At 63.7% G+C, this 54,902-nt stretch carries 44 protein-coding genes and 4 pseudogenes; 27 read left to right on the top strand and 21 right to left on the bottom strand.

Annotated elements, in window-relative coordinates; all coding sequences use genetic code 11:
• Positions 1 to 174: GntR family transcriptional regulator (locus tag FUT88_RS01155; protein ID WP_147213468.1), on the bottom strand; the 174-nt coding region annotated here is incomplete at its 3' end.
• Positions 175 to 326: 152 nt separating this feature from the next.
• Between FUT88_RS01155 and gabT the strand changes: the two genes are divergently transcribed.
• The 5 genes from gabT (at position 327) to FUT88_RS01130 (ending at position 6,088) form a co-directional block, all read left to right on the top strand.
• Positions 327 to 1,607 carry a 4-aminobutyrate--2-oxoglutarate transaminase gene (gabT, locus tag FUT88_RS01150; RefSeq protein WP_147213464.1) on the top strand — a complete coding sequence of 427 codons (1,281 nt, stop codon included), beginning with the start codon at positions 327 to 329 and terminating at the stop codon, positions 1,605 to 1,607.
• Positions 1,608 to 1,611: 4 nt separating this feature from the next.
• Positions 1,612 to 3,114, top strand: coding sequence for an NAD-dependent succinate-semialdehyde dehydrogenase (locus FUT88_RS01145; protein WP_147213463.1), 1,503 nt, complete (start codon positions 1,612 to 1,614; stop codon positions 3,112 to 3,114).
• A 279-nt stretch (positions 3,115 to 3,393) separates the two neighbouring features.
• Positions 3,394 to 4,608 carry a homoserine O-acetyltransferase gene (locus FUT88_RS01140; protein ID WP_147213462.1) on the top strand — a complete coding sequence of 405 codons (1,215 nt, stop codon included), beginning with the start codon at positions 3,394 to 3,396 and terminating at the stop codon, positions 4,606 to 4,608.
• Positions 4,605 to 5,240 (top strand): methionine biosynthesis protein MetW, encoded by a 636-nt coding sequence (metW, locus tag FUT88_RS01135; RefSeq protein WP_147213461.1) that lies wholly within the window; start codon positions 4,605 to 4,607, stop codon positions 5,238 to 5,240. The genes FUT88_RS01140 and metW overlap by 4 nt, the downstream gene beginning before the upstream one ends.
• A 167-nt stretch (positions 5,241 to 5,407) precedes the next feature.
• Positions 5,408 to 6,088 carry a tetratricopeptide repeat protein gene (locus FUT88_RS01130; protein WP_410003861.1) on the top strand — a complete coding sequence of 227 codons (681 nt, stop codon included), beginning with the start codon at positions 5,408 to 5,410 and terminating at the stop codon, positions 6,086 to 6,088.
• Between the two features lie 74 nt (positions 6,089 to 6,162).
• Here the strand turns inward: FUT88_RS01130 and FUT88_RS01125 are convergent, their stop codons facing one another.
• Positions 6,163 to 6,357, bottom strand: a complete 195-nt coding sequence (locus tag FUT88_RS01125; RefSeq protein WP_027678649.1) for a YbdD/YjiX family protein — start codon at positions 6,355 to 6,357, stop codon at positions 6,163 to 6,165.
• Between the two features lie 8 nt (positions 6,358 to 6,365).
• Entirely contained in the window at positions 6,366 to 8,420 is a 2,055-nt protein-coding gene (locus tag FUT88_RS01120; RefSeq protein WP_147213459.1) for a carbon starvation CstA family protein, read from the bottom strand.
• 226 nt (positions 8,421 to 8,646) lie between these two features.
• Here FUT88_RS01120 and FUT88_RS01115 point away from each other — a divergent pair, with 226 nt between their 5' ends.
• Together FUT88_RS01115 and FUT88_RS01110 are read left to right on the top strand one after the other, a co-directional pair.
• On the top strand, positions 8,647 to 10,086 hold the full coding sequence (locus FUT88_RS01115; protein ID WP_147213458.1) for a cache domain-containing protein: 1,440 nt from the start codon (positions 8,647 to 8,649) through the stop codon (positions 10,084 to 10,086).
• Positions 10,083 to 10,727 carry a response regulator gene (locus FUT88_RS01110; RefSeq protein WP_147213457.1) on the top strand — a complete coding sequence of 215 codons (645 nt, stop codon included), beginning with the start codon at positions 10,083 to 10,085 and terminating at the stop codon, positions 10,725 to 10,727. Before FUT88_RS01115 ends, FUT88_RS01110 begins: the two co-directional genes overlap by 4 nt.
• Here the strand turns inward: FUT88_RS01110 and denD are convergent.
• Positions 10,724 to 11,707: a D-erythronate dehydrogenase gene (gene denD, locus FUT88_RS01105; RefSeq protein ID WP_147213456.1), complete on the bottom strand. Its 984-nt coding sequence runs from the start codon at positions 11,705 to 11,707 to the stop codon at positions 10,724 to 10,726. The two genes, FUT88_RS01110 and denD, sit on opposite strands and share 4 nt — an antisense overlap.
• Before the next feature lie 136 nt (positions 11,708 to 11,843).
• Between denD and FUT88_RS01100 the strand changes: the two genes are divergently transcribed.
• The 6 genes from FUT88_RS01100 (at position 11,844) to otnI (ending at position 17,636) form a co-directional block, all read left to right on the top strand.
• The gene (locus tag FUT88_RS01100) at positions 11,844 to 12,560 is read left to right on the top strand and encodes a FadR/GntR family transcriptional regulator (protein ID WP_147213455.1); all 717 of its coding nucleotides are present in this window, start codon (positions 11,844 to 11,846) and stop codon (positions 12,558 to 12,560) included.
• Between the two features lie 15 nt (positions 12,561 to 12,575).
• Positions 12,576 to 13,487: an L-threonate dehydrogenase gene (gene ltnD, locus FUT88_RS01095; RefSeq protein ID WP_147213454.1), complete on the top strand. Its 912-nt coding sequence runs from the start codon at positions 12,576 to 12,578 to the stop codon at positions 13,485 to 13,487.
• Positions 13,484 to 14,797, top strand: coding sequence for a 3-oxo-tetronate kinase (otnK, locus tag FUT88_RS01090; protein WP_147213453.1), 1,314 nt, complete (start codon positions 13,484 to 13,486; stop codon positions 14,795 to 14,797). The genes ltnD and otnK overlap by 4 nt, the downstream gene beginning before the upstream one ends.
• On the top strand, positions 14,794 to 15,438 hold the full coding sequence (locus FUT88_RS01085; protein WP_147213452.1) for an aldolase: 645 nt from the start codon (positions 14,794 to 14,796) through the stop codon (positions 15,436 to 15,438). Before otnK ends, FUT88_RS01085 begins: the two co-directional genes overlap by 4 nt.
• A gap of 90 nt (positions 15,439 to 15,528) precedes the next feature.
• On the top strand, positions 15,529 to 16,824 hold the full coding sequence (locus FUT88_RS01080; protein WP_147213451.1) for an MFS transporter: 1,296 nt from the start codon (positions 15,529 to 15,531) through the stop codon (positions 16,822 to 16,824).
• A 23-nt stretch (positions 16,825 to 16,847) separates the two neighbouring features.
• Complete coding sequence (otnI, locus tag FUT88_RS01075) at positions 16,848 to 17,636, top strand: 2-oxo-tetronate isomerase (RefSeq protein ID WP_147213450.1); 789 nt, start codon at positions 16,848 to 16,850, stop codon at positions 17,634 to 17,636.
• A 68-nt stretch (positions 17,637 to 17,704) separates the two neighbouring features.
• On the opposite strand, the gene FUT88_RS01070 is transcribed toward otnI, so the two are convergent.
• The 3 genes from FUT88_RS01070 to FUT88_RS01055 all read right to left on the bottom strand — a co-directional run bounded on the left by FUT88_RS01070 (position 17,705) and on the right by FUT88_RS01055 (position 21,851).
• Positions 17,705 to 18,166, bottom strand: a complete 462-nt coding sequence (locus FUT88_RS01070) for a DUF3617 domain-containing protein (protein ID WP_147213449.1) — start codon at positions 18,164 to 18,166, stop codon at positions 17,705 to 17,707.
• 110 nt (positions 18,167 to 18,276) lie between these two features.
• On the bottom strand, positions 18,277 to 19,119 hold the full coding sequence (locus FUT88_RS01065) for a winged helix-turn-helix domain-containing protein (RefSeq protein ID WP_147213448.1): 843 nt from the start codon (positions 19,117 to 19,119) through the stop codon (positions 18,277 to 18,279).
• An 863-nt stretch (positions 19,120 to 19,982) separates the two neighbouring features.
• Positions 19,983 to 21,851, bottom strand: coding sequence for a phosphoenolpyruvate carboxykinase (GTP) (locus FUT88_RS01055; protein WP_147213447.1), 1,869 nt, complete (start codon positions 21,849 to 21,851; stop codon positions 19,983 to 19,985).
• 426 nt (positions 21,852 to 22,277) lie between these two features.
• On the opposite strand from FUT88_RS01055, the gene FUT88_RS01045 reads away from it, so the two are divergent.
• On the top strand, positions 22,278 to 23,306 hold the full coding sequence (locus tag FUT88_RS01045; protein WP_147213467.1) for a D-2-hydroxyacid dehydrogenase family protein: 1,029 nt from the start codon (positions 22,278 to 22,280) through the stop codon (positions 23,304 to 23,306).
• Between the two features lie 31 nt (positions 23,307 to 23,337).
• On the opposite strand, the gene FUT88_RS01040 is transcribed toward FUT88_RS01045, so the two are convergent.
• The 4 genes from FUT88_RS01040 to FUT88_RS01025 all read right to left on the bottom strand — a co-directional run bounded on the left by FUT88_RS01040 (position 23,338) and on the right by FUT88_RS01025 (position 27,421).
• On the bottom strand, positions 23,338 to 24,228 hold the full coding sequence (locus FUT88_RS01040; RefSeq protein ID WP_147213446.1) for a DODA-type extradiol aromatic ring-opening family dioxygenase: 891 nt from the start codon (positions 24,226 to 24,228) through the stop codon (positions 23,338 to 23,340).
• 101 nt (positions 24,229 to 24,329) lie between these two features.
• The gene (locus tag FUT88_RS01035; protein ID WP_147213445.1) at positions 24,330 to 25,754 is read right to left on the bottom strand and encodes a dihydrolipoyl dehydrogenase family protein; all 1,425 of its coding nucleotides are present in this window, start codon (positions 25,752 to 25,754) and stop codon (positions 24,330 to 24,332) included.
• Positions 25,755 to 25,859: 105 nt separating this feature from the next.
• On the bottom strand, positions 25,860 to 26,753 hold the full coding sequence (locus FUT88_RS01030) for a patatin-like phospholipase family protein (protein WP_027678632.1): 894 nt from the start codon (positions 26,751 to 26,753) through the stop codon (positions 25,860 to 25,862).
• Positions 26,750 to 27,421, bottom strand: coding sequence for a TetR family transcriptional regulator (locus FUT88_RS01025; protein ID WP_147213444.1), 672 nt, complete (start codon positions 27,419 to 27,421; stop codon positions 26,750 to 26,752). Before FUT88_RS01025 ends, FUT88_RS01030 begins: the two co-directional genes overlap by 4 nt.
• A gap of 568 nt (positions 27,422 to 27,989) precedes the next feature.
• Between FUT88_RS01025 and FUT88_RS01020 the strand changes: the two genes are divergently transcribed.
• From FUT88_RS01020 to FUT88_RS01010, 3 genes and pseudogenes are all read left to right on the top strand, one after another.
• Positions 27,990 to 29,261, top strand: a complete 1,272-nt coding sequence (locus tag FUT88_RS01020; RefSeq protein WP_147213443.1) for an efflux RND transporter periplasmic adaptor subunit — start codon at positions 27,990 to 27,992, stop codon at positions 29,259 to 29,261.
• Between the two features lie 15 nt (positions 29,262 to 29,276).
• The gene (locus FUT88_RS01015; protein WP_147213442.1) at positions 29,277 to 32,429 is read left to right on the top strand and encodes an efflux RND transporter permease subunit; all 3,153 of its coding nucleotides are present in this window, start codon (positions 29,277 to 29,279) and stop codon (positions 32,427 to 32,429) included.
• Between the two features lie 2 nt (positions 32,430 to 32,431).
• Positions 32,432 to 33,975 (top strand): annotated as a pseudogene (locus tag FUT88_RS01010) (efflux transporter outer membrane subunit).
• A gap of 33 nt (positions 33,976 to 34,008) precedes the next feature.
• On the opposite strand, the gene FUT88_RS01005 reads toward FUT88_RS01010, so the two are convergent.
• Positions 34,009 to 35,100, bottom strand: a complete 1,092-nt coding sequence (locus FUT88_RS01005; protein WP_147213441.1) for a DNA topoisomerase IB — start codon at positions 35,098 to 35,100, stop codon at positions 34,009 to 34,011.
• Positions 35,101 to 35,346: 246 nt separating this feature from the next.
• Between FUT88_RS01005 and rpsU the strand changes: the two genes are divergently transcribed.
• Positions 35,347 to 35,559, top strand: a complete 213-nt coding sequence (gene rpsU, locus FUT88_RS01000; RefSeq protein ID WP_003262970.1) for a 30S ribosomal protein S21 — start codon at positions 35,347 to 35,349, stop codon at positions 35,557 to 35,559.
• Between the two features lie 339 nt (positions 35,560 to 35,898).
• The gene (locus tag FUT88_RS00995; protein WP_147213440.1) at positions 35,899 to 36,150 is read left to right on the top strand and encodes a hypothetical protein; all 252 of its coding nucleotides are present in this window, start codon (positions 35,899 to 35,901) and stop codon (positions 36,148 to 36,150) included.
• Positions 36,151 to 36,165: 15 nt separating this feature from the next.
• Here the strand turns inward: FUT88_RS00995 and FUT88_RS00990 are convergent, their stop codons facing one another.
• The 3 genes from FUT88_RS00990 to mnmE are packed head-to-tail and all read right to left on the bottom strand — an operon-like array spanning position 36,166 to position 38,334.
• Positions 36,166 to 36,489: a low molecular weight protein tyrosine phosphatase family protein gene (locus tag FUT88_RS00990; RefSeq protein WP_147213439.1), complete on the bottom strand. Its 324-nt coding sequence runs from the start codon at positions 36,487 to 36,489 to the stop codon at positions 36,166 to 36,168.
• Positions 36,490 to 36,548: 59 nt separating this feature from the next.
• Positions 36,549 to 36,881, bottom strand: a complete 333-nt coding sequence (locus FUT88_RS00985) for an NUDIX domain-containing protein (protein ID WP_261796835.1) — start codon at positions 36,879 to 36,881, stop codon at positions 36,549 to 36,551.
• A 7-nt stretch (positions 36,882 to 36,888) separates the two neighbouring features.
• On the bottom strand, positions 36,889 to 38,334 hold the full coding sequence (gene mnmE, locus FUT88_RS00980) for a tRNA uridine-5-carboxymethylaminomethyl(34) synthesis GTPase MnmE (protein WP_147213438.1): 1,446 nt from the start codon (positions 38,332 to 38,334) through the stop codon (positions 36,889 to 36,891).
• A 59-nt stretch (positions 38,335 to 38,393) separates the two neighbouring features.
• Between mnmE and FUT88_RS00975 the strand changes: the two genes are divergently transcribed.
• Positions 38,394 to 38,792: a VOC family protein gene (locus FUT88_RS00975; RefSeq protein ID WP_147213437.1), complete on the top strand. Its 399-nt coding sequence runs from the start codon at positions 38,394 to 38,396 to the stop codon at positions 38,790 to 38,792.
• 72 nt (positions 38,793 to 38,864) lie between these two features.
• Here FUT88_RS00975 and yidC read toward each other — a convergent pair whose 3' ends face one another.
• The 4 genes and pseudogenes from yidC to rpmH all read right to left on the bottom strand — a co-directional run bounded on the left by yidC (position 38,865) and on the right by rpmH (position 41,589).
• Positions 38,865 to 40,529 (bottom strand): membrane protein insertase YidC, encoded by a 1,665-nt coding sequence (gene yidC / locus FUT88_RS00970; protein ID WP_147213436.1) that lies wholly within the window; start codon positions 40,527 to 40,529, stop codon positions 38,865 to 38,867.
• Positions 40,530 to 40,676: 147 nt separating this feature from the next.
• Positions 40,677 to 40,973, bottom strand: a pseudogene (gene yidD, locus FUT88_RS00965) (membrane protein insertion efficiency factor YidD); the annotation flags it as partial.
• The gene (gene rnpA / locus FUT88_RS00960) at positions 40,970 to 41,392 is read right to left on the bottom strand and encodes a ribonuclease P protein component (RefSeq protein WP_147213434.1); all 423 of its coding nucleotides are present in this window, start codon (positions 41,390 to 41,392) and stop codon (positions 40,970 to 40,972) included. The pseudogene yidD and the gene rnpA, both read right to left, overlap by 4 nt.
• Before the next feature lie 62 nt (positions 41,393 to 41,454).
• Positions 41,455 to 41,589, bottom strand: coding sequence for a 50S ribosomal protein L34 (gene rpmH / locus FUT88_RS00955; protein WP_003262958.1), 135 nt, complete (start codon positions 41,587 to 41,589; stop codon positions 41,455 to 41,457).
• 629 nt (positions 41,590 to 42,218) lie between these two features.
• Between rpmH and dnaA the strand changes: the two genes are divergently transcribed.
• The 7 genes and pseudogenes from dnaA (at position 42,219) to FUT88_RS00920 (ending at position 52,505) form a co-directional block, all read left to right on the top strand.
• On the top strand, positions 42,219 to 43,808 hold the full coding sequence (dnaA, locus tag FUT88_RS00950; RefSeq protein ID WP_147213433.1) for a chromosomal replication initiator protein DnaA: 1,590 nt from the start codon (positions 42,219 to 42,221) through the stop codon (positions 43,806 to 43,808).
• 276 nt (positions 43,809 to 44,084) lie between these two features.
• Positions 44,085 to 45,200: a DNA polymerase III subunit beta gene (gene dnaN, locus FUT88_RS00945; RefSeq protein WP_012760842.1), complete on the top strand. Its 1,116-nt coding sequence runs from the start codon at positions 44,085 to 44,087 to the stop codon at positions 45,198 to 45,200.
• 115 nt (positions 45,201 to 45,315) lie between these two features.
• Positions 45,316 to 47,843 (top strand): annotated as a pseudogene (gyrB, locus tag FUT88_RS00940) (DNA topoisomerase (ATP-hydrolyzing) subunit B).
• A gap of 18 nt (positions 47,844 to 47,861) precedes the next feature.
• A complete protein-coding gene (locus FUT88_RS00935; RefSeq protein WP_261796828.1) occupies positions 47,862 to 48,755 on the top strand; it encodes a DUF3800 domain-containing protein in 894 nt (297 codons plus the stop codon).
• Positions 48,756 to 48,916: 161 nt separating this feature from the next.
• Positions 48,917 to 49,138: pseudogene (locus FUT88_RS00930) on the top strand (hypothetical protein); the annotation flags it as partial.
• 233 nt (positions 49,139 to 49,371) lie between these two features.
• Positions 49,372 to 50,175: a DNA adenine methylase gene (locus FUT88_RS00925; RefSeq protein ID WP_147213432.1), complete on the top strand. Its 804-nt coding sequence runs from the start codon at positions 49,372 to 49,374 to the stop codon at positions 50,173 to 50,175.
• Positions 50,172 to 52,505: a DGQHR domain-containing protein gene (locus FUT88_RS00920; RefSeq protein ID WP_261796827.1), complete on the top strand. Its 2,334-nt coding sequence runs from the start codon at positions 50,172 to 50,174 to the stop codon at positions 52,503 to 52,505. The genes FUT88_RS00925 and FUT88_RS00920 overlap by 4 nt, the downstream gene beginning before the upstream one ends.
• 284 nt (positions 52,506 to 52,789) lie before the next feature.
• On the opposite strand, the gene FUT88_RS00915 is transcribed toward FUT88_RS00920, so the two are convergent.
• Together FUT88_RS00915 and FUT88_RS00910 are read right to left on the bottom strand one after the other, a co-directional pair.
• Complete coding sequence (locus FUT88_RS00915) at positions 52,790 to 53,173, bottom strand: hypothetical protein (RefSeq protein WP_261796826.1); 384 nt, start codon at positions 53,171 to 53,173, stop codon at positions 52,790 to 52,792.
• 464 nt (positions 53,174 to 53,637) lie between these two features.
• Positions 53,638 to 54,564: an HNH endonuclease signature motif containing protein gene (locus FUT88_RS00910; RefSeq protein WP_147213431.1), complete on the bottom strand. Its 927-nt coding sequence runs from the start codon at positions 54,562 to 54,564 to the stop codon at positions 53,638 to 53,640.
• Positions 54,565 to 54,902 lie beyond the last annotated feature (338 nt).

The following is a 54,902-nucleotide window of genomic DNA, read 5'->3' as shown; positions in this document are numbered from 1 at the left end:
GTTGCGCGCGATGCCCAGCTCGGTCGCCAGCTGCCGCGACGACGGCAGGCGGGTGCCCGGCTGCAGTTCGTCGCGCAGGATGCCCTCTTGCAGCACGCGATACAGACGGCGGTGGTCGGGCTCGCCGCCCGGCCCGGCACGGTCGAAGCGGCGCTGCAGGTAGTCGACCAGCATGCTGGCGCGGTGCGTAGGTGAGTGGTCGGCCATGGCGGGTGATGGAGCCAAAGTGGTTCCAAAAGAAAAACCTGATTGGGTCTTATTGTACAGAGCCAATGGCGCCACACTGGCTCGCATCCGACTTTCTTGACCCAACGCACACGACCGCCATGAACGCCCGAGACCCGCAACAGAACGCCCAATGGAATGCCCGCCGCCTCGCCGCTACGCCGCGCGGTGTCGGTGTGATGACCGACCGCTACGCCGAGCGTGCCGAGAACGCGCTGTTCTGGGACGTCGAAGGCCGCCGCTACATCGACTTCGCGGCCGGCATTGCCGTGGTCAACACGGGCCACCGCCACCCGCGGCTGGTGCAGGCCGTGCGCGAGCAGCTGGATCACTTCACGCATACCGCTTTCCAGATCGTGCCGTACGGCTCGTACGTCGAATTGGCCGAGCGCCTGAACACGATCACGCCCGGCACGCACGCCAAGAAAACCGCGTTCTTCACCACCGGCGCCGAGGCTGTCGAAAACGCCATCAAGATCGCACGGGCGCACACGGGCCGCCCGGGTGTGATAGCGCTCACGGGCGCGTTCCACGGCCGTACGTTCATGGGCATGTCGCTGACGGGCAAAGTCGTGCCGTACAAGACAGGCTTCGGACCGTTCCCCGGCAGCATCTACCACGTGCCCGCGCCGGTCGCGCTGCATGGTGTGAGCACGCAGGATGCGCTGGATGCCATCCAGCGTCTGTTCAAGGCCGATATCGATCCGCGCCAGGTGGCGGCCATCATTTTCGAGCCGGTGCAGGGCGAAGGCGGCTTCTACCAGATGCCTGCCGACTTTGTGCGCGCCATCCGCGCACTGTGCGACGAGCACGGCATCGTGATGATCGCCGACGAAGTGCAAACCGGCTTTGCCCGCACCGGCAAGCTGTTTGCCATGGAGCACACCGGCGTGCTGCCGGACATCACGACAATGGCCAAGGGCCTGGCCGGCGGCCTGCCGCTGTCCGCTGTCACGGGCCGCGCAGAGATCATGGACGCACCGGCTCCGGGCGGGCTCGGCGGCACCTACGCCGGCAACCCGCTGGCCGTGGCCTCTGCACATGCCGTGCTCGACATCATTGCCGACGAGAACCTCTGCGAGCGCTCCGCCGCGCTGGGCGCACGTCTGGTCGATGCACTGAACGCTGCCAAGGCCAAGCAGCCACGCATTGCAGAAGTGCGTGGCGTGGGCGCGATGGTTGCTGTCGAATTCAACACGCCGGGCGGCAAGCCCGACGCCGATTTCACCAAGCTCGTGCAGCAACGGGCGCTCGAAGCCGGCCTGCTCCTGCTGTCGTGCGGCGTGTACGGCAACGTGATCCGCTTCCTGTTCCCGCTCACGATTGAAGACGCGGTATTCGAAGAGGGCCTTGCCATCCTGCAACGCGCACTGGAGGGCTGACACCATGACCCGCACCGATTTGCCGAGCGCGCCGGTTACGCCGCCGATCGCACTGAAAGACCCCGGCCTGTGGCGCACGCAGGCGTTCCTCGCCGGCACCTGGGCCGATGCCGACGACGGCGCCACGCGCGACGTGACCGATCCGGCCACCGGCCGCAAGATCGGCACCGTGCCCGGCATGGGCGCTGCCGAAACGCGCCGCGCCATCGATGCCGCCCAGGTCGCGCAACGCGCCTGGCGCAAGGTGAGCGCACGCGATCGCGCCAGGATCCTGCGCAAGCTGGCCGATCTGATGATGGAGCACCAGCAGGATCTCGCAGCCATCCTCACCGCCGAACAAGGCAAGCCGCTGCCCGAAGCCGCCGGTGAAATCGCTTACGCCGCGTCGTTCATCGAATGGTTTGCGGAAGAGGCACGCCGCATTTACGGCGACACCATTCCGTCGCCGCAGGGCGATCGCCGCATCGTCGTGCAGAAGGAGCCGATCGGCGTGAGCGCGGCCATCACGCCGTGGAATTTCCCCATCGCGATGATGACGCGCAAGGTCGGCCCCGCGCTGGCGGCGGGCTGCTCGATGGTGGTCAAGCCGGCGCTGGAAACGCCCTACTCTGCGCTCGCGTTTGCCGAGTTGGCGGCGCGCGCCGGCGTGCCGGCAGGCTTGCTGTCGATCGTCACCGGCGATTCGCAGGCGATTGGCGGCGAGCTGACGTCCAACCCTGTCGTGCGCAAGCTCAGCTTCACGGGCTCGACGGCCGTGGGTCGTTTGCTGATGCGCCAGTGCGCGGACGACATTAAGAAGCTCTCGCTCGAGTTGGGCGGTAACGCGCCGTTCATCGTGTTTGACGATGCCGACGTCGATGCGGCCGTGGAAGGCGCGATGATCGCCAAGTACCGCAACGCGGGCCAGACCTGCGTGTGCGCGAACCGCTTCTACGTGCAGCGCGGCATCTACGACACGTTCGCTGCCAAGCTGGCTGACGCGGTGCGCGCGCTGCGCGTGGGCAACGGCACGGAGCCCGGCGTGCAGCAGGGCCCGCTGATCCACATGCGCGCGATGGAGAAGGTGCAACAGCATCTGGACGACGCCGTACGCCAAGGCGCCCGCGTGCTGGTCGGTGGCAAGCCGCACGCGTTGTCCGCACAGGGCGGCGCGTTTTTTGAGCCGACCGTCGTCGTGGACGCCAAGGCCGACATGCTGGTCGCGCATGAAGAAACGTTCGGCCCGCTGGCTGCGCTCATTCCTTTCGACACGGAAGACGAAGCCGTGGCGGCCGCAAACGACACCGAGTTCGGTCTTGCTGCGTATTTCTACACGCGCGATCTGGGCCGTGCCTGGCGTGTTTCGGATGCGTTGGAATCGGGCATGGTCGGCGTCAATACGGGGCTGATCTCGACGGCGGAGGCGCCGTTTGGCGGCGTCAAGCAATCGGGGCTGGGCCGCGAAGGCTCGAAATACGGCATCGACGAGTACCTGGAGATCAAGTACATCAACATGGCCGGCCTTTGAGCCTGCGGATGGTCGGGATCGGACGCATCACGCTGCGGTGATGCGTCCGCCGCCGCTTGCTCTATAATCACCCTTCTCTGGCGCGCCGATTTGACGACTGGCTTGCGGGCGCGCGGGAGTCCAGACATACACGCATGTGGCTCTGGGCTCTCATTACAAATGCGGCTAAAGAGGTTCGGTCAGAGCGGGGGTGGTGAAAGCAAGCGCCCCACGTGCGCCACATGAGAACCCGATTGGTTGCGTGAACAGCGTTGCCGGTCGGGTTTTTTCTTTGGTGCCATGACAGACATCCAGGCTGACCCCGCGGTCACCGCAGCCGATGCGGCGCAGGCCGATCCCTCCACTCCGAAGGCACATCAGGGCAAACCGGCCAACGCCATCGGCCTGGTCGTGCCCGAGCGCGTGCACTTTGCCGAGCCGCTGCAACTGCGCAACGGCTCGCAGATCAGCGGCTACGACCTGATGGTCGAAACCTACGGCACGCTCAATGCCGACCGTTCCAACGCCGTGCTGGTCTGCCACGCGCTCAACGCCTCGCACCACGTGGCCGGCGTGCACGCCGAGGGCGAAGTCGGCTGGTGGGACAACATGGTCGGCCCGGGCAAGCCGGTCGACACCAACCGCTTCTTCGTCATCGGGGTGAACAACCTGGGGTCGTGTTTCGGCTCGACCGGCCCCATGAGCCCGCATCCGGAAACCGGCCTGCCTTATGGCGCGCGCTTCCCCGTGGTGACGGTGGAAGACTGGGTAAACGCCCAAGCGCGCGTGGCGGATCGTTTCGGCATCCAGCAGTTTGCGGCGGTGATGGGCGGCAGCCTCGGCGGCATGCAGGCGCTGGCCTGGAGCCTGATGTATCCCGATCGGCTGCGGCACTGCGTGGTGGTGGCCTCTACGCCCAAGCTGTCGGCGCAGAACATCGCCTTCAACGAAGTGGCGCGCAGCGCGATCTTGTCTGACCCCGATTTCCACGGCGGCGATTATTACGCGCACAACGTCAAGCCCAAGCGCGGCCTGCGCGTGGCCCGGATGATCGGCCACATCACGTATCTGTCGGACGAAGACATGGCCGCGAAATTCGGTCGCGAGCTGAAGGCGGAAGACATCCGTTTCTCGTTCGACGTCGAGTTCCAGGTCGAGAGCTACCTGCGCTACCAGGGCGACAAGTTTGCCGAGTATTTCGATGCGAACACGTATCTGCTCATCACGCGCGCGCTCGATTACTTCGACCCCGCACTGGCCTACGGCGGCAGCCTGACCAAGGCCGTCGCGCATACCAAGGCGAGCTACCTCGTCGTCAGCTTCATGACCGACTGGCGATTCGCCCCGGCGCGCAGCCGCGAGCTGGTCAAGGCGCTGCTCGACAACAAGCATCCCGTCACCTACGGCGAGATCGACGCGCCCCACGGCCACGACGCTTTCCTGCTGGAAGACGCGCGCTACCACGCGCTGGTGCGCGCCTATTACGAACGCATCGCCCAGGAGATCGGCGCATGACAACGCAAACGCTGAACCCCGCTGCGCCGTCCGCGGTACCGAACATCCTGGCCGATCGCGCGGACTTCCGTGCCATCGCCCGCTGGATCGAGCCGCGCTCCACCGTGCTCGACCTCGGCTGCGGCGACGGCAGCCTGCTGCGCGTGTTGCAGGACGAGCTCGACGTGCTGGCCTACGGCATCGAGATCGACGATGCGGGCGTGCTGGCCTCCACTAAAAAGGGCGTGCACGTGATCCAGCAGAACATGGAGGGCGGGCTGGCGCTGTTCGAGGACAAGAGTTTCGATACGGTCATCCTTTCGCAGACGCTGCAGACCATCCACAACACGGCGCAGGTGCTGCGCGAGATGCTGCGCGTGGGCCGCGAGTGCATCGTGTCGTTCCCGAACTTCGGTTACTGGCCGCATCGGCTGTCGATCTTCCGGGGGCGGATGCCGGTGTCCAAGTCGCTGCCCTACGAGTGGTACAACACGCCCAACGTGCGCGTGCTGACCATCCGCGACTTTGAAGCGCTGGCACCCAAGGTGGGGCTGGTCATTCTCGATCGCGTTGTACTGCACGAAGGCAGCGTGGTGCGCTGGGGCGCCAACTGGCGCGGCAGCGTGGCGGTGTACCGGGTGCGCGCGGGCTGATTGCCCGGGCATCGACCGTTTAGCGGTGTGCTGATTTGTGCGCACCGACGCGGACCACAGCGGCGCGCTACACTCGATCATCTTCCGATGAGGAGCGTGCGATGAGCAGAGAGATCCGGCGTAGAAGTTGGCGCATCCTGCAGGCGGCGTTGGTGGTTGCGATCGGGATGGCGGCGCCTTTTGCACTGGCCGCACCCTCTCCGCAGGATGTGCGGGGCGACGCCGACGCCCTCACCCAGATTGCCATCGCGCACTACGAAAAGAACGATTTCGGCCACGCCTTCGACGAATTTGCCGAGGCCGCGCAGCGCGGCAACCGGCTCGCACAATTCAACTACGCGATGATGCTGATGCGCGGCGAAGGCACCGTCGCGCGGCCCGACGAAGCGGTCAAATGGCTGCGTCGTGCCGCCGATAACCAGATGACCCACGCGCAGTTTGCCTACGGGGAATTGTTCGAACGCGGCGAGCTGGTTCCGCGCTCCCTGGAAGAAGCCAACAAGTGGTACGAACGTGCCGCCGTCGGCGGGCATGTCGAGGCGCAGCGCGCGCTCGCCACCGACTACTTCACCGGACGCGGTGTGCCGCGCGACTACGGGCGTGCGTTCACTTGGTACAAGAAGGCGGCCGAGGGCGGCGACGCGCCATCGCAGTACATCGTCGGCAGCTATTACGAGCGCGGTGAGCCCGGCGTGGTGGCGCAGGATATCGAGCAGGCCAAGAAGTGGTACGGCAGGGCGGCTGCCCAAGGCGACGTCGGCGCACTGGGCAAGCTGCGGGCACTGGTGGAGCAAACGTATCGCGCCAAGCATGGCGATCCGCCCACAGCGGCACGTCAGTCCATGTAGGACACGCAAGAAAAACCGCCGGGCATGGCAGCATGCACCGGCGGTTCTTGTTTTGGAGCGCGTTCAACCGATCGTCAACAGCACCGGCCGACGCGGCCGGCGTAGCGCGCGTCCTGGCGTTCGCGGAAGAAGTCTTCGTACGTCATGACGGCCTGGTCGGGGTGCGTCTCCTGCATGTGCCGCACGTAGGTGTCGTAGTCCGGCACGCCGACCATCAGACGCAGCGTCTGGCCCAGGTAGCGGCCGAAGTTTTCGAGTTCTTCGCGCATGCCCGTGCTCATGCGCCCAGCGCTTCGTACGGCGTTTCGTTGGCGGTCGGGCGGCTCGCGGCGCGTGCCTTGAGCACCGTGCGCAGGCCATACCACGCGATGCTGACCACCACGAGAATGAACAGGCCGCACAGGAACGCGTCGATGCGGTCGTTCAGCACCACCTGCTGCATCTGCGCCATCGACTTGGCCGGGGCCAGCAGCTTGCCTTCGGCGATCGCGCCGGCGTACTTGTTGGCATGCGCCAGGAAGCCGATCTTCGGGTCCGGATCGAACAGCTTCTGCCAGCCGGCGGTGAGCGTGCAGATCAGCAGCCAGGCGGTCGGCAGCAGCGTCACCCACACGTAGCGGTCGCGCTTCATCTTGACCAGCACGCAGGTGCCCAGCGTCAGCGCAATCGCGGCGAGCATCTGGTTGGAGATGCCAAAGAGCGGCCACAGCGTATTGATGCCGCCCAGCGGATCGACCACGCCCTGGTACAGGAAGTAGCCCCACAGCGCGACGGTCGCGGCCGTGGCGATGAGGTTGGCGACGAGCGAATCCGTGCGCTTGAGTGCCGGCACAAACGTGCCCAGCAGATCCTGCAGCATGAAGCGCCCGGCGCGCGTGCCTGCATCGACGGCCGTGAGGATGAACAGCGCCTCGAACAGGATCGCAAAGTGGTACCAGAAGGCCATCATGGCCTGGCCGCCCACCACTTGGTGGAGGATGTGCGCCATGCCGACGGCGAGCGTCGGGGCGCCGCCTGCACGGGCAAGGATGGTGTTCTCGCCGACGTCCTTGGCCGTCTGGATCAGCACGTCAGGGGTGATGACGAAGCCCCAGGTGGACAGCGTGTGCGCCACCGTATCCGGCGTCGCGCCCACGAGTGCTGCCGGGCTGTTCATCGCGAAGTACACGCCCGGATCGATGACCGAAGCGGCCACCAGCGCCATGATGGCGACGAACGATTCCATCAGCATCGCGCCGTAGCCGATGAAGCGGGCCTGCGTTTCGTTCTCCAGCAACTTGGGCGTGGTGCCCGACGAGATGAGCGAGTGGAAGCCCGATACCGCGCCGCACGCAATGGTGATGAACAGGAACGGGAACAGGTTGCCCGACCACACCGGGCCGCCGCCGCCGGCAAACTGCGTCAGCGAAGGCATCTGCATCTTGGGCGCGACGATCAGGATGCCGATCGCCAGGGCGAGGATCGTGCCGATCTTCAGGAACGTCGACAGGTAATCACGCGGGGCCAGCAGCAGCCACACCGGCAGCACCGAGGCGACAAAGCCGTAGCCGATCAGCATCCACGTGAGGGCCTTGCCGTCGAACGTGAACAGCGGCGCGAGGGCAGCATTTTCGTGCACCGCCTGGCCACCGATGATGGCCAGCATCAGCAGCACGAAGCCGATGATGGAGATCTCGCCGATACGGCCCGGGCGGATGTAGCGTACGTACACGCCCATGAACAGCGCGATGGGAATCGTCGCGGCCACCGTGAAGGTGCCCCACGGCGAGCCGACCAGCGCCTTCACCACGATCAGCGCCAGCACGGCCAGGATGATGATCATGATGAGGAACGCGCCAAACAGCGCGATCACGCCAGGCACCGTGCCCATCTCGCTCTTCACGAGGTCGCCCAGCGAGCGGCCGTCGCGGCGGCTGGAGATGAACAGCACGATGAAATCCTGCACCGCACCGGCAAACACGACGCCGGCCAGGATCCACAGCATGCCCGGCAGGTAGCCCATCTGCGCGGCCAGCACGGGGCCCACCAGCGGGCCAGCGCCGGCAATGGCCGCAAAGTGGTGGCCGAACAGCACATGCTTGTTGGTGGGAACGTAGTCGAGCCCGTCGTTGTAACGCCAGGCGGGCGTTTTACGGGTGCCGTCCAGGCCGAGCACCTTGTCGGCGATGAAACGGCTGTAGTAGCGATACGCGATCAGGTAGATGCATACGGCGGCCACCACCACCCATAGCGCGCTGACAGCCTCGCCGCGCGCAAGCGCAACGGTGGCAAAGGCAGACGCGCCAAGAATGGCGACGACCAGCCAGATCAGGTGTTGCCTGACGAAGCTCATGTCGGTCTCCTCGAACCTTGGTCGAAGTAATCTGTTGAATGCGGGATGTGGGTTCATCCCTGCGGTGAGTCCTGCCCCGTGACAGGGGCGTGTAGTATTTGCCAGCCGCACCCCGCACCACAAGCGGAGGACTACGCAGCGCACGTCCGTAGTTCTACGCAGGCGCCACACCCGACCGAGACCGCGGCGCCCGCTTGCGATGCCGCAATGCCCGCCGCGTTTTGCCATGAAGCTCCGCCAGAAGATCCTGCTGCTCGCCGTCGCACCGCTGACCATCGCCATGCTGGCGATCATGCTGACCGTGCGCCATCAGTCGATCGCGCTGGCGCGGCACGAGCGGCAGTTGGTGGAGTACGCGTATCTGCAGGCCAAGGAGACCGAGCTGCGGTCTTACGTCAAGCTTGCGCAGAGCGCCATCGCGCCGCTGCTGGCAGCCGGCCATGGCGGCGACCCGGCCCGGGACGAAGCCACACGCGACGAGGCCATGCGCACTCTCGCCCGTCTCGACTTCGGCACCGACGGCTATTTCTTTCTCTATGACCTGCGCGGCCGCAACCTGATGCACCCGCGCCAGCCCGAACTTGTCGGCCGCGATCTATGGGACCTGACGGACGCCGGGGGCCAGCCGACCATCCAGAAGCTCGTCTCCGCCGCGCAGGCTGGGGGTGGTTTCGTGCGCTACATGTGGGACAAGCCATCCACGCACCAGAGCGTGCCCAAGCTCGGTTACGTCGAGCCCATTCCGCAGTGGGGCTGGATGGTCGGCACCGGCCTGTACCTGGACGACATCGAACAGACCTTGCGTGAGATTGACCGGCGCGCGCAGGCCAACATCGACCAGACGCTGGCCTGGGTGGTGGGCATTGCCGCGATCAGCATCCTGCTGGTGGCCGGCAGCGGCTTGGCGCTGAACGTGAGCGACCACCGCCAGGCCGATGCCAAGCTGCGCCAGCTCGCGCAGCAGGTGGTGAAGTCCCAGGAAGACGAACGCGCGCGCGTCTCGCGTGAACTGCACGACGGCATCAGTCAGGTGCTGGTGTCGACCAAGCTGCTGCTGGAAACCGCGCATGGCCATCTTGAAGCCGCGCCTGCATCGCCGGCGTCGATCGAGCGGGCGGACAGCATGCTGCGCCGCGCGCTCGACCGGTTGAACGGAGCGCTGGGCGAGGTGCGCCGCGTGTCGCACAACCTGCGCCCTGCGCTGCTGGATGATCTTGGCTTGGCGGCTGCGTTGGAGTTGCTCGTGCGCGAAACGCGCGAGGCGCACGAAGACACCCAGCCGGGGTTTGCGATTGCGCTGGAACTTGTCGGCCCGCCCGTGCAACTGCCGGACGCGTGCAACACCGCGCTGTTCCGCATTGCGCAGGAGGCCGTCTCGAACATCGAGCGCCACGCCACGCAAGCGACGCGCATCGGCGTCCTGCTCGAAAACGATATCGATGCCGTGCGTTTGTCCATTCGCGACAACGGCCCGGGCTTCGATGTGGAGTCCGTGCAGGTCGACCCGCAACACGGGATCGGCCTGCGCAACATGCGCGAGCGCATGGCGGCGCTGGGCGGCACCTGTACCATCGCCTCGGGCCCGCACGGCACCGAGGTGAGCGCCGTGCTGCCGCATGCCGTCATCGCTCAACTGGCTTCCGCCCCCTCTTCTCCTCTCGTATGAACATGCGTACTCCTGCGCCCGTCAAACTGCTCCTCGTCGACGATCACCCGCTCGTGCGCGATGGCGTGCGCGTGCGGCTCGAAGCCGTGCCGCATTTCGAAGTGGTGGGCGAAGCCGGCGACGCTGAAGCCGCCCTGCAGGCCGCGCGCACGCTGTCGCCCGACCTGGCGCTGATGGACATCGGTATGCGCGGCATGAACGGCATCGCGCTCACCGAGAAGTTTGCCGAGGAATTTCCCGAGATTGCCGTGCTCGTGCTGTCGATGCACGACAACCTGGAATATGTACGGCAGGTGATGCGCGCCGGCGCGCGCGGCTACGTGCTCAAGGACGCGCCCGCCAGCGAACTGGTCGAGGCCATCGACGCCGTGCTGGCCGGCCGACCGTTCTACAGCGCGCAGCTGGCGATGCGCATGGCCGAGCAGGCTGTCATGCCCACGCCGGTGGAGGCGCTTACGCCGCGCGAGCGTGACATTCTCGACGGCATCGCCAAGGGCTACGCCAACAAGCGCATCGCCGACGAGCTGGGCTTGTCCGTGCGCACGGTGGAATCGCACCGCCTGAACCTGAAGCGCAAACTCGGCATCGAGGGCCAGGCGGAACTGGTGAAGTTTGCGGTCGAGCTGGGAAAGGGTCGTTAGACGCCCTTCGCGCTGTCCACGTAATCGCGCACCATCGCTTCGAACGAGGTGTCGCGGCCAAAGCCCATGGCATCGGCGCGGGCGGTATCGAAGCGCGCCGGCCAGCTTTGCACGATGGCCTTGATGCGGGCGTCCGGCTCCCAACGGATACGCGAAACCGGCGCATCGCCCGCCACCTTGCGCAACGCCTCCACCATCTCGCCCACGCGCACCGTAATGCCCGGCAGGTTCAGTGATCGGCGATGGCCCCATGCCGACGCCGGCAGCGTGTACGCGTGCAGCAGCGAGGCCACCACCTGGCGCGGCGAGGCGAGCCACAGCTCAGTCTCGGCTTCCACCGGACAGATGGCTTCCTCGCCTGACAACGGCTCGCGGATGATGCCGCTGGCAAAGCTCGAGGCCGCGCCGTTCGGTTTGCCCGGGCGCACCGACACCGTGGGGATGCGCACCGCGCGGCCGTCGATGTAGCCCTTGCGCGAATACTCACCCACCAGGAACTCGCCCATCAGCTTCTGGACGCCGTACGAGGCCTGCGGTGTGGCGGCCGTGTTGTCGGTGACAACGGCGGGCAACTGGCCGCCAAACACCGCCACGGAGCTTGCGAACAGCACGCGCGGCGCACGGCCGGTCTTGGCGTGCTGCGCGCGCAGCGCATCGAGCAATGCGCGCGTGCCGTCCAGGTTCACGCGCATGCCGAGGTCGAAGTCAGCCTCGGCGGTGCCGCTCACCACGGCGGCCAGGTGGAACACGCCCCCCACGTTTTCGTCGATCACCTTGGCGATCAGGGCGGGGTCGGAGGCATCGCCGGTCACGTAGCGCACGCGCGCATCGGCAATCTGACCGGCCACCTGGTCCAGCACGATGAAGGTCTCAACGGGCTGCACCGAGCCGTCCGCACCCGGCAGGCCGGGTTGTTCGAGCAGTGCCGCCAGCACGCGCTGGCCCAGGAAACCGGCGCCGCCGGTGATGACGATGTTCATGGTGTCTCCTTGTTGCCCGACGTAACGCGCCGGGCGTTCTGATCGATGCCTAGGGTAAACAGGGATGAAGCTCCGCGACTCAACTTGTATGATGACACGACGAATTTATGCTTGCCAAGACATCCCGGCCACCTCCATGTTTGAACGACTCGACGCCGCGCCTTCCTTGTCCGATCGCGTGGCCCAGACCCTGATGGACAAGATCGACGCGGGCGAACTGCGCCGCGGCGAACGCATGCCGTCCGAAACCGTGCTCGGGCAGGAATTCGGTGTGAGCCGTACCGTGATCCGCGAAGCCATCTCGCGGCTGCGCCACGAAGGCGTGGTGGAAGCGCGCCAGGGCAGCGGCGTGTACGTCACGCAGCAAGCTGGTCTGAAGCCGCTGCGGATCGACGCGGCGCAGGCCGGGTCGATCGACGCCGTGCTGCACATCATCGAACTGCGCCGCGCGCTGGAGGCCGAAGGCGCCGCGCTGGCCGCCCAGCGTCGCACCGATGCCGAGATGATCGAGATCGACGCCGCACTTGACGGCATTGACGCTGCCGTGGCCGCCGGCGGTGACGGCGTGGCCGAAGACCTGCGTTTTCACCACGCCATCGCGGCGGCCAGCGGCAATCCGTTCCTCGTGCAGGCGCTTGGCTTCTTCAGCCAATACCTGGAGGAAGCGATTGGCGTGACGCGCAGCAACGAAGCGCGCCGCGAAGACTTCGCCCGCCAGGTTCGCGACGAGCACCGCGCGATGGTGGAGGCCATCCGCCACCGCGACGCACTGGCTGCACGCAATGCCGCGCAGACCCACATGTTCAATGCCGCACGTCGTTTGGCCGAAGGGCGCGACGTGGCGCAAGACTGATTTCAGGAGCCATTCATGACGCAATCGACGGCTGACCGGAAGGTCGGCGTGATCGGACTCGGCGCCATGGGCCTGGGCATTGCCAAGACCCTGCGCAATCACGGCTACACCGTGCATGCCTGCGATGCGCGCCCCGGTGCCGCTGCGGATTTCGCCAAGGAAGGCGGCGTGGCCTGCGCAACGCCCGCCGAGGTGGCGGCTGGCGTGGACGTGGTGGTTTCGGTGGTGGTCAACGCTGCGCAGACCGAGGCCGTGCTGTTCGGCGAGGATGGTGCTGCGGCCGCCATGCGACCGGGCAGCACGTTCGTCATGTGCTCAACGGTGGACCCGAACTGGTCGATTGCGCTTGAGGCGCGCCTCGCGCAACTTGGCATTCTATATGTGGATGGCCCCATCTCCGGCGGCGCTGCCAAGGCTGCCTCGGGCCAGATGACCATGATGACCTCGGCCACGCCCGAGGCGTATGCCGCGGCGGGCCATGTGCTTGACGCCATGGCCGGCAAGGTCTATCGCCTGGGCGACAAGGCTGGCGCGGGCAGCAAGGTCAAGATCATCAACCAGCTGCTGGCCGGCGTGCACATCGCCGCCGCCGCCGAAGCCATGGCCCTGGGCCTGCGCGAAGGCGTGGCAGCGGATGCGCTGTACGAAGTCATCACGCATAGCGCGGGCAACAGCTGGATGTTCGAAAACCGCATGGCCCACGTGCTGGCCGGCGATTACACGCCGCTGTCCGCCGTCGACATCTTCGTCAAGGATCTGGGCTTGGTGCTCGATACCGCGCGCGCGACCAAGTTTCCGCTGCCGCTGGCGGCTACCGCGCATCAGATGTTCATGCAGGCATCCACGGCCGGTTATGCGAAGGAAGACGATTCGGCCGTCATCAAGATCTTCCCGGGCATCACGTTGCCGGAGGGCCAACCGAAATGAGCGCAGCGCCCACGTCCCGCCCAGTCCTCGGTTGCATCGCCGACGACTTCACCGGTGCGACCGACCTTGCCAACATGCTCGTGCGCGCCGGCATGCGCACGGTGCAGACCATTGGTGTGCCGCAGGCTGGCGGCGAGGCCATCGCGGCGGATGCCGATGCGATCGTCGTTGCGCTCAAGTCGCGCACGATTGCCGCGGCCGATGCCGTGGCGCAGTCGTTGAATGCACTGCACTGGCTGCGCGCGCAAGGCTGCTCGCGCTTCTTTTTCAAATACTGCTCGACCTTCGATTCCACCGATGCCGGCAACATCGGCCCCGTGGCCGAAGCGTTGATGGCTGAGCTGGGTACCGATTTCACATTGGCCTGCCCGGCGTTTCCGGAAAACGGCCGCACGATCTTCCGTGGTCATCTGTTCGTGGGTGACGTGCTGCTCAACGCGTCGGGCATGGAGCACCATCCGCTCACGCCGATGCGCGATCCGAACCTCGTGTCGGTGCTCGCGCGCCAGAGTGCGGGCAAGGTCGGCCTGCTGCGTTACGACGCCATCATGCGCGGTGCGCAGGCTGCGCGCGACCAGGCCCAGCAACTGCGCGCCGACGGCGTGAAGCTCGCCATTGCCGACGCCATTTCGAACGACGACCTCATCGTGCTGGGCGAGGCGTTTGCCGAGCTGCCGTTGCTGACGGGCGGCTCGGGCCTGGCGCTGGGCCTGCCGGCGCAATATCGCCGCGCAGGGCTGATTACCGCGCAGGGCAACGCGGCGCAGCTGCCCGCGGTGGCCGATTCGGCGATCGTGCTGTCGGGCAGCTGCTCGCGCGCGACGAATGCCCAGGTGGCGCACTGGCGTGCCTCGCGCCCTGCGTTCCAGGTTGATCCGCTGGCGTTGGCTGAAGGCAAACCGGTGGTGGTCGAGGCGCTCGATTTCGTGCATCGCCACGCAGGTCAGACGGTGTTGGTGTACGCCACCAGCGCGCCGGAGCAAGTGGCCCACGTACAGAAGGCGCTGGGCGTGGAGCGCGCCGGCAAGTTGGTGGAAGACGCACTGGGCCGCATCGCGCGCACGCTGCATGCCGACGGCGTGCGCCGCTTCGTGGTGGCTGGCGGCGAGACCTCGGGCGCGGTGGTGCAGGCGCTGGATGTGAGCGCGCTGCGCATCGGCCCGCAGATTGATCCGGGCGTGCCCTGGACGGCCACGATCGACAACGACCCCGTTGCACTGGCCTTGAAGTCCGGCAATTTCGGGACGGTGGATTTCTTCGAGAAGGCGCTTGCGCAGCTCGCCCAGGCCACCGCGGAGGCTGCGGTATGAGCGCCGCCACCGAAAACGCGCTGCGTGAAGAGATCGCCCGCGTCGGCCAGAGCCTGTATGCGCGTGGTTACACCGTCGGCACCGCGGGCAACATCAGCGCGCGCCTGCCTGACGGCTGGCTCATCACCCCCACCGACGCCTGCCTCGGCACGCTGGACCCGGCGCGCATTGCCAAGGTGCTGGCGACAGGCGAGTGGGTCGGCGGCGACAAACCATCGAAAACGCTCGCCCTGCATCGCGGCATCTACGACCGCAATGCCGACGCGCATGCCGTGGTGCACACGCATTCGACGCATCTCGTGGCGCTCACGCTGGCGGGCGTCTGGCATGAAGCCGACGTGCTGCCGCCCATCACGCCGTACTACGTGATGAAGGTCGGCCACGTGCCGCTTGTCCGCTATCAGCGGCCGGGGCATCCGGATGTCGCCGCGCAGATTGCTGAGTTGGCGTGCGATGTGCGTGCCGTGCTGCTCGACCGGCTGGGGCCCGTGGTCTGGCACGGCTCGGTGTCGAACGCGGCGTACGCGCTGGAAGAACTGGAAGAAACCGCACGGCTTTGGTTGATGACCGAACCCAAGCCGGCACCGCTGTCCGACGCGCAGGTCGACGAACTGCGCCAGACGTTCGGGGCCCGTTGGTAGCGATCAGAGGCAAATCGGTAGCCCGCTGCCCGGCCGACATAAAACCTACACCGGAGACCACATGAACACCTCGACCGCCACCACGGCGCGTTGCCTTCGCACGCCGTTTCAAAAGAGGACAGCGTCTATGCGCGCGTGTCGCGCCGCATCGTCCCGCTCATCATGCTCTGCTACGTGGTCGCGTACCTCGACCGCGTGAACGTCGGGTTTGCGAAGCTGCAGATGTCGCAGGCGCTGAACTTCTCTGAGACGGTGTACGGGCTCGGTGCCGGCATCTTCTTCATTGGCTATTTCCTCTTTGAGGTGCCGAGCAATCTGCTGATGAACAAGATCGGCGCGCGCATCTGGATCGCGCGGATCATGATCACGTGGGGCTTGATCTCCGGCGCGTTCGCATTCGTGCAGACGCCCACGCAGTTCTATGTGATGCGCTTTCTCCTGGGCCTGGCAGAAGCCGGCTTCTACCCCGGCATCATCCTGTACCTGACGTACTGGTATCCGTCGCACCGCCGCGCACGCATCGTGGCGATGTTCATGGCAGCCATTCCCATCTCAGGCATCTTCGGCAACCCGCTGTCGGGCTGGATCATGAGTGCGTTCCACGGAGCGGGCGCCGGCGAAGGCTGGCAGGGCTGGCAGTGGATGTTCGTGATCGAAGCCATTCCCGCCGTCCTCGTTGGGCTGCTGGTGCTCTGGAAGTTTGATGACAGCATCCGCAAGGCCAAGTGGCTGTCGGAAGACGAAAAGCAGATCCTCGAAGCCAACATTGCGGCCGATAACAAAGGCAAGACCGAGCACCCCGGCATCGGCAAGGTGTTCTCCGATCCGCGCGTGTGGATGATGAGCCTGATCTACTTCGCCTTCGTCATGGGCCAGTACGGCTTGACGTTCTGGATGCCGACGCTGGTGAAAAACGCCGGCGTGAAAGACACCCTGATGGTGGGCGTGCTCTCTGCCATTCCGTATGTCTGTGCGGCGATCACGATGGTGCTGATCGGCCGCAGCGCCGATGCACGACGCGAGCGTCGCTGGCACCTTGTTGTGCCGGCGCTGATGGGCGCAGTCGGGTTTGCCGTGGTGGCGACCGCCGGGCACAACGTGGCGCTGTCGATCGTGTTCCTCTCACTGGCTGCCGCCGGTGTGCTGACGTGTGCGCCGCTGTTCTGGTCGCTGCCGACGGCATTTCTGCAAGGCACCGCTGCCGCGGCCGGCATTGCCGCCATCAACTCGGTCGGCAACTTGGCCGGGTTCGTGAGCCCCTATATGATCGGTGCGCTCAAGGACATGACGGGCAGCACATCCGCCGGCATGTACGCGCTGGCGGGCGTGCTCGTGCTTGGCTGCATTGCCGTGTTGCGCACGCCGCCCAAGTTGGTCAATAAATAAGCAATCGTATTCAGAGGTCTTTCATGCCGCGCTTTGCCGCCAACCTGTCCATGATGTACCAGGAGCACGCGTTCCTCGACCGCTTTGCCGCCGCGGCAAAAGACGGCTTCGAGGGCGTGGAGTTTCTCTTTCCTTACGACTTCGACAAGGCCGATATCCGCGCCCGTCTTGACGACGCTGGGCTCACGCAAGCGCTGTTCAATGCCCCGCCGGGCGATTGGGCAGGCGGCGAGCGCGGCATCGCCTCATTGCCCGGTCGCGAAGAGGAATTCAAGCGCGGCATTGCGACGGCGCTGGAGTATGCGCAGATGCTCGGCAACACGCGCCTGCACGTCATGGCCGGCCTGCTGCCCGCCGGTGCAGACCGCGCACGCCATCACGCCACCTACGTGAGCAACGTCGCCTACGCTGCGCGCGAGGCTGCCGGCGCGGGTCTCACCATCGTGCTGGAACCGATCAACACGCGCGACATGCCCGGCTTCTTCCTTACGCATCAGGCGCAGGCGCATGCGGTGTGCGAGGAAGTCGGCGCGGCCAACGTCAAGGTGCAGTTCGACCTGTACCACGCGCAGATCATGGAGGGCGATCTGTCGGTCAAGCTCAAGCAGTACGTCGATGGTGTGGGCCACGTGCAGATCGCCGGCGTGCCCGATCGCCACGAACCGGACGAAGGCGAGCTGCACTATCCGCACCTCTTTGCGTTGCTGGATGCGCTTGGCTACAACGGCTGGGTCGGCTGCGAGTATCGGCCCCGTGCCGGCACCAGCGAAGGGCTCGGCTGGCTCAAGCGCTGGCGTGAGAGCCAACGCTGATCGGGCTTCCCCAAACAAAAACGGCCGGCGCTGCGTGTGCAGTCCGGCGTTGTCTTTTGGTGCGTCGCTTACGACTTGCACGCGCCGAGGTAGCGGCCCTGGTAGTGGAAGCCGCTCTTCATCGGTCCGAACTGCGGATGCTGATACTGCCCATTGCCGCTGATGTTGTACGACGTCGGCGTCAGCGGGCCGCTCGCTTCCAGCACGCCCTTGCCGCCTTGCGGGTCTTCGCACGACAGCGTGACCTTGAGCGTGCCGAGCGTGTAGTTCCAGCGCGTGAGCTTGCAGCCTTGTTGATCGCGGCGAATGGAACGCTCGAACATGGCGCGCACGTCCCCGGCATCGTTGGCGCTCAGGCAGCCGCGTTCGGGGCGGCTCGGTACTTGGCGGCCTTGCTCGTCAAAGTGCGGCAACGGCTTGCCGTTCAGCGTCACGCTCGCCGTGCTTTCCCACAAACCTGGCGTGACTTCCTGCGCGTGCGCGCCCAGCGCCAGTCCAGCCAGCAGTACACCGCTGTGCCACAGCTTCATATTCGATACCTTGAACGGATGAGATGACGCGACGCCTCGATCGCCGCCCGGCATGAGCGGCGATGGGATGGTCGTCAGGGATGCGCGATGCGCGTTGGATCGACCTGGGCTCAGGCGCCCGGGCGCACCGGTTCCTTGGCCAGCGAACGCGATGTCGGCATGTGGCCGTACGACGGCAGTTCGGCCTTACGGGTCGCGGCTTCCAGCTGCAGGCCGATCGCTTCGGCCGCATGCATCGCCGTTGCGCCGCTGGTGCCGACGACGAGGCGATAGCCGCCGCCGCGCACGGTCTGGATCAGGCCATCGCACGGCGTGCCGGCCAGCGCCACGCGCAGCTTGCGCACGTGCACATCGACCGTGCGCTCACCCACGAAGACATGGTTGCCCCACACGCGATCCAGCAGTTGCGTGCGCGAATGCACGCGTTGCGGATGCGCGACGAGAAAGTGCAGCAGGCGGAATTCCAGCGGGCTGAGCGGAATGGCGCGCGGGCCGGTGTCGGTCTGGGCGGTCACGCCCAGCGTCAGCGGATCGAGGCGCAGGCCGTTGACCTGCAGGATGTCGTCGCCATGCTGATGCGGCGCGCGGCGGCGCAGTACGGCGCGGATGCGGGCATGCAGCTCGCCCGTGTCGCACGGCTTGACGACGTAGTCGTCGGCCCCGGCGTCGAGCGCGGCAATCTTGGCACGCGCATCGCCATGACGGGACAGCACGATGACCGGCAGGCCGCGCGTCTGCATGTTGGCGCGCAACGCCAGCAGCATGTCGATCGACTCGCGTTCGGGCCACGTCCACTCCATGAGGAGAAGCTCGGGCATGGCGGCCAGGATGGCCGCCTGCGCCTGGCCCGGATGGCTGACCCGTTGAACATCGTGTCCACCATCACGCAGGGAAAACGACAGACGCTCCCCCTCTGCCTGGTCTTGTTCGACCAGCAAGATCTGAATACCCACTTTGTTATACCTCCCGTCTAACCAGCCGACACACTCCGGCGAGCAGCCTTGCGGCTGCGCTCTGCTGTCTGCGGTGCGCGTTGTTATGAGTGCCATGCGGGCAGTTGCGCTTGTGCTCGCATGTCGTTTCTTGCGGGCGCTGTTGCCTGGCCGTCGGCCTTGCGCGGATCGTCATGCTGCGGTTCCCGTCGACGATCGCCAGCGGAGCCTCCTGGGTGGTGTCCAGGGTGGTCCTGAGAAAGGTCTGCAAACCCCTCGGCGCCTGCCGCAGCGTGCCGAACCATGCAATCGTTTGCACAGTTTGCGGCGTTGTCTGCGCGCAATCCGAGCCGGCGCCCCCCCGAGCGCCGGGGAAGTAGGGATCCCCCACCTCCGTTGGCATAAGGCTTGTTCGCCCTTTCCCGTTTCCTCTAGTCGTGACCCCCCCTCTGGCTCAGAGAGAAAGGATTCCGTTTTGCCGGATTATAAGAATCCCGTAGGGATTCGTCACGCAGGAATTTTAAAATTTGGAAATTCATTCAACCCGACACGCATTGGGGTGCCGCAGTTGACATGCATTCTTCATAAAGCTATGCCAGGCAACGTTCTTGGCCGATACCATGCGGGCAATGATTCAAACCCGGCATAAATGCATGACGATTATGCTCGCGCCGCCATAATGGCTGCTCTCATGTGCGCGTCGGTATTTTTTACAAAACAAATTGATTCGCTAAAAATCAATTGATCTGTTTTGCTGGCAGGGGTAATTCACGCGATTTAAAACTTTAGGATTACTGCTCACTGTTTGGGCAACCTTCTGCGGGCGAAAAAAAAAAAGCCCGCGCGAGGCGGGCTTCTTCCTGATGCCGAGGCGGCTGCCGGTGTCAGCTGTCCAGGCGTTCTTCGAGGCGGGTTTTGGCGTCGGGCAGCGCCTGCGGCAGGCCGTGCGCCAGTTTCGTGAACAGCTCGTCGTGCAGCGCCAGCTCCTGCTTCCAGGCCTCTGCGTCCAGCGAGATCACCTTGGCGAACTGCTCGGCCGTGAAGTCCAGGCCATCCCAGCTCAGTTCTTCGTAGCGCGGCGACACACCGAAGACGTGCTCCTCGCCCTGTGCCTGGCCTTCGATGCGATCGACCATCCACTTGAGCACGCGCATGTTCTCGCCAAAGCCCGGCCACACGAACTTGCCGTTTTCATCCTTGCGGAACCAGTTCACGCAGAAGATCTTCGGCAGCGTCGCGCCGCTTTCGGCCAGCTTCTCGCCGAGCTTGAGCCAGTGCGCGAAGTAGTCGGCCATGTTGTAGCCGCAGAACGGCAGCATGGCGAACGGATCGCGGCGCACCACGCCTTGCTGGCCCGCAGCGGCGGCGGTGGTTTCCGAGCCCATCGTGGCTGCCATGTACACGCCTTCGGTCCAGTCGCGCGCTTCGGTCACGAGCGGCACGGTGGTCGAACGGCGGCCGCCGAAGATGAACGCATCAATGGGTACGCCGGCCGGGTTGTCCCATTCCGGATCGATCGACGGGCATTGCGCGGCCGGCGCCGTGAAACGCGCGTTCGGATGGGCAGCCTTGCGGCCGGTTTCCTTGGCGGTCTCGGGCGTCCAATCCTGGCCTTGCCAGTCGATCAGGTGCGCCGGCGGCGTGTCGGTCATGCCTTCCCACCACACGTCGCCGTCGTCGGTCAGGGCCACGTTGGTGAAGATGACGTTCTCTTTGAGCGTGGCCATCGCGTTGAAGTTGGTCTTCTCGCTCGTGCCCGGTGCCACGCCAAAGTAGCCGGCTTCCGGGTTGATGGCGTACAGGCGGGTCTTGCCGGCGGCGTCCTTGCGGGGCTTGATCCAGGCGATGTCGTCGCCGATGGTCGTCACCTTCCAGCCGTTCAGGCCTGCGGGCGGAATCAGCATCGCAAAGTTGGTCTTGCCGCAGGCCGACGGGAAGGCCGCTGCCACGTGATATGTCTTGCCTTCCGGCGACGTCACGCCCAGGATCAGCATGTGTTCGGCCAGCCAGCCCTGGTCGCGGCCCATGGTGGAGGCGATCCGCAGCGCGAAGCATTTCTTGCCCAGCAGCGCGTTGCCGCCGTAGCCGGAGCCGAACGACCAGATTTCACGCGTTTCCGGGAAATGCACGATGTACTTGGTCGGGTTGCACGGCCACGGCACGTCTTTCTCGCCCGCGGCGAGCGGCTTGCCGACGGTGTGCACGCACGGCACGAAATCGCCGTCGCTGCCCAGCACGTCGTACACCGGGCGGCCCATGCGGGTCATGATGCGCATGTTGACGGCCACATACGGGCTGTCCGACAGCTCCACGCCGATGTGTGCGATCGGCGAGCCCAGGGGGCCCATCGAGAACGGCACCACGTACAGCGTGCGGCCGCGCATGCTGCCGTCAAACAGGCCGTTCAGCGTCTGGCGCATCTCGGCCGGGGCCGTCCAGTTGTTGGTGGGGCCGGCGTCTTCCTTCTTCTGCGAGCAGATGAAGGTGCGGTCTTCCACGCGCGCCACGTCCGACGGGTCCGACAACGCCAGGTACGAGTTCTTGCGCTTGGCCGGATTGAGCTGCTTCATCGTGCCGGCGGCCACCATTTCGGCGCACAGGCGGTCGTATTCTTCTTGCGAACCATCGCACCAGACGATGCGCTCCGGCTTGGTGAGCGCTGCCACCTCGCCCACCCACGCGATCAGGCGTGGGTGTTTCACGTAATCGGGCACGTTCAATGCGGGCACGCCCTGCATCACGGGTTGATTCATGACCAAAACTCCAATGGAAGTGAGAAAGAAATCGGTGTCGGATCAGCACGGTGGCCGCGCCCAGCGGCGGGGTGGAAAGCGATCGACGGCGCATCAGCAGCAAGCCGGATCAGCGATTTCCAGAGGGAGAGGTGAGGCAGGCGGAGGGACGGTAGCCGTGCTGATTTCACATTCAGTTACAAAGCGGAGCGCTGGCGGAATGTGGGTTTTTCCGGGCAGCGGGGGCCGCGTGCGCTAAAGTGGCGGGACCGAGGTCAACAGACCCTAGAACAAGGACTCGTCACCAGCGGGGCTGCGCAAATTGCGTGCCCGCGGCGGGCAATTCCGAACGTCGACACGGATTGTCGTGCGACGAGGGATGGGAAGAATACCACCGCGAGGGATCGCTGTTTTTTGCTGCGCACCATTGTTCGAAGTGAGATGTCGATGAAGATTGCCGTACTGGACGACTACCAAGACGCTGTTCGCAAGCTGGACTGCTTCAGCCTGCTGCAAGACCACGAAGTCAAAGTGTTCAACAACACCGTCAAAGGCGTGGGGCAATTGGCCGCACGCGTGGCGGACGTTGAAGCCATCGTGCTGATCCGGGAGCGCACGCGCGTCACGCGTCAGCTGCTCGATCGTCTGCCCAAACTCAAGATCATCAGCCAGACCGGCCGCGTATCGCGCGATTCGGGCGGCCATATCGATCTGGATGCCTGCACCGACAAGGGTGTGGTCGTGCTGGAGGGCAAGGGCTCGCCCGTGGCGCCTGCCGAGCTGACCTGGGCGCTGGTGATGGCCGCACAGCGCCGTATCCCGCAATATGTGGCCAGCCTCAAGCACGGCGCGTGGCAGCAATCGGGGCTCAAATCCACGACGATGCCGCCCAACTTTGGCATCGGCCGCGTCCTGAAGGGCCAGACGCTGGGCATCTATGGCTACGGAAAGATCGGCCAGCTCGTGGCCGGCTACGGCCGTGCTTTCGGCATGAATGTGCTGGTGTGGGGCCGCGAGGGATCGCAGGAACGCGCGCGTGCCGATGGCTTTGCCGTGGCGGACTCGAAGGAGGCGCTGTTCGAGCAGTCCGATGTGTTGTCCGTCCACCTGCGCCTGAACGACGAAACGCGCGGCATCGTGACGGTGGCCGATCTCACGCGCATGAAGCCGACCGCCCTGTTCGTCAACACGAGCCGCGCCGAGCTGGTGGAAGAAAACGGCCTGGTGACGTCGCTCAACCGCGGGCGCCCCGGCATGGCCGCCATCGACGTGTTTGAAACGGAGCCCATCCTGCAAGGCCACACCTTGCTGCGCATGGAGAACTGCATCTGCACGCCGCACATCGGCTACGTCGAGCGCGAAGGTTACGAGCTGTACTTCAGCATCGCGTTCCAGAACATCCTCGATGTTCTGCAGGGCAACGTCGACAGCGTGGTCAATCCGACGGCACTGGCGCCTGCGCTGATCCGCGCATAACGCCAGTCGCTCTACCCGTCGTTTCCATCAATCAAGCCGCGGCGCGCAGCTGCGGCTGATTGGCGCCTGCGCCGTCAAAGCGGAAGCTGTCCATCGCCAGCGATCCGTACGTCACCGTATCGACCACGTGCTGAGCCTGCACGCCGCCCGGCGTGGTCTGGCTCGGCTGCCCCATCGCGGCCCCCAGCGCCACGTACAGCGGCATCAGGTGTTCGTCGGTCGGGTGGGCGTGGGCGGCGTTCGGGGCTTGCGCGCGGTAATCGCAGAAGCGGGTGAAATCGCCGCTGCGGATGCCGTCGGTCATCGTTTCGATCATCCATTCGCGGAAGGCCGTTACCCACGGTTCGACCGGCACGCCGTGCTGCGCCATGCCCGGGCCGCGCATCAACGCGCGCAGGTTGTGCGTGAAGCTGCCGGAGCCGACGATCAGCACGCCCTCGTCGCGCAGCGGCGCGAGCGTGCGCCCCATCGCCATCTGGCACGCCGGCGACAAGCCCGGCATCAAGGAGACCTGCACCACGGGGATGTTCGCCTCCGGAAACATCAGCATCAGCGGCACCCAGGCGCCGTGGTCCAGCGGCTGACGCGGGTCCAGCACGGTGGAGGCCTGTTCTTCCAGCCCGGGGACGATGTTGCCGTCGATCAGCGTGCGGATGCGTTCGGCCAAGTCCGGCGCGCCCGGCGGGGCGTATTCCAGGGCGTAGAGCTGCGGCGGGAAGCCGCCGAAGTCGTGCCAGGCTTCCTGCTGCGCGCGCGCCGTGACGGCGGGTCGGCGCGTCATCCAGTGCGGCGAAACCACAACGATGGCGCGCGGCTTGAGGGCTGCCATCTCTTGCCCGAGCGCCGCCAGCATCTTGCCGACGGGGCCGGGATCGGCCGCCAGCATGGGCGACCCATGGGACAGGTAAAGCACGGGGAGCATGTCAAATTTCCTGAAGAATATGCCTGTCATTCTGCGCCGACGCCGCGCCCGTAACGTGCATGGATTTGCAGGGCGGGATCAGGAAAATTGAATGAGTGCGCTTACATGCTCAGCAATTCTTCCGCCACGGTGGGGTGCAGGCCCACGGTGGACTGCAGATGCTTGAGCCGCACGCCCATGCGCACGGCCACCGCGAGCGCCTGGATGATCTCCGGGGCAGCGTTGTCGACGATGTGCGCGCCCAGCACGCGGCCGCTGCGCGCGTTGCACACCAGCTTGATCAGCGACTCCATGCCCGTGCCCGCAAAGCGCTGTTCCAGCGAGACAAAGCGGCGGACGACCACGTCGATGCGGTCGGCGAGCGCGCGTTTGTCGGTGTCTGGGCCGCGTTTGCCCAATTCAGGCCAGCGCGCGCGGGCGTCGGCCTCGGTCAGGCCCACGCTGGCGATGGCCGGATCGCAGAACACGGCCATCGGCACGGTGTTCATGTCAGGCAGCTTGATGCCTTTGCCGAACAGGCGTTCGGCCACGTAGCGGCCCTGCGCCGCGGCCACGGGCGTCAATTGCAGCGGGCTGCCGCCGCAGACGTCGCCGACTGCGTGGACGCCGCGGGCGCGCGTACGGAAGTGGCGGTCGACGGCAATGCGCCCGTGCGCATCGAGTGTGACGCCCGCCGCGTCCAGGCCAAGGCCGGCAAGGTTCGGCGCGCGGCCGATGGCGCTCATGACACGCTGGGCGCGGAGCACGCGCAGAGCGTCGCTGCCCTCGGTGCTCGCGTAGACGGCCATGCCGCCGCCGTTTACGGCATCGTGTTCGATGCGGACGACGTCGGCGTTCAGGATCAGGTCGACGCCGCAGCCAGCCAGCGACTGCGCGGCGGCCTCGCCCACCGTGGCATCAAATTCCGGCAGCACGCGCGCATCGCGCGTCAGCACGGTCACCCGGACGCCAAAGCGCGCCAGCGTGGACGCCATTTCCACCGCGACAACACCGCCGCCCGCGATGATGAGCGAGGCGGGCAGCGCGTCCCAGCCGAACACGTCGTCGGAAGTGCAGGCCAGCTCCGCGCCGGGTACGGGGAGCGGCGTGGGTCGCGCGCCGGCGGCCAGCACGATCTGGCGCGCGCGCAGCGTAGCTTTGCCGGACTCGGTTTGCAGCCGGACGATGCCGCGCCCGCGCAGCGATGCGGTGCCGCTCAGCCACTGCACACCGGCATCGGCCAAGTGCGCGAAATGCGTTTCGTGCAGGCGGGCAACTTCGGCGCGCGTGCGGGCGATGGCATCGGCCCAGGCATCGGTGGCGTCTGCGGCGCGCAGGCATTGGGATACCGCCTGCGACCAGGCAGCGCCGTAGCCGAGCAGTTTCTTGGGCACACACCCGCGGTTGACGCAGGTGCCGCCCACTTGCGCCCGATCGATCAGCAGCGTGCGCGCGCCCAGTTGCGCAGATCGACGCGCAGCCGCGAGCCCGGCCGAACCGGCGCCAATCACGATCAGGTCAAACGCATGTGCAGGGTTTGCGGGCATGAAGTGTCCGTCGAAGAAGCATCGGCCGGACGACCCTGGTGGCACGCCGGCGGGCGCGCCATGTGGAGCAAGCGGCGCGCCCGCCGCCTGTCTTGGGGGAGGTGGTTACGCAGCCACCGCCGTGGCGAACCCGCGTGGAAGTTCGCGCAGGAAGGTTTCGCCGTCATGACGGCCGAGCGCATAGGCATCGCGCATGGCGCCGGGGCGGGTGTAATCCCAGCTCGAAATGGGGACCTTGCGCGAGGGCTGTACATAAAAGCGGCGCTGCACGCCGTCCGCCACCGGCACGTCCATGCGGAAATACGTCGGCCGCGGATACAGGCGCGTGACCAGCACCAGCGCGTCGCCCGGCGTGGCGTCCAGCGCGTGCACGGGCACGTTGTCGACCATGCCGCCGTCGAGCACGGGCCGCCCCGCACGCCGCAGCACCGGCGTGAACGGCGGCGTGGAAGCGGATTGCAGCAGCAGGTCTGCCAAGTCTTCCGGGGTGGCGCAATCCTGCGCGCGCACGATTTCCGGCGTGAAGCCGAGGCGCTTGCCCAGCGTCGGGTGCAGCGTCTTGCGAACGTGCTTTTCGATGTTGTACGCAATCAGCCCCGCCGCCACCGCTGAGCGTGCGCCCAGCCAGCGCGGGATATGCGCCACGCCGATGCGGATTTCGGGCGCCTGCGCCAGCCGCGCGAAGCGGCCCTCGCCGAACACCGTCAGCAGCGCCGTGCGGTACATGCCGTAGTGGGGAAACACGCGCTCGCCGCGCAGCAGGTTGCCCCAATGGGCGTTGCGGGTGTTTTGGCGCAAGGCTTCGCCGTAGTAATCCATCAGCTCGGCCGAATTCCATGCATGCAGCATGCACGCCGTCGACGCGCCGGCCGAGATGCCGGCAATCACGCGCGGCGCCAGGCCCAGTTCGGGCTGCACGACGTCCCACCAGCCGGCCTGCCACCAGCAGCGATTGCCGCCGCCGGCAAAGACCATCTGATCGAACACCGGCGCGCTCATGCCGAGGCCCCGCTGCGGGCGGCCGCTGCGGCTGCCGGCTCCAGCCGCAGCGACGGCGCATATTTGAGGGTGTCGATGCAGGCGTCCAGCAGGCGCTCGCGCTTGGTGGCGAGGCTCGAGGCGTCCGGGTAGAACAGGTAATCGCCCATGATGCCGTTGAATGTCGCATGAAAATGCGCCACGGCCAGCGGGATGTCGAGGTCGGCCGGCAACTGCCCGCGCCGCGCCGCCTGCTCGATGATGCTCGTCAGATGGGCCATGCCTTCCTCAAACGATTCCTGCTGGCGCTTGAGGATGGGGCTTGTGTCTTCCACGAACTCGCACTTGTTGAACATGATCTCGAAGACCTTGCGCCAGTGCGCGTCTTCCACGAGTTGCCGCAGCAGGAAGTTGCCCACGGTGCGCAGTTCACCCAGCGGGTCATCGGCCTCCACGCCAAGTGGGGTACACATGGTCTCCATCGGCAGCTTCACGCGCTCGCACATGGCGGCGAAGACGTCGGTTTTGTTACGGAAGTGCCAATAGATGGCGCCGCGCGTCACGCCCGCGGCCTGCGCGATATCCGACAGCGATGTGCGTGCCACGCCGCGCGCATAGAACACGTCTTCCGCCGCATCCAGGATGCGGTTACGTGTTTCCAGGGCTTCTTCCTTTGTTCGTCTGACCATGATCTTCCAGAGGAACGCCGCGGTATCTCGTCCGGCGTTCTTTCGATTGGCTTTTGTGCAATGCACAATTCCAGGCAACGCACCATTGCGCCCCGCACAACGCGGCAGCAGGTCCGTTGGCTGACAATGCTTGTCGCAGCGCGGTATGCGCAGCCTGTTCGCTTGATCGCCGTCATTGCTACGAACCCCGGAAACGTGTCAACGGAGTCCCTATTCGTCGAGGGCGAGACTTACATACATACGCGAACGTATCTATAATAGCGCGCACTCCGTCGCTTGCCCATGGCCGTATGCGCCACATTCATGCAGGCAAGCGGCCCGGGCCCGACTTCGTCTCTTGTCGGTCAGCGGGCTGGAGATCGACTGCCGATCGCTCCCGCGTCTTAGCATTCTGGTCCGAGTTGTTGCGAGTTCGTCGCAAAGGCCATATCGCATGCCGCGAGATGCAGCTAGCATCGGACGTTTTCGTTTTGTGTTTTTTGGTTTCGCTGACGGCTTGCCGGCGTCGCACTCGTTTGCGCGGCGTTGCGGCACCCGGCATTCCGCTTATCGCCACATGGGGTCATCTATGACGAACACCCGCCGTTATCACCAACTCGCTGCCGCCGCATTCATGGTGGTGGCACTTGCAGCCTGCGGCAACAAGCAGGCACAAGGGCCGGGCGGCGCCGGCATGCCTCCGACCGAAGTCGGCGTTGTGACCGTGCAGCCGCACTCCGTTGGCCTGACCAGCGAGTTGCCGGGCCGCCTGGAGGCCACGCGTGTGGCACAGGTGCGCGCACGGGTCGCGGGCATCGTGCTCAAGCGCACCTACGCTGAAGGCAGCGACGTGAAGGCCGGCCAGCAGTTGTTCCAGATCGATCCGGCGCAGTATCAGGCGTCGCTGGACAGCGCCAAGGCACAGCTTGCGCGTTCGGAAGCCACGCAAACGCAGGCGCAGTTGAAGGCTGAGCGCTACAAGCCGCTGGTTGCCACCAACGCCATCAGCAAGCAGGACTACGACGACGCCACTGCCGCCGCCAAGCAAGCCACCGCTGACGTGGCCGCCGCCCGCGCTGCCGTCGAAACCGCCAAGTTGAACCTCGGCTATGCCAGCGTGACTTCGCCCATCTCCGGCCGTGCCGGTCTGGCGCAGGTCACCGAAGGCGCGCTCGTCGGCCAGGGCGAGGCGACGCTGCTGACGACCGTGCAGCAGATCGATCCGATCTATCTGACCTTCACGCAGTCGAGCACCGAAGTGATGCGTCTGCAGCAGGCGCTCAAGGACGGCAAGCTGGCCAAGGCCGGTGGCGATGCGGCCAAAGTTACGCTCGTGACGGAAGACGGCCGTGCCTATGCCCAATCGGGCAAGCTCTACTTCTCGGACCTGACGGTGGATCCGGCCACGGGCACGATCACGCTGCGCGCGATCGTTCCGAACGCCGACCGCACGCTGCTGCCGGGCATGTACGTGCGTGCCCGTCTGGAGCAGGCCGTGGACGAGCAGGCGATCACGGTGCCGCAACAAGCCGTGACGCGCAGCCCGGACGGCGCCTCCGTCATGGTGGTCGACGAGAAGGGCATGGCAGCCGTGCGCCAGGTCCAGGCCGACCGCTCGACCGGTACCGAATGGATCGTCTCCAGCGGCCTGAAGGCGGGCGACAAGGTGATCGTCGACGGCCTGCAGAAGGTTCGTCCGGGCGCACCGGTCAAGGCCGTGCCGTGGCAGCCGATGCAGGCAGGCCAGGGCAAGGCCCCGCAAGGTCAGGGCGGCCAGGGTAGCGGCGCGGCACCCGCACCGGCAGCCAGCGCCCCTGCTGCAAGCACTCCCGCTGCCAGCGCACCGGCAGCCAAGCAGTAAACAAGGAGCCATCGCATGGCAAAGTTTTTTATCGATCGCCCGGTCTTTGCCTGGGTGCTCGCGCTGTTCATCATCCTTGCTGGGGCGATTTCGATCACCCAGCTGCCGATCTCGCAGTACCCGACCATTGCGCCGCCGTCCGTCATCATCACGGCAACGTATCCGGGTGCAAATGCGAAGACGCTGGACGAATCCGTCACCAGCATCATCGAGCAGGAAATGAACGGTGCGGACGGCCTGCTCTATATGGAGTCGGTCAGCCAGGGCGGTAACGGCCAGGCGCAGATCACCGTGACGTTCAAGGCCGGTACCGATCCGGCGCTGGCGCAGGTGGACGTGCAGAACCGCCTGAAGCGCGTGGAAGCGCGTTTGCCGTCTGCGGTGACGCAGCAGGGCGTGCAGGTCGACAAGGCCCGCTCGAACTTCCTGCTGTTCGCCACGCTGGCATCCACCGACGGCAAGATGGATCCGGTGGCGCTGGGCGACTACATCTCGCGCAACGTGCTGAACGAAATCAAGCGCGTGCCGGGCGTCGGTCAGGCGGTGCTGTTCGGTACGGAGCGCGCGATGCGCGTCTGGATCGATCCGGCCAAGCTGGTCGGCTACAAGCTGACCCCGACGGACGTCTACAACGCCATCCGTGCGCAGAACGCGCTGGTCTCGGCCGGTACGATCGGCGATCTGCCGTCCGTCTCCGACCAACCGCTCGCGGCGACGGTCGTGGTGGAAGGCCAGCTCACGACCACCGAGCAGTTCGGCAACATCGTGCTGGTCGCCAAGCCGGACGGCTCACTCGTGCGCGTGAAGGACGTTGCGCGCCTGGAACTGGGCGGCCAGACCTACTCGACGTCTGCGCGGATCAACGGCCAGCCGATTTCGGCCATTGGTGTGCAGCTCTCGCCCACGGGTAACGCGCTGGGCACCGCGAAGGCCGTGAAGGCCAAGCTGGAAGAGCTCTCGAAGTACTTCCCGGCCGGCGTGGAATACAAGGTGCCGTACGACACCTCGAAGTTCGTCCAGATCTCAATCGAAGAAGTGGTCAAGACGCTGTTCGAGGCCATGGTGCTGGTGTTCCTGGTGATGCTGCTGTTCCTGCAGAACATCCGCTACACGCTGGTGCCGTCGATCGTGGTCCCGATCTCGCTGCTGGGCGCGTTTGCCGTCATGAACGCGATGGGTTTCTCCATCAACGTGCTGACGATGTTCGGCCTCGTGCTGGCGATCGGTATTCTCGTTGATGATGCCATCGTGGTGGTGGAAAACGTCGAGCGGATCATGGCCGAAGAAGGCCTGCCCCCGCGCGAAGCGACCCGCAAGGCCATGGGCCAGATCACAGGCGCCATCATCGGTATTACGCTGGTGCTGATGGCCGTGTTCATCCCGATGGCGTTCTTCTCGGGCTCGGTGGGCGCGATCTATCGCCAGTTCTCGCTGTCGATGGTGTCGTCGATCTTCTTCTCGGCACTCATGGCGCTGACGCTCACGCCGGCACTGTGCTCGACGCTGCTCAAGCCGATCGAGAAGGGTTCGCACCACGAGAAGAAGGGCTTCTTCGGCTGGTTCAACCGCATGTTCAGCACCACCACGAACCGCTATCAGAGCTTCGTGGAACGCATCCTGAAGAAGACCTTCCGCTACATGGTCATCTATGTTGCGCTGATCGCGGCGGTGGTGTTCCTGTTCCTGCGCCTGCCGTCTTCGTTCCTGCCGACCGAAGACCAGGGCTACATCGTGACCAACATCCAGTTGCCGCCGGGGGCATCGGCCAACCGCACGTTGGAAGTGATCAAGCAGGTCGAGAACTACTACAAGCAGGAAAAGGCGGTCGAGAACATCGTGGCCGTGCAGGGCTTCAGCTTCTCGGGTAACGGCCCGAACGCCGGTATCGTCTTCACCCCGTTCAAGGACTGGAGCGAGCGCAAGGGCAAGGACCAAACCGCTGATGCCGTGGCCGGCCGTGCCTTTGGTGCGCTGTTCGGCGGCATTCGCGATGCGATTGTCTTCCCGCTGAACCCGCCGCCGATTCCGGAACTGGGTAACGCCACGGGCTTCACGTTCCGTCTGCAGGACCGCGCGGGCCTGGGCCACGACGCGCTGATGGCTGCTCGCAATCAGCTGATGGGGATGGCGGCGCAAAGCAAGATCATCACCGGCATGCGCCCGGAAGGTCTGGAAGATTCGCCGCAGTACCAGGTGGACATCGACCGCGAGAAGGCCAATGCGCTGGGCGTCTCGTTCACCGACATCAACGCTGTGCTGTCGACGGCGCTCGGTTCGGCATACGCCAACGACTTCCCGAACTACGGTCGTCAGCAGCGTGTGATCGTGCAAGCGGACAAGATCAACCGCATGCAGCCCGAAGACATCATGAACCTGTACGTGCGCAACGCGCAGGGCAACATGGTGCCGATGTCGACGTTCGCGAAGGGCCATTGGATCGTCGGCCCGGTGCAGCTCGTGCGCTACAACGGCTATCCGGCTGTTCGCCTGTCGGGTGCGGCCGCGCCGGGTGCCAGCTCGGGTGACGCCATGGCCGAGATGGAGCGCCTGGCCGCCAAGCTGCCGGCCGGTATCGGCTACGAGTGGACGGGCCAGTCGCTGCAGGAAAAGGCTTCGGGCTCGCAGGCGCCGGCGCTGTATGCGCTGTCGCTGCTGGCGGTGTTCCTGGTGCTGGCCGCGCTGTATGAAAGCTGGTCGATCCCGGCGGCGGTGATTCTGGTGGTGCCGCTGGGTGTGCTTGGCGCACTGCTGGGCGTGACGCTGCGCGCAATGCCCGATGACGTGTACTTCAAGGTCGGCCTGATTGCGGTGGTGGGCCTGTCCGCAAAGAACGCAATTCTGATCATCGAGTTTGCGAAGGACTTGCAGGCGCAAGGCAAGGGCCTGATCGAGGCGACGCTCGAAGCCGTGCACCTGCGGTTCCGCCCGATCATCATGACGTCGTTCGCCTTCATCCTGGGTGTGCTGCCGCTGGCGATTGCCACGGGCGCCAGCTCCGCCAGCCAACGCGCCATCGGTACCGGCGTGATGGGCGGGATGTTCACCGCGACGGTGCTGGCCGTGGTGCTGGTGCCTGTGTTCTTCGTGGTGGTCCGCCGCGTCTTCAAGGGCAGCGAGCGTCAACGCCGTCTGGATGCCGCGCACCGTCCGCTGGACGAGGAAATCTGAACATGCAGAAAACGATGACCTTTCGAACCCCCGCGCTGCTGCCGGCGCTCCTGCTGGTCGCGGGCGTGCTGTCCGGCTGCTCGCTGGCGCCCACCTATGAGCGCCCGGATGCTCCGATAACGAGCACGTATCCGCAGGCACCAGCGGGCTATGCCGTGCCGGCAGACTCCGCCAAGCCCGGCGAGAACGCGCCCCGCGCGACCGAACTGGGCTGGCGCGAGTTCTTCCCCGATGCGCGCCTGCAGAAGCTGATCGGCCTGGCGCTTGAGAACAACCGCGACCTGCGCGTGGCCATGCTCAACGTCGAGGCCGCGCGTGCGCAGTACCGCCTGCAGATCGCTGACCTGCTGCCGCCGGTCAATGCGTCTGCCACGTACACGCGCAGCCATACGCCGCCGTCGATCTCAACCACCGGCGGCGACATCTACACCAAGCAGTACCAGCTTGGCGTGGGCATCAGCAACTACCAGGTGAACCTGTTCAGCGTGGGCGACGTCACGTCGTCTGCGCGTGCGAGTTATCTCGCAACGGACGAAGGCCGGCGTGCCGCGCAGATCAGCCTGATCTCGCAGGTCGCCAAGGCTTACTTGAACGAGCGCGCGTACGCCGAGCAGCTTGAACTGGCCCAGCAGACCCTGAAGGGACGCGAGGACTACTACAAGCTGGCCAAGCAGCGTTTTGACGTAGGCGCCTCGTCGGCGCTGGATCTGCGCCAGACCGAGACGCTGGTGGATCGGTGCGTGTGTCGGTGGCGCAGCTGACGCGCCAGTATGCCCAGGCGACCAACGCCCTCGTGCTGCTGGTGGGCGCCCCGCTGCCGGCCGATCTTCCTGCGCCGACCACGGTGTCGTCGGAGAAGATCGTGGCCGACATTCCGCCGGGTCTGCCGTCGGAGCTGCTGGAGCAACGCCCTGACATCCGCCAGGCCGAGCAGAAGCTGATTGCCGCCAACGCCAACATTGGCGTGGCGCGTGCGGCGTTCTTCCCGAGCATCGGGCTGACGTCCAACGTGGGCACGGCAAGCGGCGCGCTGCATGATCTGTTCAAGAGCGGAACGGGGTTTTGGTCGTTCGTGCCGAACCTGACGCTGCCGATCTTCAACTGGGGCACCAACATCTTCAATCTGGACTTGACGAAGACCAACCAGAAGATTGCGGTTGCCAATTACGAGAAGACGATCCAGACGGCCTTCCGCGAGGTGTCCGACGCCCTCGTGGCGCGCGGTACGCTGGAAGATCAGGTGGCCGCCCAGAAGCGCTTCCGCGATGCCACGGCCGATCGCCTGACGCTGTCTGACCAGCGCTATCGCAACGGCGTGTCGAGCTTCCTCGATGTGCTCGACGCGCAGCGCGATCTGTTCAGCGCCGACCAGACGCTGGTGCAGACGCGCCTAGCCCGCCTGACCAACGCCATCGATCTGTACACGGCGCTGGGCGGTGGCCTGCAGGAGCACAGCACCACTGTGGCCGCACAGCAAGCTCAGCCGACGGCTGCGCCAGGCGTTGCGCCCGCCACGCCCGACATGACGCCGCAGCAATCGAAGTAAGTTTGCGGCCGTTCGCTCGGAAGCCCGCCTCGTTCAGGCGGGCTTTTTTTTGCCGGCGCCGTTTGTGCCGGCGGTGCGTTCGAGAAATTGAAGCAGGGCCACCTCTTCCCGTCGCAGGCCCTTGCGTGCCCGAACCGGGGGCAGGGCTTCCAGCTCGCCCGCCAGGAATGCGTCCACCACGGCCGGATGCACGTAGCACTTGCGGCAGACGGCCGGCGTGTTCCCCAGGCGTTGAGCGACTGCGGCAATGGCCTCCACCACTTGCCGGCGTGCCTCGGTGGCATTGGTCGCTGGTCGCCCGCGCAGCAGGTCCAGCGCCAGCACGCTGCCCGCCCATGTGCGGTAGTCTTTCGCCGTAAAATCCGCGCCCGAAATTTCCTGTAAGTACGCATTCACATCCGAGGAATCCACCGCACGGCGCTCGCCAGCTTCGTCGATGTACTGGAATAACTCCTGCCCCGGCAGATCGACGCAGCGCCGGATGATGCGCGCCAGGCGCGGATCCGATACCGACACGTCATGCTCCACGCCGCTCTTGCCGCGAAACTGAAAGCGCACCGTGTTGCCGTGGACCTCCACATGCCGATTTCGCAGCGTCGTGAGCCCATAGGACCGGTTGTCGCGCGCATAGGTCGCGTTGCCCACGCGCACCAGCGTCACGTCCAGCAGGTAGACCACCGTCGCCAGCATCTTTTCGCGCGACAGGCCCGGCGCCCCCAAATGGCCCGTGATCGCCTCGCGCACGCGCGGCAGCACCGCCCCGAAGGCCAGCAGGCGCCCGTATTTATCGGCATCGCGAAAGGCGCGCCATTCTGCGTGATAGCGATATTGCTTGCGCCCACGCGCGTCACGCCCCGTCGCCTGCAGATGACCGCCCGCGTGTGGGCAGATCCAGACGTCGGTATAGGCCGGCGGGATCGCCAGCTTGTTGATGCGCGCAATGACCGCCGGATCGCGGATGCGTTGGCCGCGCGTGTCGAAATAGACGAATTGGCCGCGCAGCCGGCGCCGGGTGTAGCCCGGGCGTGTGTCGTCCACATAGCGCAGCTGTTCGGGCAGCGCTTCGGCGAGAAGGGTGGCGCTTGCGGCAACCGGCGCGGGCGCAGACTTGGGAACGCGTTCCACAGTAGAGGCCTGGAGAGATGCTCGCGTTGAGCAAGCGGCGTTCCTTCCTCGCTTCTTCCGCTGGCGAGTCGCTCCCGACGTAGTATCAAGGCCACGCATCTACGCAAAATTGCGGCAGAAAATGGCCTTTCCGCCACAATCGGAAGTGCCTTGCATCGGTAAACAGATTCAACTACACTGCACGCCCTCTGGGCGGTATATAATCCGCTGTTTCGCCGTCCACCCGAATACTGAGCAAGGGACCCGATGACCACCATCCGTCTGAAAGAAAACGAGCCGGTCGAAGTTGCGCTGCGCCGCTTCCGCCGTGAAATCGAGCGCACTGGCCTGATCAAGGAACTGCGCGCCCGCACCGCTTACGAAAAGCCGACGACCGAGCGCAAGCGCAAGAAGGCTGCTGCTGTGTCGCGTACGCGTAAACGCCTGCGTTCGCAAATGCTGCCGAAGAAGCTCTACTAAGATCGCGCGATTGTTTCGGTAGCACCAATCGGGTGCTGCCGCTGGCGGTGTGAAGTCATTCGACCTCCGTTCCGCCGAGCTTGGTTTGTAGCGCCTTGCGCGTGCCGGAAGCCTTTCCGGAATCAACCAACGCTCCACTCCCCGATACAGAAGCTAGCAAGATGCGGTTGATGGCCTGTGCGCCATTGTCCGCCGCTTCGGTGCGCCCTGCGCGCCCTTCTCTGTTGCAAACGACATCCGCCAGCGGTAAATGACCGGCTGGCTGTTGGCGTTTGTTTCGCCGATTCTGTGCGGGAGTACAGTAGCGGGCATCCTTTGCACGCGCTTTCCCAAACAACGATGTCTACCGATTCCAACGAGTACTGGTTTCCCGCCAAGCGGTACGGCTGGGGATGGGGTTTCCCTTCGCGTTGGCAGGGCTGGGTAGTGCTCGCCATTTATGCCGTACTGCTGGCGGCTGGCATCGTCGGGCTGCAGCCGGGGCGCACGCAGTTGGGTTTTTCGTTGTACGTCCTGAGCGTGTCAGTGCTGCTGGTGCTGGTTTGCTGGTGGAAGGGCGAGCCGCCGCGCTGGCGGTGGGGCCGGGATTGAGCGGCTGCCTGGCAGTCAACCGCGCAAATGCGGCCCGACTCGTTTCTCCAGCAAGGCGACGAGTTCCGGCTGCATGAATACGTAGTCGTCTGGAATATTCAGACACACGACGCGCTTGCCGCGCAGCCGCGCGTCAAACCGTTGCGACAGGCGTCGCTGGTGGCTGCGTTCCATGACAAAAATCACTTCGGCCCAGTCGAGCTGGTCGGCGTCGAGTTGTACGTCTGCGTCGGGCGCCAAGCCCGCAGAGTCGGTCTCGACGTTGGGCCACTTGGCGAAGACCGCTTCCGCCGTCGGGCTGCGTAGCCGATTGCGGCTGCAGATGAAGAGCGCACGCATCGGCTAGGCCGCTGCCTTCAGCGCCGCCGCTATCGACGCCCGATAGCCCTCCGGCAAATTCACCGGCAACGCATCCGGCGCAAACAGCCCGAGGCGCTTGTGTTCATGACTGACGTCGGCTCGAACGGGCCGACCAGCGCGCACGCATACGTCGCAATGAACACATGCTTGCCCGGCACGACTTCGAACAGGTACGTGTCGATCAACGCGCCCACTTCCACGCGCAGGTTCAGCTCTTCGGCGATCTCGCGAACCAGGCATTCGGTGGACGTTTCGCCAAGTTCGATGCGGCCGCCGGGCAACTCCCATTCCTCCCGCTCATTGAGCAGCAGAACGATATCGCCGGTGGGGGCGCGGAGGACGCCTTTGATGGAGACGGGGTAGGCAGACATGGGGCCGTCACTTGCCGATGCAGAACCGACTAAAAATCACCCCCAGCAAATCATCACTCGAAAACGCCCCCGTAATGCTGTTCAACGCCTCCTGCGCAAGCCGCAACTCCTCGGCAAACAGATCCAGCGATTGCGCTTGCTGTGCCGCGTGCTCCGCCGCTGTGGCGAGATGTTCGCGGGCCGTGCGCAGCGCAGCGAGATGGCGCTCGCGGGCGAGGTAAAGCCCCTCGCCGCCGCCCTGCCAGCCGGCAATCTCCAGCAACGCCGCGCGCAGCAGTTCGACGCCAAGGCCATCGCGCGCCGATAGCCAGACCTCGGGCGGCTCTGCATCCACGCGGCCCGGTACGGCCACGCCCGAGAGGTCGATCTTGTTGATGACGCGCAGCGTCGGCACGCCGGCGGGCACGTGCTCGGCGATGCGCGCGTCGATGGCGGCATCTTCGGGCGAGAGGCCGTTGGCGCGATAGTCCGCCGCATCCAGCAGATGCAGGACGACATCGGCGCGGGCGATGGCGGCCCAGGTGCGCTCGATGCCGATGCGTTCGACTTCGTCTTCCGTATCGCGCAGGCCAGCCGTGTCGACGATGTTCAGCGGGATGCCTTCAATCTGGATCGTCTGCTGCACCTTGTCACGCGTGGTGCCGGCAATCGGCGTGACGATGGCAAGCTCCGCGCCGGCCAGCGCATTGAGCAGCGACGACTTACCGACGTTCGGCTGCCCCGCCAGCACCACGTGCAGGCCTTCGCGCAGCAGCGCACCCTGGCGCGCCTGCGCCAGCACGCCGTCAACGGCGGCACGAATGTCGGCAAGCTGACCGCGCGCGTCGGAGGCTTCCAGGAAGTCGATTTCCTCCTCGGGAAAATCCAGCGTCGCTTCGACCAGCATGCGCAGATGGATCACGCGCTCGACCAGCGCATGCACCGCCTGCGAAAACGCGCCATCGAGCGAGCGCGCCGCCGAACGTGCGGCCGCTTCGGTGCTGGCTTCGATCAGATCGGCGACCGCCTCGGCCTGCGCCAGATCCATCTTGTCGTTGAGGAAGGCGCGGCGCGTGAACTCGCCGGGCTCGGCCACGCGCAGGCCGATCTCGCGGCCTGCGGCCAGGCAGCGCTGCAGCAGCAGTTGCATCACGACGGGGCCGCCGTGGCCCTGCAGCTCGAGCACGTCTTCGCCGGTGTACGAATGCGGCGCGGGAAACCACAGCGCGATGCCGCGATCGATGGCGTTGCCGTCGGCGTCGAGGAACGGCAGGTAGGTTGCCAGGCGCGGCGTCAGCACGCGTCCGCACACGGCTTGCATGACGGCACGCACATCAGGCCCCGACACGCGCACCACGCCGATGCCGCCCCGCCCCGGCGCGGTCGCAATCGCAGCGATGGGGATCGTGAGGATGGGCGCGCGTGGCGCGGTGGAAGCGTTCGGCAAGGCGGTGGGGTGGTCAGCAGCAGTCATGGGCGGTATTGTGCGGCAGCCGCGCAGTTGCGCGCCAGTTTCCAACCAAGGAGATTCGGATGATCGATCACACCGGCGTCGTCGTCAGCGATTTCGACGCCAGCAAGCGGTTCTACGAGCAGGCACTTGGCGCCATTGGTCTGGCCAAGGTGCTGGAGTTTCCCGCGGCCGTGACCGGCCACACCGACGTGGCCGGCTTTGGCCCGCCGGGCAAGGCGGAGTTCTGGATTTCGGCGGCGATGGCGGGGCAGGCGCCGAACAAGCCGCCGCTGCACGTGGCCTTTCGCGTCGATACGCGTGGCGAGGTGGAGGCGTTCTACGCCGCTGCGACGGCTGCCGGCGGCACCGACAACGGCGCGCCTGGCGTGCGCGCGCACTATCACCCGAACTACTACGCCGCGTTCGTGCGCGACCCCGACGGTCACAACATCGAGGCCGTTTGCCACGCACCGGTTTGAGGTCTTGAAGCCTTTCTGGCAGGCATGAAAAAGGGCACCCGAAGGTGCCCTTTTTTCTGAAGCGCATTCGCCTTACTTGGCGGGTGCCGCCTTGTTGTTGGTGCCCAGCATGCGGTTGATCGACCATTGCTGCGCGATCGACAGGCAGTTGTTCACCACCCAGTACAGCACCAGGCCGGCCGGGAAGAAGAAGAACATCACCGAGAACGCGATCGGCATGAACATCATCACCTTGGCCTGCACCGGGTCCGGCGGCGTCGGGTTCAGCTTGGTCTGCACGAACATCGACACGGCCATCAGCACCGGCAGGATGTAGAACGGGTCAGGCGTGGACAGATCGTGCACCCAGCCGATCCACGGCGCGCCGCGCATTTCCACCGACGACAGCAGCGCCCAGTACAACGCCATGAACACCGGAATCTGGATCACGATCGGCAGGCAGCCGCCGAGCGGATTGACCTTCTCGGTGCGGTACAGCGTCATCATTTCCTGGTTCATCTTCTGCGGATCGCCCTTGTGGCGCTCGCGGATGGCCGTCATGCGCGGCTGCAGGTCCTTCATCTTCGCCATCGAACGGTAGCTCGTGGCCGACAGCGGGAAGAACACCAGCTTGATCAGCACCGTGAGTGCCACGATCGACCAGCCCCAGTTGCCCAGCAGCGCGTGGATCTTCTCGAGCAGCCAGAACAGCGGCTTGGCGACGATGGTCAGCCAGCCATAGTCCTTCACCAGGTCCAGGCCCGGGGTGATGGCTTCAAGCATGCGCGCTTGCTGCGGGCCGGCGAACAGACGTGCCGTGGCCGACACGCTGGCGCCCGGCGCCACGGTGCCCAGCGGCTCCTGGATGCCGATGCGGTAGAAGTTGTTGTCGACGCGGTTGACGTAGTACTCGCGCTTGACGTTGTCTGCCGGAATCCAGGCCGATGCAAAGTAGTGCTGTACCATCGCCACCCAGCCGCTGTCGGTCGGGGCCGGCACCTGTGCCTTGCCCTTGTCGATGTCGGCAAAGGTGATCTTGTGGAACTTGTCGCCGTCGGTGTACACGGCCGGGCCGGTGAACGTGCTGTAGAAGCGCGACTGCTCGATGGCGCCGCCGTCGCGGGCCAGTTCCAGGTACAGCGTCGGGTTGATCGGGGCAGTGCCGTCGTTCGTCACGTCGAAGCGCGTGTCGATCACGTAGCTGCCGCGCTTGAAGACGTACGTCTTGGCCAGCTTGGCGCCGCCTTTGTCGGCCGTCAGCGTGATCGAGACATCGTTGCCCGTGCCAAGGTCACGCGGGCCGGCCGATGCCGTGAACACCGTCGTGTGGTTCGGGAAGTCGCCGCCGATCAGGCCCGAGCGAGCCAGATAAGTGCGCTCGACGCTGCGGTCGAACAGCACCATCGGGTTGCCGTCGTGGTCTTTCTGATCGAGTAGTTCGAGCTTGGTGACGATGGCGCCGTCGGTGTCGATGGTGGCGCGCAGCAGGTCGGTCGAGATGACGATCTTTTCCGAAGCCGGTGCCTGCGAAGCGGCGCCCGTGGCCGGGGCAGCTTGCGACCCGGCGGCTGCCGTCGTCGAGGCGCTCTTCGGCACATCGCCTGCGGGCGTGCTGCCCGGCGCAGCGGCCGTCGTCGTGGCCGTTTGCGGCGTCGGGAAGAACATCGACTGGTGGCCATTCGCGCGTTGCCAGTTGTCGAACAGCAGGACAACCGCCAGCGAGAAGATCACCCAGAGAATGGTGCGTTTGATATCCATGTCGGATTACGGTCTGGGAAGGTGAAGCCAGCGCCGAAAAACGGCTGCGCAGCCCGGTCTTGAACCTGCGTTGCTCACCGTACCCTTGTACGGTTGCGCTTCTCGGTCCAATTTTGGGCTGCTCGCTACGTTTTCCGGCACTGCCTGGATCGACGGCCGCGCAGGCTGGGGGGCAGCTGCGGTCGCGTCGGTCGATGCGGGATCGGTGGAGCGGGGCACAGCGTCGCCAGCGGCGGGCGGCACAGGATCATACCCGCCTTGTGCGAACGGATGGCAGCGGCATAGACGTTTTGCCGCAAGATAACTGCCGTAACCGGGCCCGTGAGCGAGCACGGCGTCGCGCGCGTAGTCGGAACAGGTCGGTAGGAAACGGCATTGCGCGCCCACAAACGGGCTGAACGCCACTTTGTAGATGCGCAGCAGAAACAGCAGCACGCGCGTCATGGCGTGCTCCCAGCGCCGGGCTGGGACGGTGTGGCCGAAGGCGGGGCCGGCAATGGACGCGCGGCAACCTCAAAGAGATGCACCAGCTCTTCGCGGCAGATGCGCTTGAAGGCGGTCACGGTCGGTACGTCCTGGCGCGGAAACTTGGCGTGCAGGCGGATCAGCACGTCGCGACCGCCCAGCAGGGGCTGCCGCAGGCGGAACAACTCGCGGCACTGACGCTTGATGAGGTTGCGCTCGACAGCGCGTTTGGCGAATTTCTTGCCGATCACCACGCCCAGGCGTGCTTGGGCGGCGCCGTTGGCGCGCACATACAGAACGAAGTGACGACTACGCCGGACCGGCCGCAAAGCAAAAACGGATGAAAACTCATCCGTTTTTGTCAGCCTCGCGGCCTTGGGGTAGGCGTGCAAGCCCATCGCCAGCGTGCCGCAAAGCCATGGGCAACGACTATGAGCCGCCACCCTCGGCGCGGCCGTCTTTAGATGGCCAGGCGCTTACGGCCCTTGGCGCGGCGTGCGTTCAGCACAGCACGGCCACCACGGGTCTTCATGCGAACACGGAAACCGTGGGTGCGCTTGCGACGGGTAACGGAAGGTTGATAGGTACGCTTCATGATGCACTCTCTTGTTAATGGGTGGTGCGGACATTGCCGCACGCGCCGGGCCTAGGGCTACCGCCGCGGCCTGGTGTCGATTCAGTCAGAGAAATCGCCCACGCAGACTGCCGTGCGCTATGTTGTTCAGGTCTAGGGTGTCACCGGAACATCGGGCACCGAGAGCATCGGGCCTAAGCCGGATCAGTCGCGACGAAGTGTTTCTCGCCCCGCATCTGACACGAACAAGCGTGCGCTCCCCTGCTGCGCATCGCAGAACCCGACATTTAAGCGGCATTTTCCACATCTGTCAAGCCTTGCTGATTGGGGATAACGTGCGCTCCGCGCCCGAAATCCACCCATTGGCGAGTTGTCCCCATCGCCTTGTGCGGCTTGGTGTGCTCTGCGAAAAGCGTTGTCGGGACTGGGTTTGCGGGAAGTCAACAAAATCGGTTGTCCACTGCTACTCACAGCGGGTCCACAGGTTATCCACAGACTTATCCTTTGTGGATAACTTTCGGCAGGGGGTACAATCCCGTTCCAATAACGAAAGCCACCCGGTTTCTGGCCTGCGCCAGAAGCCCGGCGGCCGGCCCTCCCGGGGACGTCATCAGACGCGTGTGGCGCCGGTCAAACACCTAACGATAACGATGCAGGATTTCTGGCATGCGGCGTCGGCTCAGCTCGAGAGTGAGCTGACACCGCAACAATTCAAGACGTGGATCAAGCCGCTGACGCCGCTGTCGTTTGACGAGCAGGCGTGCACGCTGCGGATTGCCGCGCCCAACCGCTTCAAGCTCGACTGGGTCAAGAGCCAGTTCTCGGGCCGCATCCAGTCGCTCGCGTGCGACTACTGGGAGGCGGCGGTCGATGTGCAGTTCGTGCTCGACCCGACCGCCGGCCAGCGCCAGGCGGCCCTCCAGCCCGCGCTCGCGCCGGTGCCGATGCAACCCCTCGGCGGGCAAGCAATTCAACCGCGGCAGGTCATGCCGGCCGGCAACGGTGTTGCACATGACGCCACCACGCTGCGCCCCGCGCCGTCCGTGTACCGCGAAACCGCACTCGCAACGGCCAGCCATGCCGCCGCCGATATCGACGTGCCCGTGATGGACGCCGCCGAGGTCAGCGCGCAGTCGTACCGCATGCCGCCGCAGGCGCCCGCCGTGGTCACGAGCCTGGCCGCGCCGCCGCAGGCGCCGGTGGACGATTCCGTGCACGAGCGCTCGCGGCTCAATCAGATCCTGACGTTCGACAACTTCGTCACCGGCAAGGCGAACCAGTTGGCGCGCGCCGCGGCCATCCAGGTGGCCAACAACCCGGGCAAGTCGTACAACCCGCTGTACCTGTACGGCGGCGTGGGCCTGGGCAAGACGCACTTGATCCATGCCATCGGCAACTTCATGCTGATGGAGAACCCCCGTGCGCGCATCCGCTACATCCACGCGGAGCAGTACGTGTCCGATGTGGTGAAGGCATACCAGCGCAAGGCGTTCGACGATTTCAAGCGCTACTACCACTCGCTCGATCTGCTGCTGATCGATGACATTCAATTCTTCTCGGGCAAGAACCGCACGCAGGAAGAATTCTTCTACGCGTTCGAGGCGCTGATCGCCAACCGCGCGCAGGTCATCATCACCAGCGATACGTATCCGAAAGAGATCACCGGCATCGACGACCGCCTGATCTCGCGCTTCGACTCCGGCCTGACCGTGGCCATCGAGCCGCCCGAGCTGGAAATGCGCGTCGCGATTCTGATGAAGAAGGCGCAGGCCGAGAACGTGACCGTGCCGGAAGAGGTGGCCTTCTTCGTCGCCAAGCACCTGCGCTCGAACGTGCGTGAGCTGGAAGGCGCGCTGCGCAAGATCCTGGCGTACTCGAACTTCCACGGCAAAGAGATCACGATCGAGGTCACGCGCGAGGCGCTCAAAGACCTGCTGACCGTGCAGAACCGCCAGATCTCGGTGGAGAACATCCAGAAGACCTGCGCGGATTTCTACAACATCAAGGTCGCGGACATGTACTCCAAGAAGCGGCCGGCCAACATCGCGCGGCCGCGTCAGATCGCCATGTATCTGGCCAAGGAACTCACGCAGAAGAGCCTGCCCGAGATTGGCGAATTGTTCGGCGGACGCGACCACACCACGGTGCTGCACGCCGTGCGCAAGATCGCCGACGAGCGCACCAAGGACGCCCAGCTCAATCACGAGTTGCATGTGCTTGAGCAAACGCTCAAGGGCTGACCCCGCGATGGTCAGCAGAGCGCATGGCAACGCCATTCGCCCTGAATCAAGTCTCGACAGACGCCCGCTCGAATGCGGGCGTCTTTTCATGCACAATAGACATATTTGCCGCGCGCGTGACGCTATCCAGCGCCCCCTTATTTGCGGTATAATTTGTGATTAACCCCTTGATTTACAACAACTTTGGGTTAATCGCGAATGCTCCTGCAGGCACCGGCCCATGTGGCCCAGGCTGGGGCGCGCGCGGTGTCACCTCTCAAGCCAAGGATCGCCTTCATGCAATTGGTCAAAACCTCGCGAGACAACCTGCTGCGTCCGCTGCAAATCGTGAGCGGCATCGTGGAACGCCGACACACGCTGCCCATCCTGGCCAATCTGCTGATCACCAAGCAAGGTGAACGGGTTTCCTTCCTGTCCACCGACATCGAAATCCAGATCACCACGCACGCCGATTGCGGCGCCGGCGCCGGCGATATCGCCACCACCGTGGCTGCCCGCAAGCTGGTCGACATCCTGCGTGCGATGCCCGACGGCGAAGTAGCGCTCACGCTCAACGACAAGCGCATGACGGTGCAATCCGGCAAGAGCCGCTTTGCGCTGCAGACGCTGGCCGCCGAAGAATTCCCGACCGTCGCAGAGGCAACCGATTTCGGTGCCCGCATCACGCTGCCGCAGAAGACGCTCAAGCACCTGCTGGCGATGGTGCACTTCGCGATGGCCCAGCAAGACATCCGCTACTACCTCAACGGCATGCTGCTGGTGGTGGACGGCAAGCAAGTCATGGCTGTCGCCACCGATGGCCACCGCCTGGCCTACTGCGGGGTTGAAACCGGCGAGCAACCGGCAGGCGCCGGCGGCCGCCAGGAAGTCATCATCCCGCGCAAGACCATCCTCGAACTGCAACGCCTGCTGGAAGACGTGGACGATCCCGTCTCGGTGCAACTCGCCTCCAACCAGGTCAAGTTCACCTTCGGCAATATCGAGCTGATCTCCAAGCTGGTCGAAGGCAAGTTCCCGGATTTCCAGCGCGTGATCCCGAAGGGTTACCGCAACAGCTTCACGATCGACCGTGCCTTCCTGCAGCAGGCGCTGCAACGCACGGCCATCCTGACCACCGACAAGTTCAAGGGCGTGCGCTGCATGCTCGACACCAACGTCCTGAAGATCAGCTCCACCAACGCTGACCAGGAAGAAGCGCAGGAAGAACTCGAAATCGACTACCAGGGCGATGCACTGGATATCGGTTTCAACGTCACCTACCTGCTGGACGTGCTGGCCAACCTCAAGGCCGAAAAAGTGCAGGTGAGCCTGGGCGACTCCAACTCGAGCGCACTCATCACCCTGCCGGACGACGACACCTTCAAGTACGTCGTCATGCCGATGCGCATTTGACGCACCGCTGCACCCAGAGCAAGACGAGGGGCTGGATCGTGACGATCCGCCCCTTCGCCGTTTTTAAGCAACCCCGCTATGTGCGCAAAACGCCCATGGCAGCGAGCAGAACGACATGACCGAAGAGCAGAAACCGCAATCCACCCCCGCCGAGGCCAACAGCTATGACGCCGCCTCGATCCAGATCCTGGAAGGCCTGGAGGCGGTACGCAAGCGGCCGGGCATGTACATCGGCGACACCTCGGATGGCACCGGCCTGCACCACCTCGTGTTCGAGGTGCTGGACAACTCCATCGACGAAGCACTGGCCGGGCATTGCACCGAGATCCAGGTCACCATCCACACGGACAACTCCATCTCCGTGATCGACAACGGCCGCGGCATCCCGACCGGCATCAAGTTTGACGACAAGCACGAGCCCAAGCGCAGCGCGACCGAGATCGCCATGACCGAGCTGCACGCCGGTGGCAAGTTCAACCAGAACAGCTACAAGGTGTCGGGCGCCTGCACGGCGTGGGCGTGTCTTGCGTGAACGGCCTGTCGAAGTGGATGAAGGTGACCGTCCGCCAGGGCGGCAAGGTGCATTACATCGAGTTTGCGCAGGGCGTTCCGCAAAACCGCCTGATCGAAACGGTGCAAGCGCCGGACGGCCAGACGGTCGAAGTCTCGCCGCTGCGCGTGCTGGGCGCCACGGACAAGCGCGGCACCGAAGTGCACTTCCTCGCCGACGAAGAGATCTTCACCAACGTCGAATACCACTACGAGATCCTCTCCAAGCGGATTCGCGAGCTTTCGTTCCTGAACAACGGCGTGCACATCAGGCTGACCGACCAGCGCACCGGCAAGGAAGAAGACTTCGCCTTCTCGGGCGGCGTAAAGGGCTTTGTTGAATACATCAACAAGAACAAGACCGTCCTGCACCCCACCATCTTCTTTGCCGCAGGCGAGAAAGACGGCGTGGCCGTCGAAGTGTCGATGCAGTGGAACGACGCCTACAACGAACAGGTGCTCTGCTTCACCAACAACATCCCGCAGCGTGACGGCGGCACCCACCTCACGGGCCTGCGCGCCGCCATGACGCGCGTCATCAACAAGTACATCACCGACAACGAGATCGCCAAGAAAGCCAAGGTCGACACCTCGGGCGACGACATGCGCGAAGGCCTGACCTGCGTGCTGTCCGTCAAGGTGCCCGAGCCCAAGTTCAGCTCGCAAACCAAGGACAAGCTCGTCTCGTCTGAAGTGCGCCTGCCGGTGGAAGACATCGTCAGCAAGGCCCTGGCCGAATTCCTGGACGAAACGCCCGTTGATGCCAAGATCATCTGCGGCAAGATCGTAGAAGCTGCCCGCGCGCGTGAAGCCGCCCGCAAGGCCCGCGAAATGACGCGCCGCAAGGGCGTGCTCGACGGCATGGGCCTGCCCGGCAAACTGGCCGACTGCCAAGAGAAGGACCCCGCGCTGTCAGAACTCTTCATCGTCGAGGGTGACTCCGCAGGCGGCTCTGCCAAGCAAGGCCGCGACCGCAAGTTCCAGGCAATCCTGCCGCTCAAGGGCAAGATCCTGAACGTCGAGCGCGCGCGCTTTGACAAGATGCTCTCCAGCCAGGAAGTGCTCACGCTCATCACCGCCATGGGCACCGGCATTGGCAAAGACGACTACAACCTCGACAAGCTGCGCTACCACCGCATCATCATCATGACCGATGCTGACGTGGACGGCTCGCACATCCGCACGCTGCTGCTCACGTTCTTCTACCGCCAGATGCCCGAGATCATCGAGCGCGGCCACGTGTACATCGCCCAGCCGCCGCTCTACAAGATCAAGCACGGCAAGGAAGAGCGCTACATCAAAGACGACGTCGAGATGGCCGCCTACCTCGTGCGCCAGGCGCTGGACACCGCCGTGCTGGTGCGTGCCGACGGCACCGAGATTGCCGGCGACGCCCTGGCTGAACTCGCACGCCAGTACCAGCTCAGCCGCGGCGTGATCGAGCGTCTGTCTCGCGTGATTGACGCTGACGCCCTGCGCGCCATTGCCGAAGGCGTGGCCCTGGACCTGTCCAGCGAACCCGCAGCCGAAGCCAGCGCCCGCACGCTCAAGGCCCGCCTGCTCGAAATGCAAGGCAACGCCAGCAGCGCCAACGGCGGCGCCACCGCAGACGCCTTCATGCAGTACGACGAAAAGAGCGAGAAATACCGCGTCATGGTCGTACGCCGCCAGCACGGCAACCAGCGCCTGAGCCACATCGACGCCGACTTCGTGGCCGGCGCCGACTACGCCGCCCTGGCCACCACCGCCCAGACCTTCCAGGGCCTGATTGGCGAAGGCGCTAAGGTGCGCCGCGGCACCGGCGACAAGGTGCGCGAGCAAAACGTCTCTGACTTCCACGCCGCCATGACCTGGCTGCTGAGCGAAGCCGAGCGCGGCGTAAGCCGCCAGCGCTACAAGGGCCTGGGCGAAATGAACCCCGAGCAGCTGTGGGAAACCACCATGGACGTCACCCAGCGCCGCCTGCTGCGCGTGCAGATTGAAGACGCCATTGCCGCGGACCAGATTTTCACCACGCTGATGGGCGACGACGTGGAACCACGCCGGAACTTCATTGAGAGCAATGCGTTGGTGGCGCGGAATATTGATGTTTGATCGCTCGTTTTGAGCGATATGAAAACCGCGTCGTCAATGGGCGCCGACACAACGCCAGAGCCACAGCAATTCTCGCTGTTCGAAGCTGAGCCGTCCGCGGCAGCCGAAGAAGCCGTCGGCGCCGCGAATCCGCCCCCAGGCCGGTTCAGTAATTTTGTTGTCTACGTGGATGAAAGCGGCGACCACGGCTTACAGACGCTCGACCCGAACTATCCAGTCTTCGTGCTGGCGTTTTGCGTCTTCTATAAACGGCATTACAGCGAAAAAGTTGTTCCGGCGCTGCACAAGCTGAAGTTCAACCACTTCGGTCACGACCTAGTGGTCTTGCACGAGCATGAAATCCGCAAGGAAAAAGGGGCGTTCAAGTTCGCTAATCGGCAGCACAAGCAACAGTTCTTGTCAGAGCTGACCGACATCATCGAGATCAGCAACTTTATCTTGATCAGCTGCGTCATCGACAAGAAGAAGCTGCGCGACCAAGGTAAGACAGACGGCAACCCTTATCACCTAGCGCTCGGTTTCTGCTTGGAGACCTTGTACGAACTTCTGCAGGAAAAGAATCAGGACGGCGCGCTGACACACGTGATTGTCGAGTGTCGCGGCAAGAAGGAAGACAACGAGCTGGAGCTGGAATTCCGGCGCATCTGCGATGGAGCAAACCGACTCGGTATCACGTTGCCCTTCGACATCGTATTTGCCGACAAGAAGGTGGACTCACCGGGGTTGCAGCTTGCTGATCTCGTGGCACGCCCGGTTGGCATGCATGTGTTGCGACCGGAGCAAGAAAACCGGGCCTTCGAGGTCCTAAAGCGCAAGTTCTTCTGCAGCGGCGGCCGGGAGAAGCTAGGGGAAGGCTTTGAGGATTGGGGGCTGAAGATGTTTCCGCCCCTAGAAAGCGAAAAGCCCCGATGAAACTCACCGAGGCTTAGACGCCGACCGGGAACTCCCAGTCCACTTGGGCGCGAGTATAAGTAACGGCTTGCCGCTTGACAAGCAAATTTACTTTACAGGTGCCTTTTCCGCTGCTTCGCCGACAAATCTGCTTACTGCACCAGCCGCACGCGAGCCCGGGGCGCCACGTAAGCCGCCAGCGCTACAAGGGCCTGGGCGAAATGAACCCCGAGCAGCTGTGGGAAACCACCATGGACGTCACCCAGCGCCGCCTGCTGCGCGTGCAGATTGAAGACGCCATTGCCGCGGACCAGATTTTCACCACCCTGATGGGCGACGACGTGGAACCGCGCCGGAACTTCATTGAGAGCAATGCGTTGGTGGCGCGGAATATTGATGTTTGAGGGAGCGGCCTTAATGGCTAGGTAGTCGTAGCCTCCCCATTCTCTTGCGCTGTGCGCAATGGCAAGGGCGCCAGATCTTAGATCTGGCGCCCTTTTTCTATTTCCTCTGAAGCAGCAATCTCGCACCGTTGTAATTTGCGGTCTGAAAATTGAGCTTGTGTAGAAAATCGCACGCACTCGTCACAAACTATTTTAGACTGATGGACATACGACGATTTGCAATACGAGAAAAAATGCGCGCTGCGTCAACACCTCTGATTAAGTGGCCTGGCGGTAAGAGAGCCCTGCTCCCAGAGATTCTCTCAAAGATGCCATCCACATTTGGGACCTACTATGAACCCTTCTTTGGTGGGGGCGCGGTATTCTTTGGACTTGCACCCGAGAACGCGGTGATCTCCGACGCGAACGAGGAGCTAGTCAACGCATACATTCAAGTTCGAGATAACCCTGACACGCTCATCAAAGAGCTAAAGCGGTTACCGAACGCCGAAGAAGTTTATTATCGAGTGCGGGCTTCTAATCCCAAATCGAGTGTAAGGCGTGCCGCAAGATTGTTGTATCTCACACGGCTATCGTTCAATGGTATCCACCGAGTCAATCTTGCTGGCCAATTTAACGTTCCATATGGGAAGAAGAGCCACCTGTCTTCCGTCGAGCCGGAAAAGCTCCTCGCTATTTCGGAGCTCTTGCAAGGTATCGATATTAGGTCCGGCGATTTCAAAGAGATAACGAACTCCGCATCAGCCGGCGATCTCGTTTATTTTGATCCACCATATACCGTTGCTCATGCTCACAACGGTTTCGTGAAATATAACGAGCGAATTTTTTCGTGGAGTGATCAGGAGCGCTTGGCAGAGCACGCTAGACAACTCGCCAGTCGGGGTTGCCACGTCGTCATTAGCAACGCCGATCATGCCTCTATTCACGAACTATATAAAGGCTTCGAATGCACTGTCATTAATAGGCCATCCGTCATAGCGGCCTCCAGTGCACATCGACGCACCATTACCGAATGCATCTTTGTTTTAGGGGGATGAAGTTGCTCGAGAATATTCAACGGAGCGAAGACCTCAAGTCTCTGGCCCGCCAAGCGAGCCGTTCGTATGAGGTCAAAAGCACGAATCTAAAAAACATCGGGCGGGAAGAGGCCGATGGTTGGTCCGTTATCAGGAAATCCAAAACGTCTGCTCGCATGCAGCGCGAAAAAGCCGGATTTAGGTTGGCTCGCGACAGGGTTTGGACGCTGCTGTTTCGACTGTCTTTTGGTCTGCTGTCGACAAACGAAGGTTGTACGCTATTGCTCGACCAGCGCGCAGCGGAAAGTCCCTCCAAGGTCCTGGACGTGGTTGCGATTGATGAAGAGGTCGTCGTTGCCGTTGACATTCTCCGACCCCTTGAATCAGGGAAAATCGATTTGCAGGGAATGGTTTCCAGCATCCTTGCTATTCGGGACCGCCTGACGAGGAGTGTCGCGGCTCAATTTCCTAGCGAGCAAAAACGCCAAACCGTGCTCGCAATATATGTCGCAAGTAGCAATCTATCGGAAGAAGATCGCGACGTAGCGAAAAGATCTAACGTCGTCCTCATAGACGATTCCGATCTTGCTTATTACGAGAACCTCGTATTGCATCTTGGGGCGGCAGCAAAGTACCAGTTTTTGGCCGATATGCTGCCTGGGAAAACAATTGCAGGCTTAGAAATTAAGGTTCCTGCAGTCAAGACGAAGATGGGGCGCAATACCTGCTACACATTTCCCATTTCTCCAGACTATCTGTTGAAGATTGCCTACGTATCTCATAGAACCAAGGGCAAGGCTTCGGATATTAATACATATCAACGGATGATCGCTCGAAGCCGGCTTAATAAGATTCGGCAGTACATATCCGAGCATGGTGTATTTCCAACCAATATCGTCTTGAATATCGACAAGCGCTTTATAAATTTCCAGCGAAGCAAGCAGGAAAACGGGGCGGCAGATTCTGATGCTAGCGGTACCATTGGATGGCTGCACCTTCGTCCTGCCTACAAATCTGCTTGGGTAATCGATGGGCAGCACCGTCTTTTTGCCTATTCCGGCCATCCATTTGCGAAATCAGGACATCTTTCTGTGCTTGCATTCGAAGGCTTGCCGCCAAGCTCTCAGGCCCGGCTGTTTGTGGACATTAATGCCAAGCAGAAGAGTGTAAAGCCGTCTTTGCTTCAAGAGCTTTTTGCTGAATTGAACTGGGATGCAGACTCCTTCGAGCTCAGGTCGCAAGCTATTGTATCTAAGGCGGTTCAGGTTCTCGATAAGGACAAGGCGTCTCCTCTTTTTAATAGAATTCAGACAGCCGACACATCGAAGGATTCTATTAGATGTATATCTCTTGCTAGTTTGTTTAAAGCAATCGAGAGATCTGAGTTTTTTTCAGGGAAATCGAGAAAGGGAGATGGTCAAGAGTGGGGCCCGCTATGGGCAGATAACAACGAAGCGACGCTGAATAGAACGGTTAGCACGCTCAAGTTCTGGTTGAACACCGCTCGAAGTGGAGCCCCGGATTGGTGGGATCTCGGTTCCGGGGAGGGCGGAGGTTTTGCGATGAACGATAGCGTCACAGCGTGTATCAATGTTCTTAGATCAGTGCTGACTCATCTGGATAAGTCTGGGTCGAAACTTCGCGCTTTATCTAACAATGAGCTTAATTCGCTTTTGAGCCCATATGCACGGTCTTTGGCTGCATACTTCGGGACATTTTCTACTGAGGACCGCAAGCGGTATCGCGAGCTTCGAGGTGTGCAGGGGCAAACCGCAAGAACCAGACGATGTCAGGCCGCCATTAGAAGTGAAATACCGGAATTTAATCCTCCGGGATTGGACGATTTCATTCAAAGAGAAAAAACAGAAACAAACCTGCAAGCCAAAACTATCATCGACGATATCGAGGTGCAGTTGAAAGAGTTTGTGGTTGAGGAGCTGAGACAGGAGTTCCGCGATTCTGAGAACGCTTGGTGGCAAGATGGAGTTCCCAAGGCGGTGCGGCTTGAGGTTACGGGTCGAAAAGAAAGAGATGATTCTAAGCGTGGGTCAATGGAGGCATATTTCGATCTCATTGACTATCGTGCAATTGCTTTGAATAATTGGGAACTGTTCAAGAACGCGCTTAGTATTGGTGGCGGAAACAAAGAAAAACAGACGAAATGGATGGTGGATGTTAATGAGCTGAGGAATCAGGTGGCTCATGCATCGTCTGGTGTCGTTTTGTCGATAGAAGCACTGACTAGGCTGCAGGGATATCAAGAAATTTTGACGCGGAATATCAATGCCGCGATTTCGGTCGATGCTTCGCATGAAGAGGCGGATACTGACGAAGGTTTCGAAGAGGCTTAGTAGGAGCATGCGCCGAAATCGGACTGCTGCCCCTCGCAGTCCAGAGAAGTGCCCGTGTGTCGGTGAGACTCAACAAGTGAATGCGAGGTACCCCGCTCTCTGAGCAGTTGAGGCGTGTCGCAAATTTATGCCGTAATGAATGAGAAAAACCGCCCAAGGGGCGGTTTTTCTCATGGTTCTTCAACCGAAATTGAGGTTACTGTGGTACCTCCTCCACCTTTTTCCTACGCCCCCGGCTAAACCGCGCCGACAACGCCTGCCGAGCCGTATCCAGCCCTTCTCCCTTACCAGCAACCTTCAGGAAGGCATACCCTTCCAGCGAACCCGTCATCAAATCGCTGCCCAGCAGCCAGCTGCGAGTCGCGCATCTTTTCGTAGAGTTTTTCAATACGGACCAAGCGAGGCCGGAGCGTGTCAAAGCCGGCAAGGTCACGGCGCAGCTCTGCAAGGCTGAAGTTGGCTGGCAGCACGCCGGGGTTGTTGCCCAACACTTCCACGGCCTTACGGCAAAACGCCTCCGACTTGTCGCCCATCTTCATCAGCGTGCTGCGTTGCTCGATCGACAAGTCGATCAGACCCGCAAGCTTCTCTTCCAGTGTCTTAAGCGCGGCGTCGACGGCTGTCAGGTCCGCAGGGCTTGGCTGAAACGAAATCAGGTTTTGTGACATTGCAATCCTTATTGGTTGGCAACGTTATGCCGGTTGGCACAACCGGGCGAGATTGGCGTGCCGCTGCCTCGGTAGCAATGCAAGCAGCGACATTTGACAATTGGACCGGCATGCTCCGAAGGAAAGCACTCGGTCGCCGCCTGTTTCGTTTCAGTGTTGGAGAGTGACGCTCGACGCTTGGACAGTCGAGTCCGAGTGTTTGAGAGTCGACCCTGACTCTCAGAGCGTGACGTTTCAGTGTCTAACGGTGGGGCGCGAGGCTCAAACACTCACGCTTCAGTGTTCGAGGGTGACTACCTCCACCCTCAGACAGTGAGACTCCAGTGTTTGAGGGTGAAGCTCGACCGTCGGAGGCTCGAGCTTCACCGTTTTAGGCTGAAGCACGACTCTTTGAGTGTGGCGCTCCACGGTCTGATGGTGGAGCGCTAGTCTCAGGCAGACGATGACGGGGCGCTGACGGAAAGCTAGGGAGAGTTTCCGCCGGCGAACGGCGCTTCCTTTGCCGCGATGCGAGCGCGTAGCTCGTCGTTTCGGTGTTGGCCGTTCTCGCCAAAGTGAATCAGGCGATGGCACGTAGGGCAGATGGCGCCGACGTACTTCGGGTGGTCTAGCCCGCCGTCGGACAGCCTGTTTATGTGGTGCGGTTCCAGATACGGTGTGCCGTCGCTCTTGCGATTGAACGGTGCCGGTGCGTCGCAAAGCTCGCAGTGGCCCTGCGCTCGCGCTAAGACATATCGCTTAACGCGCACACTGCGCTGGTATGCGATCCGCACAGTCTCTTTCGGGTCTGCGATGGGGCCGCCGGGCTGACATGCAGCAATCGCCGCTTGCCTCAATGTCGACAGCTCCCCAGGCTGGCTCTCGGCTTCCGCCGCACCGTCGTCGTTTTGATCGGGCAGATCGTCCAGTTCGCGATGCAGCGTGTTCGATACCGGCATCAGCCGGAACACGATTACATCGCGTTCGTTTCCCTCGCGGTCCGCGTCTCGTTTGAAGAAGTGCGAATCACAAGCGAACTCGCCCAAGTACACGCATGGCTTCCCTTTGCCGGTCATCTGAAAGACATGCAGTGCACGGCCGTCCTTCGCGTGAGAGGCAATGGCGAGGTTGCCTTTCGTCATCTTCATATCGCCGAGCTGGCCCTCACCAACGTAGTGCAGGTGACCAAACTCATTGAACTCGTCCTTGTAGCCGTGCTGTTCGCCGTTCCCTGTAAAAAGAAAGACGGCTGGGGACTGGCGAGAAGGCGCGATGCCGCTTTGGCCGCTGCCCCCGAACTTTCCCGTGATCTCTTTTCTGCGGTTGTAGGCCTTCCCGATGACGAACTCGGGAATCTCCGTCGCCGTCGCAGCCGTGGGCCGAACGGTGTCCTGAACGTTACTGGGCAGCATGCAATCCCCCCGGATTGGCTGTAAATTTTTGTGCCCATTTTATGCCACGCTGGTCCGCACTGAGTGACGCACTCAGTTGCGTGGGACCTGCGCCATCAAGCCGTCGTCAGCCTTCGCGCCGGAAATAAAGGGGCTGCTTTTGCTCTTCGCTTTCGTATAATCCCCAGCGCTGCCGCACCAACGGTAGCCGGGTTTGGCGACCTGCATAGCAGTTCTTAGAGAGGCTATCGCGCAAGCGATGGTCCGCTCTTGCTCGCTTGTGTTGTTTATGGCGGGCCGGGCGGGGAGACCTTCGGGTCTGCCGGTCGTTCTCTAAGGGCCGGTTCGCCAGCCCCGCC

Origin of the sequence: Ralstonia sp. TCR112 (assembly GCF_007997035.1) — a bacterium.
GTDB classification, from domain to species: Bacteria; Pseudomonadota; Gammaproteobacteria; order Burkholderiales; family Burkholderiaceae; genus Ralstonia; species Ralstonia edaphi.
This window is presented reverse-complemented; position numbering and strand designations above follow the sequence as displayed.

Bases quoted from the DNA above. Each gene is read 5' to 3' on its own strand.
- otnI (WP_147213450.1), top strand. From the start codon at position 16,848: ATGCCGCGCTTTGCCGCCAACCTGTCCATGATGTACCAGGAGCACGCG.
- FUT88_RS01120 (WP_147213459.1), bottom strand. From the start codon at position 8,420: ATGAGCTTCGTCAGGCAACACCTGATCTGGCTGGTCGTCGCCATTCTT.
- FUT88_RS01035 (WP_147213445.1), bottom strand. From the start codon at position 25,754: ATGCCCGCAAACCCTGCACATGCGTTTGACCTGATCGTGATTGGCGCC.
- FUT88_RS01040 (WP_147213446.1), bottom strand. From the start codon at position 24,228: ATGCTCCCCGTGCTTTACCTGTCCCATGGGTCGCCCATGCTGGCGGCC.
- otnK (WP_147213453.1), top strand. From the start codon at position 13,484: ATGAGCGCAGCGCCCACGTCCCGCCCAGTCCTCGGTTGCATCGCCGAC.
- FUT88_RS01100 (WP_147213455.1), top strand. From the start codon at position 11,844: ATGTTTGAACGACTCGACGCCGCGCCTTCCTTGTCCGATCGCGTGGCC.
- FUT88_RS00985 (WP_261796835.1), bottom strand. From the start codon at position 36,881: ATGTCTGCCTACCCCGTCTCCATCAAAGGCGTCCTCCGCGCCCCCACC.
- FUT88_RS00935 (WP_261796828.1), top strand. From the start codon at position 47,862: ATGAAAACCGCGTCGTCAATGGGCGCCGACACAACGCCAGAGCCACAG.
- gabT (WP_147213464.1), top strand. From the start codon at position 327: ATGAACGCCCGAGACCCGCAACAGAACGCCCAATGGAATGCCCGCCGC.
- FUT88_RS00990 (WP_147213439.1), bottom strand. From the start codon at position 36,489: ATGCGTGCGCTCTTCATCTGCAGCCGCAATCGGCTACGCAGCCCGACG.
- FUT88_RS00920 (WP_261796827.1), top strand. From the start codon at position 50,172: ATGAAGTTGCTCGAGAATATTCAACGGAGCGAAGACCTCAAGTCTCTG.
- FUT88_RS00975 (WP_147213437.1), top strand. From the start codon at position 38,394: ATGATCGATCACACCGGCGTCGTCGTCAGCGATTTCGACGCCAGCAAG.
- FUT88_RS01115 (WP_147213458.1), top strand. From the start codon at position 8,647: ATGAAGCTCCGCCAGAAGATCCTGCTGCTCGCCGTCGCACCGCTGACC.
- FUT88_RS01015 (WP_147213442.1), top strand. From the start codon at position 29,277: ATGGCAAAGTTTTTTATCGATCGCCCGGTCTTTGCCTGGGTGCTCGCG.
- FUT88_RS00915 (WP_261796826.1), bottom strand. From the start codon at position 53,173: ATGTCACAAAACCTGATTTCGTTTCAGCCAAGCCCTGCGGACCTGACA.
- FUT88_RS01070 (WP_147213449.1), bottom strand. From the start codon at position 18,166: ATGAAGCTGTGGCACAGCGGTGTACTGCTGGCTGGACTGGCGCTGGGC.
- FUT88_RS00910 (WP_147213431.1), bottom strand. From the start codon at position 54,564: ATGCTGCCCAGTAACGTTCAGGACACCGTTCGGCCCACGGCTGCGACG.
- FUT88_RS01045 (WP_147213467.1), top strand. From the start codon at position 22,278: ATGAAGATTGCCGTACTGGACGACTACCAAGACGCTGTTCGCAAGCTG.
- FUT88_RS01030 (WP_027678632.1), bottom strand. From the start codon at position 26,753: ATGAGCGCGCCGGTGTTCGATCAGATGGTCTTTGCCGGCGGCGGCAAT.
- FUT88_RS01140 (WP_147213462.1), top strand. From the start codon at position 3,394: ATGACAGACATCCAGGCTGACCCCGCGGTCACCGCAGCCGATGCGGCG.
- dnaN (WP_012760842.1), top strand. From the start codon at position 44,085: ATGCAATTGGTCAAAACCTCGCGAGACAACCTGCTGCGTCCGCTGCAA.
- FUT88_RS01020 (WP_147213443.1), top strand. From the start codon at position 27,990: ATGACGAACACCCGCCGTTATCACCAACTCGCTGCCGCCGCATTCATG.
- yidC (WP_147213436.1), bottom strand. From the start codon at position 40,529: ATGGATATCAAACGCACCATTCTCTGGGTGATCTTCTCGCTGGCGGTT.
- FUT88_RS01025 (WP_147213444.1), bottom strand. From the start codon at position 27,421: ATGGTCAGACGAACAAAGGAAGAAGCCCTGGAAACACGTAACCGCATC.
- FUT88_RS00925 (WP_147213432.1), top strand. From the start codon at position 49,372: ATGCGCGCTGCGTCAACACCTCTGATTAAGTGGCCTGGCGGTAAGAGA.
- FUT88_RS01110 (WP_147213457.1), top strand. From the start codon at position 10,083: ATGAACATGCGTACTCCTGCGCCCGTCAAACTGCTCCTCGTCGACGAT.
- metW (WP_147213461.1), top strand. From the start codon at position 4,605: ATGACAACGCAAACGCTGAACCCCGCTGCGCCGTCCGCGGTACCGAAC.
- FUT88_RS00995 (WP_147213440.1), top strand. From the start codon at position 35,899: ATGTCTACCGATTCCAACGAGTACTGGTTTCCCGCCAAGCGGTACGGC.
- FUT88_RS01085 (WP_147213452.1), top strand. From the start codon at position 14,794: ATGAGCGCCGCCACCGAAAACGCGCTGCGTGAAGAGATCGCCCGCGTC.
- rpmH (WP_003262958.1), bottom strand. From the start codon at position 41,589: ATGAAGCGTACCTATCAACCTTCCGTTACCCGTCGCAAGCGCACCCAC.
- FUT88_RS01125 (WP_027678649.1), bottom strand. From the start codon at position 6,357: ATGCGCGAAGAACTCGAAAACTTCGGCCGCTACCTGGGCCAGACGCTG.
- dnaA (WP_147213433.1), top strand. From the start codon at position 42,219: ATGCAGGATTTCTGGCATGCGGCGTCGGCTCAGCTCGAGAGTGAGCTG.
- FUT88_RS01055 (WP_147213447.1), bottom strand. From the start codon at position 21,851: ATGAATCAACCCGTGATGCAGGGCGTGCCCGCATTGAACGTGCCCGAT.
- rnpA (WP_147213434.1), bottom strand. From the start codon at position 41,392: ATGGGCTTGCACGCCTACCCCAAGGCCGCGAGGCTGACAAAAACGGAT.
- ltnD (WP_147213454.1), top strand. From the start codon at position 12,576: ATGACGCAATCGACGGCTGACCGGAAGGTCGGCGTGATCGGACTCGGC.
- mnmE (WP_147213438.1), bottom strand. From the start codon at position 38,334: ATGACTGCTGCTGACCACCCCACCGCCTTGCCGAACGCTTCCACCGCG.
- denD (WP_147213456.1), bottom strand. From the start codon at position 11,707: ATGAACATCGTCATCACCGGCGGCGCCGGTTTCCTGGGCCAGCGCGTG.
- rpsU (WP_003262970.1), top strand. From the start codon at position 35,347: ATGACCACCATCCGTCTGAAAGAAAACGAGCCGGTCGAAGTTGCGCTG.
- FUT88_RS01130 (WP_410003861.1), top strand. From the start codon at position 5,408: ATGGCGGCGCCTTTTGCACTGGCCGCACCCTCTCCGCAGGATGTGCGG.
- FUT88_RS01145 (WP_147213463.1), top strand. From the start codon at position 1,612: ATGACCCGCACCGATTTGCCGAGCGCGCCGGTTACGCCGCCGATCGCA.